The 40,948-nt window shown below is 59.0% G+C and carries 29 protein-coding genes and 2 pseudogenes; 21 read left to right on the top strand and 10 right to left on the bottom strand.

Annotated features, from left to right (window positions below):
* Positions 1-155: pseudogene (locus Q2941_RS36445) on the top strand (TauD/TfdA family dioxygenase); the annotation flags it as partial.
* A gap of 386 nt (positions 156-541) precedes the next feature.
* The gene (locus tag Q2941_RS36440; RefSeq protein ID WP_458195506.1) at positions 542-1,771 is read left to right on the top strand and encodes an aminotransferase class V-fold PLP-dependent enzyme; all 1,230 of its coding nucleotides are present in this window, start codon (positions 542-544) and stop codon (positions 1,769-1,771) included.
* Between the two features lie 604 nt (positions 1,772-2,375).
* On the opposite strand, the gene Q2941_RS36435 is transcribed toward Q2941_RS36440, so the two are convergent.
* Positions 2,376-3,134, bottom strand: a complete 759-nt coding sequence (locus tag Q2941_RS36435) for a phosphocholine cytidylyltransferase family protein (protein ID WP_458195505.1) — start codon at positions 3,132-3,134, stop codon at positions 2,376-2,378.
* Positions 3,135-3,360: 226 nt separating this feature from the next.
* A complete protein-coding gene (gene aepX / locus Q2941_RS36430) occupies positions 3,361-4,287 on the bottom strand; it encodes a phosphoenolpyruvate mutase (protein WP_458195504.1) in 927 nt (308 codons plus the stop codon).
* 803 nt (positions 4,288-5,090) lie between these two features.
* Here aepX and tssA point away from each other — a divergent pair.
* The 18 genes from tssA (at position 5,091) to Q2941_RS36340 (ending at position 29,491) form a co-directional block, all read left to right on the top strand.
* Positions 5,091-6,698, top strand: coding sequence for a type VI secretion system protein TssA (gene tssA, locus Q2941_RS36425; RefSeq protein ID WP_458195503.1), 1,608 nt, complete (start codon positions 5,091-5,093; stop codon positions 6,696-6,698).
* 34 nt (positions 6,699-6,732) lie between these two features.
* Entirely contained in the window at positions 6,733-7,224 is a 492-nt protein-coding gene (gene tssB, locus Q2941_RS36420; protein WP_458195502.1) for a type VI secretion system contractile sheath small subunit, read from the top strand.
* Between the two features lie 5 nt (positions 7,225-7,229).
* Positions 7,230-8,729: a type VI secretion system contractile sheath large subunit gene (gene tssC, locus Q2941_RS36415; protein ID WP_458195501.1), complete on the top strand. Its 1,500-nt coding sequence runs from the start codon at positions 7,230-7,232 to the stop codon at positions 8,727-8,729.
* Between the two features lie 15 nt (positions 8,730-8,744).
* Positions 8,745-9,161 (top strand): type VI secretion system baseplate subunit TssE, encoded by a 417-nt coding sequence (gene tssE / locus Q2941_RS36410; RefSeq protein WP_458195500.1) that lies wholly within the window; start codon positions 8,745-8,747, stop codon positions 9,159-9,161.
* Positions 9,162-9,165: 4 nt separating this feature from the next.
* On the top strand, positions 9,166-10,917 hold the full coding sequence (tssF, locus tag Q2941_RS36405; protein WP_458195499.1) for a type VI secretion system baseplate subunit TssF: 1,752 nt from the start codon (positions 9,166-9,168) through the stop codon (positions 10,915-10,917).
* Entirely contained in the window at positions 10,881-11,867 is a 987-nt protein-coding gene (gene tssG / locus Q2941_RS36400) for a type VI secretion system baseplate subunit TssG (RefSeq protein WP_458195498.1), read from the top strand. The genes tssF and tssG overlap by 37 nt, the downstream gene beginning before the upstream one ends.
* Before the next feature lie 597 nt (positions 11,868-12,464).
* Positions 12,465-14,201 (top strand): type VI secretion system-associated FHA domain protein, encoded by a 1,737-nt coding sequence (locus Q2941_RS36395; protein WP_458195497.1) that lies wholly within the window; start codon positions 12,465-12,467, stop codon positions 14,199-14,201.
* Positions 14,198-14,704, top strand: a complete 507-nt coding sequence (gene tssJ, locus Q2941_RS36390) for a type VI secretion system lipoprotein TssJ (protein ID WP_458195496.1) — start codon at positions 14,198-14,200, stop codon at positions 14,702-14,704. The genes Q2941_RS36395 and tssJ overlap by 4 nt, the downstream gene beginning before the upstream one ends.
* A 65-nt stretch (positions 14,705-14,769) precedes the next feature.
* On the top strand, positions 14,770-16,140 hold the full coding sequence (tssK, locus tag Q2941_RS36385; RefSeq protein WP_458195495.1) for a type VI secretion system baseplate subunit TssK: 1,371 nt from the start codon (positions 14,770-14,772) through the stop codon (positions 16,138-16,140).
* Positions 16,133-17,005: a type IVB secretion system protein IcmH/DotU gene (gene icmH, locus Q2941_RS36380; RefSeq protein ID WP_458195494.1), complete on the top strand. Its 873-nt coding sequence runs from the start codon at positions 16,133-16,135 to the stop codon at positions 17,003-17,005. Before tssK ends, icmH begins: the two co-directional genes overlap by 8 nt.
* 11 nt (positions 17,006-17,016) lie before the next feature.
* The gene (gene tssM / locus Q2941_RS36375; protein ID WP_458195493.1) at positions 17,017-20,631 is read left to right on the top strand and encodes a type VI secretion system membrane subunit TssM; all 3,615 of its coding nucleotides are present in this window, start codon (positions 17,017-17,019) and stop codon (positions 20,629-20,631) included.
* A gap of 262 nt (positions 20,632-20,893) precedes the next feature.
* A complete protein-coding gene (locus Q2941_RS36370; RefSeq protein ID WP_458195492.1) occupies positions 20,894-21,832 on the top strand; it encodes a serine/threonine-protein kinase in 939 nt (312 codons plus the stop codon).
* 118 nt (positions 21,833-21,950) lie between these two features.
* Positions 21,951-23,432 carry a type VI secretion system Vgr family protein gene (locus Q2941_RS36365; RefSeq protein WP_458195491.1) on the top strand — a complete coding sequence of 494 codons (1,482 nt, stop codon included), beginning with the start codon at positions 21,951-21,953 and terminating at the stop codon, positions 23,430-23,432.
* 61 nt (positions 23,433-23,493) lie between these two features.
* A complete protein-coding gene (locus Q2941_RS36360; RefSeq protein WP_458195490.1) occupies positions 23,494-23,814 on the top strand; it encodes a hypothetical protein in 321 nt (106 codons plus the stop codon).
* Positions 23,815-24,005: 191 nt separating this feature from the next.
* Complete coding sequence (locus Q2941_RS36355) at positions 24,006-24,518, top strand: Hcp family type VI secretion system effector (RefSeq protein ID WP_458195489.1); 513 nt, start codon at positions 24,006-24,008, stop codon at positions 24,516-24,518.
* 820 nt (positions 24,519-25,338) lie between these two features.
* The gene (locus Q2941_RS36350; protein ID WP_458195488.1) at positions 25,339-26,730 is read left to right on the top strand and encodes a hypothetical protein; all 1,392 of its coding nucleotides are present in this window, start codon (positions 25,339-25,341) and stop codon (positions 26,728-26,730) included.
* Between the two features lie 475 nt (positions 26,731-27,205).
* Complete coding sequence (locus tag Q2941_RS36345) at positions 27,206-28,258, top strand: type III polyketide synthase (RefSeq protein WP_458195487.1); 1,053 nt, start codon at positions 27,206-27,208, stop codon at positions 28,256-28,258.
* A 393-nt stretch (positions 28,259-28,651) separates the two neighbouring features.
* Positions 28,652-29,491 (top strand): radical SAM family protein, encoded by an 840-nt coding sequence (locus Q2941_RS36340; RefSeq protein ID WP_458195486.1) that lies wholly within the window; start codon positions 28,652-28,654, stop codon positions 29,489-29,491.
* Positions 29,492-30,160: 669 nt separating this feature from the next.
* Here Q2941_RS36340 and Q2941_RS36335 read toward each other — a convergent pair.
* From Q2941_RS36335 to Q2941_RS36310, 6 genes are read right to left on the bottom strand one after another with little or no spacing between them, the layout of a single operon-like run.
* Positions 30,161-31,936, bottom strand: a complete 1,776-nt coding sequence (locus Q2941_RS36335) for a tetratricopeptide repeat protein (protein ID WP_458195485.1) — start codon at positions 31,934-31,936, stop codon at positions 30,161-30,163.
* Positions 31,937-31,941: 5 nt separating this feature from the next.
* Positions 31,942-32,598, bottom strand: a complete 657-nt coding sequence (locus tag Q2941_RS36330) for a DUF3540 domain-containing protein (RefSeq protein WP_458195484.1) — start codon at positions 32,596-32,598, stop codon at positions 31,942-31,944.
* A gap of 17 nt (positions 32,599-32,615) precedes the next feature.
* Positions 32,616-33,560, bottom strand: coding sequence for a hypothetical protein (locus tag Q2941_RS36325; protein WP_458195483.1), 945 nt, complete (start codon positions 33,558-33,560; stop codon positions 32,616-32,618).
* Between the two features lie 32 nt (positions 33,561-33,592).
* A complete protein-coding gene (locus Q2941_RS36320) occupies positions 33,593-34,000 on the bottom strand; it encodes a DUF4150 domain-containing protein (RefSeq protein WP_458195482.1) in 408 nt (135 codons plus the stop codon).
* A gap of 3 nt (positions 34,001-34,003) precedes the next feature.
* Entirely contained in the window at positions 34,004-35,113 is a 1,110-nt protein-coding gene (locus tag Q2941_RS36315) for a pentapeptide repeat-containing protein (protein WP_458195481.1), read from the bottom strand.
* A complete protein-coding gene (locus tag Q2941_RS36310; RefSeq protein ID WP_458195480.1) occupies positions 35,070-38,225 on the bottom strand; it encodes a DUF2169 family type VI secretion system accessory protein in 3,156 nt (1,051 codons plus the stop codon). The genes Q2941_RS36315 and Q2941_RS36310 overlap by 44 nt, the downstream gene beginning before the upstream one ends.
* 924 nt (positions 38,226-39,149) lie before the next feature.
* On the opposite strand from Q2941_RS36310, the pseudogene Q2941_RS36305 reads away from it, so the two are divergent.
* A pseudogene (locus Q2941_RS36305) lies at positions 39,150-39,283 on the top strand (DDE-type integrase/transposase/recombinase); the annotation flags it as partial.
* A 23-nt stretch (positions 39,284-39,306) separates the two neighbouring features.
* On the opposite strand, the gene Q2941_RS36300 reads toward Q2941_RS36305, so the two are convergent.
* Together Q2941_RS36300 and Q2941_RS36295 are read right to left on the bottom strand one after the other, a co-directional pair.
* A complete protein-coding gene (locus Q2941_RS36300; RefSeq protein ID WP_458195479.1) occupies positions 39,307-40,377 on the bottom strand; it encodes a Gfo/Idh/MocA family protein in 1,071 nt (356 codons plus the stop codon).
* A gap of 71 nt (positions 40,378-40,448) precedes the next feature.
* A complete protein-coding gene (locus tag Q2941_RS36295; RefSeq protein ID WP_458195478.1) occupies positions 40,449-40,778 on the bottom strand; it encodes a hypothetical protein in 330 nt (109 codons plus the stop codon).
* Positions 40,779-40,948 lie beyond the last annotated feature (170 nt).

The following is a 40,948-nucleotide window of genomic DNA, read 5'->3' as shown; positions in this document are numbered from 1 at the left end:
GATCTGGGACCACGCAACATTATGCGATCAACGATTACGGCGACCAACATCGCGTCGTTCGTCGGGCCACCATTGATGGTGACGTGCCCGTCAGCGTCGACGCCCGGTGCAGCATAACGAGATCAAGGCCACCAAGCAGTCGCCCGCGGAGCTAGCTGTGGCCTTGGGTCGAAAACTGCCATGAGGGGTGACGCCAATTGGAGCGGAATGCGTCAGCAGCGACGTGAAGCGTCCGCCATACGCAACGGCCTCTATGCTGCGCGGAGCGTAACGGGCGGCTTCGCGCCAATCTTTGGGGTGACCATCCAGAACAAGGCCAATCGCAGCATTTTACAAGTGCGTGCAACTGCCGATATCCCAGCGGAGGCGACGCTGCTGCGGCATCGGATTGTCACGGCGCCGTCATCTTTGCTCTGTTTCCCTTGGTCTGTTCGTTGCCCAGCGTGAAGCGCGTGAGATGCCTTTGATTGAGACAATTTCGTCCGAGCGCCGGTCGATGCTCAAAAGCCTCGGTGCCGCGCCCTCCATGTTGGAACCGGGGATGACGGCCGAGGGCATGCCGAAGCAGCCGACCGGGTCGTTGGCCGCAATCGCCACCGACGAGTCCTATTGGCGAGCCGTGCGCGGGCTCTATGCCGTGACGCCGGATGTGGTCAACCTGGAGAACGGCTTTTGGGGCGTCATGGCCGAGCCGGTGCGGCGTGAGTTCATCCGCCAATCCGACATGGTCAACTACGAGAATTCCTACTATGCGCGGCAGCGCTCGGGGGTGGATTTCGAGGCCGTCCGCGCCAAGGTGGCGGAGGCGGTGGGCGCTGCGCCCGAGGAAATCGCGCTCACGCGTGGGGCGACCGAGGCGCTGCAGCTCCTCATAGGCGGCTACAACAGGCTCAAGCCAGGCGACACCGTGCTCTACGCTGATCTCGACTACGATTCGATGCAGTATGTGATGAACGCGCTCAAGGCGCGGCGCGGCGTCGACGTCGTCAAGTTCGCCGTGCCGGAGCCGGCGACCCGGCAGGCCGTGCTGGACGTCTACTCCCGAGTGCTCGAGGCAAGCCCGAAGGCGAGGCTCCTACTCCTTACCCATATCAGCCACCGGACGGGCCTCGTTATGCCGATCGCTGAGATCGTGCGTATGGCGAAGGCCAAGGGGATCGATACCATCGTCGATGCGGCCCATTCCTTGGGGCAGCTCGATTTCAGGATGGGGGAGCTCGAGGCCGATTTCGTCGGCTTCAGCCTGCAGAAGTGGATCGGCGCGCCGATCGGAGTGGGCTTCCTCTACATCAAGAAGGACCGCCTCGCCGACATTGACTGCGACATGGGAGACGAGGACTTTCCGGAGAGCGACATCCGCTCGCGGGTGCACACCGGCACGGTCAATTTCGCCACCGTGCTGACGGTGCCTGCCGCAATCGCACTGCACCAGGAGATCGGCGCGGCCGCCAAGCAGGCCCGCCTGCGTTATCTGCGCGACTACTGGGTGAGTCGTGTCCGTCCGTTCAAGGATATCGAGATCCTGACGCCTGATGAGGCCGGTATGTACGGCGCCATCACGTCCTTCCGCTTGGCCGCTAGGACGAGCAAGGACGACAACAATGCCATTGTGGCGAAGCTCAGGGACGGCTACAAGGTGCACACCGTGCGCCGGGCGGGTGTCGCCAAGGGGCAATGCATCCGCGTGACGCCGGCGCTCTATACCGAGGAGGCGCATCTCAACAGCCTGGTCGAGGCGCTCGCCGTCATCACCGGCACGAAGGCAGGATGAGGCCCGCCGGTTCTTGAATAAGGTCGCCCCATTACGACTGGTAGATTCCCGGTGAGTCTGGAGCGCCCCGGTCCTTGTTCACGACCCAGCCGAAGCAACTTCAATGGTGGCTCCGCCTTTCGCCAGCAGCGGCTGCCTCTCCGGTCACGGTCACTCGTAACAACCACGTCTTCGAACCTCACGGTGGCGGCAGTGCCCGAACGCGAAAAGCCGAAACATCCGTCGCGCCAACATGGCACTACTCCTGAGTCGATTGATTGCCTATACAGGCGATGCATAAGTGGGCGTCCATTTACCATCGCGATCTAGGTGTTCCAATCGTTGGAAGGCAAAAATTCAAAAAGGCGAATGTGACCGGGACCTATCTAGGCTTCCTATTGGCAACCCTCGGACCTCGAGTCTGCGTGCTAGGACCCGTCGAGGTGATCAGACAGTACAGGGCATAATGTCGGAGGCGAGGCCAATTCTATTTGCTCGGCGAGAGTGCCGGCAGAACAAAAATGAGTACCTCCGGCAGTTGTAGAGTACTCTGGATCAAGGCGATCTTAGCACAAAGACCTTCGACTTAGCCTCAGTCTCATACGCGAGGGCCGAAGGTGTTTGCTCAGGCGAAGATGCGCTCCGCAATACGCAGATCCTCGGTGCTGTCGATTTCGTACCATCGGAGATTGTCGCACCGCGCCGCCGCTAGCTGTAAGCCGCGCTTGTCCACCAGATAGGCAAGAAGCTCTTCTGTGTAAGTCTGCGTAGCTCCAGCCACGATGATATCGTCAAGTGCGGGTACGATCGTTGCCCTTAGAGTTGATCCTGAAAATCGAAGCAGGTTCATCGTCTTGAAAAGTCGTGGGCCATCCGAGACAAGGTTCGCTGCGGTCTGCTTCATGCGAAAGCCTGAGATGAAGCCGGCATCTGACAACAAAACTGCCGAACCTTCCATCAATTCATCGAAGGGAGCAACTGCAGCTGCGTCGTTCGCTGTGTTCATCATCAGGTAGCGGAGAGCATCCTCCTCGAAAAAGACGTCGCCTTCGAGAAGAAAGCAGTCTCCGTGAAGAAGCGCCTCGCGCGCTAACCATAGGGAATAGGCGCTGCCGGTTCGGTCAAAGACAGCCGATTCGACATAGATAATTTGGAGGTCGCCGAAGCGGCTGCCGCAGGCATATTGAATTGCGTCCTTGCGGTAACCGACGACTATGGTCACCTCTTTCACGCCGACGACTTCCAAATTGCGGAGAGCGTTATGAAGGATAGGAATGCCGTTAACCTCGACCAACGGCTTCGGACAAAGATCGGTCAGCGGCCGAAGGCGCGAGCCGAAGCCGGCGGCAAGAATGACGGCTTTCTTGGGAGCATTAGTAGTCATTTCATTCCTGCATGTTAAGCACTTAGACGAGCCGCCTCAGAACGGTTTCGACCTCTTGGGTAGAACTTCGAGGGTCGAATATCTTCCCGTCGCCTAAGTACGAGCCCGGTCTCCGCAGGTAACGTGTTCGGCTATCGTTGAGATACCGATCTCGGGTATCCTCACGGGAGCGGAAGGTCGAGATAGAGTAGAGCCACCCTGCACCGTAGCGGCATGCGCAACAACGTCAGGGTAGCTGAAGATATCGTGCTTCAGCACGGGCAAGTTCGTCATACTTCAACAAATCAAACACTTCGTCGAGCGTCGCAATATGTGGCTCAATGCCAGCAATGCCTTCTTCAGCAATAATGCGGCCACAAACGTGCCGCATCGCCGCTATTGCGGCTCGTACCGAGTGATTGGCCCATATCACTGCGGAGATGGCGGCATCACGATATACGGAGACTGGTGTTCGATAGTATTTCGTTGGAACGATCACAACAGGCAGGCAATTCTGCCAGGCGGTCGCGAACGAGAGGATCTCGTCGGCGGTGCTCTTGCGAGAGTGGATAAGGATAGCATCGGCTCCCGCGTCAGCGTAAGCGTGAGCGCGCAAAATTGCTTCGTCCATGCCGTGGCCGCCGATCAGGGCTTCGATCCGAGCAACGAGGACCAGGTCGTCCGCGACTGTATCCTTCACGGCCCGCAGACGGCCGGAGAATTCAGTGATATCCGCGAGGGGATGCCGCTCACCAACAAATGAGTTCGTCTTCGGAAAACAGCTGTCCTCGAGCGCCACGCCAGCCGCGCCACGTTGACGGAGTTTGCTTGCCAAGAGGCGTGCATTATTGAAGTTCCCGAAGCCGCCATCGCCGTCAACGAGCACAGGAAGCTCGGTCGAGTCCACGATACGCTCGACCACGTCGACGACTTGGCTCCATGAAGCTTCGTTGGCATCGCGATAGCCGAGAGAGCAGGCAATCGACAGCCCCGACGCCCAGAGACCTTTAAATCCCGCATGCTTGGCGATTGCGCCAGAGAGTCCGTCATGCGCTTCCATGAGGAAGGAGAGCTCGTTATTGGAGCAGACCTGAGCGCGCAGCGTTTCTACGGACGACGAGACAGCCGATCGGTGAGGGCCGTTATCGAAGACATATTGTGGTTGATGTTGCATGCCGAAATCCTTGCAGGTACGTTGGACCTGCCGACGTTCATTGGACCTGCCGACGTTCATCAACCGAGAGGTGACATGTTTCTGTCACGCAGATCAATTGCTAGCGTTGGTAGTTGACTGAGGCACAAAATTGTTGTGTCGCAATCGAATTGATGCGGGACGTCGCGGCTGCCGCCTGACAATAATGCGGCGTGCGATCCTTGGTGGGCAGAATCCAAACGACACGCGCTCGATCAGTGTCAATTTGCTCACCGAGTCTGTCGTCGCCGCATTAATGTTGATCGTGGCAGTCTTCGCGTTGTTGAAGCCCCGCGCCGGGCGCTAAGCAAGTTCCTCGCATTTGTAGGACCCTTCGGGTTGCTAAGGCCGTTCGAATGGTCGAATTAACGACGGGCTGTCACCGTCGACAGGGATCATGACGGCACCTCAAGATTGTACAAAAGCTGCCGTGAGTCAGTGTTTCAGGAGCATGCCAGAAGCATGCGATCCTCTACGGAGCTCAATAGGCGCTATGAGCAAGCACCTGTGAGGTCGAGATCAAGCGTCTCTAATGCCGATTGTCGAAGTTGCGACAGGATGTCGGGCCCGACACGTCAGCTTGAGCAGATATTTTTACAAATCAAGCACTCGCAATTGGCACGAGCCTTGAAGGACGGATGCCATCCAGCACCGCCTCCATAATGGATCGGAGTGATGGCTTACAAGATTGGCGCTTCTCATTTCACTGGATGCGGCGGGTATGAATTCGATCGCTCCAACGTCGCTATGCGCCTCGATGCGCATCCGCGCACGAGTTTCTCGACGTGATCGAACACACAGGCATAGTAGCTCGTGCCGCCGCCGATGCGCGCGCGCTCTACGGCGCCGCGCCTGTGCCGGGCGCCGTGCCTGCCGGCGCTGACGTCCGTGATGCGGCCGACTTTGAGCAGCTCGAAGCCGAGGTGCGGCGTATGGATGCCGACGGACCAGCCGCGGTTGATTGGCGGAAAGTCAGGAAGCTGTCGCTTCATATCCTGGCGAACCAGTCAAAAGACATTCTGATAGCCTGTTGGGCTATCTATGGTCTCTTTCGCATCGAGGGATATCAGGGTCTTGCCGTGGGATTAGCAATCTTGCGCGGCATGATGGACGTACATTGGGATGGGCTCTATCCCCCGATCAGGCGGGAACGTGCACGGGTTGGAGCGGTCGATTGGCTCGTTGGTCGCCTTGGGCCGGCTGTGGCCGAAACTGCGCCGGCTGAAACCGATTATCCGGCGGTGCTTGCCGCCTATGACGCGCTTGATGATCTGGATCGCCAGTTCGGCGAGAAATTGGTCAACGAGCACGTTGCCTTGGGCGAACTTTTCCGTGCGCTGAAGCCGCAGTACGAGAAGGCCAAACGCGCGGCCGCCGAGGCGGCGGATCGTGTGGCCGACGGGGCCTGTGCTGTCGAAGAGAGCTCGGCCGCGCAAGCGGAGGCATCACCGCCGGCTGGCTGGGTTCAAGAGGCGGCGCCAGATCTGGCGGTACAGGCCGGCGTCGATCATTGGGCCGACTTTGCGGAGGAGCGTTTGCCGGATATGCTCCGGCAGGCAGCTGCCGCCATGCGCGTCGCCTCGGTAGCAAACCCGAAGGCCTATCTGCTCAATCGCGTCGGCTCGTGGATGCGTTTTGACGCGCTCCCGCCCGACTCGGGTGGCCGCACCGAGGTATTTCCGCCCGCCGACAGCATCGTCGCGTTAGAAGCAAAAGTGGTGGCCGGTCAGCAGGCCGATGTCGTGAATTTGGCCGAAGAGATCGCCTGGACAGGACCGTTCTGGCTCGACGCTCACCGGCATGCAGCCGAAGCGCTGGAGCAAATGGGGCCGTCATTTGAGTCAGCGGCCAGGGTGGTACGTGGGGCGGTGACCATGCTGGTTACACGCTATCCGCGGATCTTGGAGTTTCATTTCAACAACGGCAGGCCGTTTGCAGATGACGAAACGCGTGCCTGGGCAGCCGCGGTGATAGACGCGACGACGACCCCTGATCTCGCGGAGGAAGCAGTCGCTGACGCATACAAGCTCATCGGCAGCGGGCAACCGCAGGCGGCGCTGGAGAGGCTATCGCGTGCGCTGGATGGCGCGAGCGGCGAACGTGCGCGTTTCGTCGGCCAGCTTGCGCAAGCACGTTTCTGCATCGAGACCGGATTCGTCACGACCGCCGTCCCACTGCTCGAGCACATTGAAGGGGTTGTCGCAAAGCGCGACCTGGAAAGTTGGGAGCCGGCGCTTGCGCTTGAGGCTGCCGAACTGCGCTTCCGCGCAATGACCCATTCCGAGTCGCAACAGATGATCGACGAACATCGCCGTCGGCTCGCGCTGGAGCAGATCCGAACTCGGGCAGCACGGATCGACATCGCGCGGGCGAGCCGCCTCGGTCGCGGATGAGTTCGTCAAAGCCAAAGGGTTAACGAGGGCTCATATGGCACAGGAAAGCTCGGTCGCTCCGAAGGAGCGCATTAATATCCGTTTCAAGCCGGCAACCGGCAACCTCAAGGAGGAAGTCGAGCTGCCGCTCAAGCTGATGGTTTTGGGCGACTTCACCGGACGGATCGATGACTGTCCCATTGAGGACCGCGAACTCGTCGATATTAACAAGGACAACTTTGACGAGATCGTCAAAGGTAAGAAACTGAGCCTTGACATCTTGGCTGAGAACAAATTCGACGAATCGCCTGGGGGCGGCAAGCTCTCAGTAACGCTGAAGTTTGAGAGCCTGAAGGATTTCGAGCCCGAGCGTGTCGCGCAACAAATTTCAGAAGTTCGAGCGTTGACCGAATTGCGCGCAGCCCTGATCGCTCTGAAAGGCCCGATTGGTAACGCGCCTAACTTCCGCAAAGCCGTCCAGAACTTGCTCGAAGACGACGGCGCTAGGCCGCGGCTACTCAGCGAGCTCATCAGCAAGCCGGAGTAAGTTGCATGAGCGACGCTACCATGGCTGATGCAAGCGTGCAGCAAACCGCCGAAGTCACCACTACGACCACTGAGCTTTCGCTGCTTGATCAGGTTCTCGTTGAAACCAATATCAGCCCACGCGACGAGGGGTACGACCTCGTCCGCCGGGGTGTCGCAGCTTTTCTTGCCGAGCTCATCAAGCCGGGGCGGGCCGATGGAAAGATCAACAATGCTCTCATCGATCAGATGATCGCGGAGATCGATCGGAAGATCTCGGCTCAGCTCGACGCCGTGCTGCATACCGATGAGTTCCAAAAGCTCGAGTCGGCGTGGCGCGGCCTCAAGTTCTTGGTCGACCGAACCGATTTCCGTCAGAACATCAGGATAGAACTTCTCAGCGTCAGCAAGAATGAGCTGCTCACCGATTTCGAAGACAGCCCGGAGATCGTCAAGTCCGGTCTGTATAAGCTCGTCTACACAGCCGAGTTTGGCCAGTTTGGCGGCCAGCCCGTCGCAGCCATGATATCGGCCTACGAATTTGCCAATTGGAGCGAAGACGTTAAGCTCATGCGCTACATGAGTGCGGTGGGCGCCATGTCGCATTCGCCAGTCATCGCCTCGGCCGGGCCTGACATGTTCGGCGTCGAAAGACATGAGGAGATTGCCAATCTCAAGGACCTGCAATCGATTTTCACGGGGCCGAAATATGCCAAGTGGAATTCGTTCCGCGAGAGCGAGGACGCTCGCTATTTCGGCTTGACGCTACCGCGCTTCCTGCTGCGCTTGCCCTATGGACCCGAGACGGTTCCGGTAAAGAGTTTCAACTATCAGGAAGGTTCGTATGGCGAAACTGACAACTATCTGTGGGGTAACGGCGCCTTTGCTTTTGCAACCCGCCTGACCGACAGCTTCGCCAAGTATCGCTGGTGCCCAAACATCATCGGCCCACAGTCGGGTGGGGCGGTGGAGGACCTCAATCTGCATACCTATGAATCGATGGGGCAGTTGCAAAGTAAAGTACCTACGGAGGTGCTCATCTCGGACCGGCGCGAGTTCGAGCTCGCCGAACAGGGCTTCATTGCGCTGACCATGCGGAAGGGCTCGGACAACGCAGCTTTCTTCTCGGCCAATTCCGTGCAGAAGCCGAAGTATTTCGGTAACAACCAGGAAGGGAAGACAGCCGAGCTCAACTACAAGCTTGGTACCCAGCTGCCCTATATGTTCATCATCAACCGGTTCGCACACTATATCAAGGTGCTGCAGCGTGAAAACATCGGATCGTGGAAGAGCAGGGAAGAGCTGCAGAGCGAGCTCAACAACTGGATCCGCCAGTATGTTTCCGATCAGCAGAATCCGTCGGCAGATGTCCGCTCGCGCCGTCCCTTGCGCAAGGCGGAGATCGCAGTTGAAGATGTCGAAGGCGAACCGGGCTGGTATCGCGTCGGCATATCTATCGTCCCACACTTGAAGTACATGGGCGCGGATTTTGCTTTGACGCTAAAGGGTAGGCTCGACAAGCAATAAAGGCGTAGGCAGGCGATGTTCGACCGCAGCCTTATTGAGCGCTTGGAAGACGCCGCCGAGACCATGGTCCCGTCGCAGAATCATTTTTCGTTCGCCCGCCTCCAAGGGAGTATCCTGGAAAACCTTCGCTGGATCTTGAACTCGCGCCAGGGCTGTTGTGAGACGCGGCCCGACTACGGCATGCCGGATCTGAACGACGCGATTGGGCATGGCGCTGAAGCGGTTCGCGCTGTCGCTCGTACGCTCAAGCAGGAGATCGAGACGTTCGAACCCCGACTGGGGAATGTTTCGATCCGATTTCATGCCGATCCCGACAAGCCGTTACAGCTGATGTTCCATGTAACCGCAACGGTGAACTACAACGACCAGGTTGAGCGCCTCTCGTTCGATACGATCCTGAGCGACGACCGGCACGTCCTCTTGAGGGGCTGAAGCTGTGGCCCTCAATCCGTATTACGAAGATGAACTGTCCTATTTGCGCGAGCTCGGCTACGACTTCGCGGAGGCCAATCCGGAGCTCGCTCCCTTTCTCGGGCGTAATGCGACCGATCCGGACGTAGAGCGGCTCTTGGAAGGCTTCGCCTTTCTCGTGGCACGGCTGCGCCAGAAGCTCGACGACGAATTTCCAGAATTCGTCCATGACCTGTTGCGAATGGTATGGCCACAATATCTTCAGCCCCTGCCGCCCATTACGACGCTGGCGTTTGCCGTGAAGCCATCGGCGAGCGCCGGGAGTGTGAACGTTCCTGCTGGCACAAGTATCCGCTCGCGTCCGATAGAGGGAACGAATTGCGCGTTTGTCACCTGCTACCCAATTGACGTGCTGCCGCTGGAGATCGATGACGTCGAGCTCGAGAACCGGACGAGTTCGGCCCGCCTCACCCTCGCTGTCAAGGCTACCGGTCGGCAAAGCCTGGCATGTCTTCGGAAAGGCCGGCTCCGGCTCTTCTTTTCAACGGAACGAGAGCCGCAAGTAGGTCGCTGTCTATTGACCTGGCTGTGCCGCCATGTCACGGGAACGACGGTCACCGTGGGGGATCAACAGGTCGTTGCCGCCATTCGGCGAACACAAATCGCGCCAGTCGGTTTTGGCGATGATGAGGCGGTTTTGCCCTGGCCATCGAACGGGTTTTCAGGATTCCGGATCATTCAAGAATATCTGACTTATCCCTCGAAGTTCCTCTACGTCGAATTGTCCGGTCTCGAACCGGCCGGGATCCAGACAGAAAGCGAATGCAAGCTCAGCATCGAGTTTCACCGTCCTTTCCCCGCGCAATTGCGTGTAAGCAAGGATCAGATTCGTTTGAACTGCACGCCAGCCGTCAATGTCTTCAGCCACGAGGGGGTGCCGATCCGCCTGGAGCGGAAGAAAACGGAATATCGTGTGCTTTCCTCCGGGGGACCCAACTTCAGCATCCGCTCCGTCGATCGCGTGACCGGCCACGTGCAAGGGCACCCGGAACGCATCGAGTTCGAGCCGTTCGGTCTGTTGCGCCACGATCTGCCCGGCGACGGTCGCAACCGAGCTTACTTTCGCCAGCGCATTCGTCCCGCAGTAGTCGGCCGGGGCATCGATCACTATGTGAGTTTCGTTGATCGGCTCGACATCACCCAACATCCTCCGATCGAGGTCGCCTCGCTTCGATTGACCTGTTCCAACGGGCCCATCGCCGAGGGGCTACCGGTTGGTGCGGTGGATCAGCCTTCCTCCGACACGCCTCGCCCGGTCACCTTCTCCAACATTACCGGAGTCGTTGCAGAGGTGCCACCACCGATCAATGACGGCCTGTTGCGGCGCCTGACGGCCAATCTGGCACGCAATTACGGCTCTATGGTCAATATCGATGCGCTGCGGACCGTTATTTCCAGCTACGATTTCCGTGCGGTGTACGACCTTCAGGCGCGCCGTCGCCTGGAGCTGTTACTCGAGGGCCTCGACCGGATCGTGACCACCGATACGGATCATGTGGTGCGCGGCGCCCCGATCCGGATGCGCAACATCGAATTGGCGGTGACCGACAGCAAGATTGGCGGTGAGGGCGAGTTGTTTCTGTTGGGCTCGGTACTGGATGCCTTCCTCGCCACCTTCGCCGGCATCAACATGCTGCACCGGTTTTCGGTCCGCGGCACGGAGAGCAACGCGCACTACACATGGCCAGCGAGAAGCGGAAACATCACGCCGTTCTGACTGCGCCCGACGATGTCAAGGGCCTCGCGACTTACGGATTTTTCTCTCTCGCAGCCCTTCTTGAACGGCGCTTCAGCGATGCTCCACCAATCGGATCCACCGACGATCCCGCGCGCGAGGCCGTGCGCTTCCGCGCGGCGCCAATGCTCAGCTTTCCCGCCGAAGAGATCGCGGAGGTCAGGAAAGTGAAAGCCGCCGGCGAACGGCTGGAGGTGTTCGTCAATTGCCTGGGGCTGCACGGCCCATCGTCTCCGCTACCCCCCGTTTTCACCGAACGCGTCATGCACGGGGAGGGTACTGGAGCGCTCGGCCAGTTTTTCGACTTTTTCAATCACCGTCTGATTAGCCTGCTGCTGCGAATTTGGCAGCACTATCGCCACCATTTGCGCTTCGAGGAGGGAGCAACAGATGCGATTTCGGTGCTGGTCGGTGCGCTTTTTGGGCTCATGCCTGCGGAAAACACCGCTGATGAACGGGAATGGCGGGCACGGCTGCTGCCTCATGCAGGTCAGCTTGCCTTGTACAGCCGATCGGCACCGCTCGTAGCCGGCGTCATTTCCAACCATTTGGGGATTCCGGCCCGGGTTGAAGAATTCATTTGGCGTGAAATCGAGATTCCGCCAGAAGCGCAGTGGCGTCTGGGTAGCCCGGATGTTCATCTCGGCTTTGATACTCTTGCTGGCGAAACGATGCCGGACATCATGGGCAAATTTCGGCTTTGTCTCGGACCGCTCAATCAGCAGCAGTTTTTGTCGCTGCTGCCCACTCGCGAGGCGCACGCTATCCTTTGCCGTTTTATGAGTGCGCTTTTGCGCGAGCCGCTGGCCTGGGACCTCAAGCTAGAACTGGCACGCGGAGAGATGCCGGAATGGGTTCTCGGTGAAGGAGAATTGGGCTGGACGACATTGATCGATCCTCCCAAGGCGACAGAGAGCTCAGTTCTGTTGTGATTGTCATCGCAAGTTCATTCGGCAGGTTCGATGTATTGAAGTCCGGCGCGCTCGCTTCTACCAAGCCTTCGTCTTGACAGATAGAAAGGACGAACCCAGGAGGGGCCGCAGGCATCCACCGCCGAAGTGGCCGTTGCCGATCCCGCAAGGATCGACGTCTCTGGCCAGACGAAGTCATGGTGTCCCAGGTTGACGCTTGTCCAGTATCTGACAGCCATAGGCCCTCTGTCACGTTCAGAACACCGGCCGCGATTTGCTGCGCCCATTTTTCTAGGCCAATCAGTAGCTTGAAGAGCGAGAGCCGTTGGCACGGCGGTTGCTAGCAGGATGCCGCAAGACTGAGAGAGGGTTTGTGTAGGCGGACACGCAGGACGAGCGATCCTCTTCTTCTCTTGCACCCGTGTGGCTCGCTTCTGGGAGGGAAAGGTCAGTGCGTCCCTCACCGTGCCTGAGAGACACAAAAAGCAAATGAGCGCGCGAACCGGTCGATCGACCTCACAATATGGTGGAAGGGAGGTAGCTGGGCGCCTCGCACAAGTCTCGTCTGGCGGGCGCATACGCAGGCGCGCTGAAAAGTGAAGTCGAACAAGGCGTGGGATGCATCTCATACTCGGAATTATCGGAGAGAACGCGCAAGCCCTGGGCCGAAACGCAATCCAGACGTTCGGACCGGAAGGTGGCGTTATCGGCCGGGGACTTGGCTGCAACTGGCAGCTTCCGGATCCAACCAATACTCTATCGGCACGCCATGCGCAGATCGCCTTCAACGGTATCGGATTCTCCGTCACCGACACCAGCACTAATGGCGTCTACATCAACACCATCGACGAGCCGTTGGGACGCGGCAACACGGCACCGTTGGCCGATGGTGATACATTATACATGGCAAGTTACATCATTTCGGTCATGATCGAGTACGATCCTGACGAGAAACGTCAGCAGCTCGGGCTAACAGGTTCGAACGCCGTGCGCATCGGTGGCGCAGCGCCGGCCGTGCCGTCGCCTTCAGTCGCGCAGGAGCTGGCCGATGTGCCCCTTACGGCTCCCGGGCTGTTGGGCAGAGATACAGATCTTCCGCTCGATCCGTCAACCGCGATCGACGGGTGCCGGTCGTCCTCCCATCCGGCTGCGGAAGAGAGGCTACAGGCGGTCGTTTCACCACAGGTGCGCGATCTATTGTGTCTCCTTGAAGACGAGGTTCCCGCCAAGGACGCGGGATCAGCCGAGCCAGATCTGCTCGCAGACTTGCCTCGGATGGCGCGACGCTCGAGAATTGCCGACACGGCGATGCCGTCCTTGCATGCGCGGCTGCGCGAACCTCCTTCACGTCCGGTGCCACAGGCTGAGACATTGCATCGGCCGCCTACACTACTCAAGGAAAGTTGGACCGCACCGTCGATTGGCCGTCCTGCACCGATTATTCCAGAGGACCTAGACATTGCCGATCTATTGCCTGGAGGGGGCTCGTTCAGAGTGCCGCCTCCGCCGGCATTGGAGGCGAATTCCCACCTCGACGCACCGAGCGCCCCGCTTCAGGTCGCGTCCAATCCGATCAGTTCCGCTTCTGCCGATCGTGGACCATTGAGCGCTCCCGATGCATCGGATGTGCGTCCTCGAGAGCGCAGGCTCGATGGGGCGGCGATGATAAACGAGCAAGCAGCGGGAAGGTCGATCGACGCTCCAGAGGTTCACGAGGCAACGTGCTTTGCAGCCTCACTTTCCCCCGCGTCATCGCCGGCAGAATCGGATGAACTCCAGGAGTTCTGGAACGCATTGGGGATCGATCCGGGGAGTCTGCCGTTGGCGCAGCGCCAGGAGGTCCTCGCTGAACTCGGCCGCGCGATCGCCGAAACGGCCAACGGTCTGCAATCTATTCTGGCCGCGTGGACCAAGGTCAAGAACGAACTTCACATCGAGGCGGCACGGGGACGCGCGGACGACAACAATGCATTCAAGTGCATGAAGAGCGGTCATAGCGCGCTGCGCGAGGCGCTTGCGAAGGATCATGCTTTAATGCCGCTTTCCCAATCGGTCCGTGAAGGGTTCTGCGACATCAAGGCGCACGAGGTCGCGGCCATAGCGGCGATGCGTGGGGCGGTCAGCAATGTCTTGACGCATGTGAGTCCACAACGGATCGAGAGTGATGGTGCCAATAGAGGTCTCTTCGGCGCGCGCATCAACAAGGCCAACCTGTGGGACCGGTTTGTCGCGCTGCACGCATCCATGGTCAATGACATTGATCGGACTGCGCGCACCTATATCGCAGAAGAGTTTGCCCGAACCTACAACACGCGGCTCTCGGCACCTAGTTCAAGCGAGCGGAACGCGACATGACGGCGCCGCCGACCAAGTTTCAACGGTTGTCTCTCGTTGGCGGAGCATTCCTGGCGGCCGCCGCGGTGGCCAGCTGCTCGATCGATAAGACCTTGAAGACAACGCCACTCAAATTCGTCATCCACAGCGATCCGCTCGTCAATCAGAACACGCGAGGTGAGCCGTCGCCTGTTGTCGTGCGAATTTATGAGCTGAAGTCGACGACGAATTTCGACCGGGCGCAGTTCTTCGAGCTGTTCGACAACGACGCCAAACGTCTCGGGCCCGACCTGGTGGCTAAGCGCGAGACTGAACTCAAGCCTGGCGAAAAATACGATCTCGAGCGCAATACGCCTATTGAAACTCGCTATATCGGCGTGATCGCCGGTTTCCGACTGGGTAACGAGGCGCAATGGCGATCAACGACCGAAATCAAACCCGACCGGGACAACACGATTTTGGTGAAATTGACGGCGCATGCGATCAGCGTTGAAGCCAGCCAAAGCTGGTGGAAAATCTTCTGATCGCCTCTGTCGCTGTCGAGTCGAGGCTCTGAGCAGATCCCGGTTTTTGGAGTTCACAAGGCGACATGGCGATGTCTGTGACGAGTAAACCGATCTGGTCGGAAGGCATGTTGGTGCGGCCGCAGCACTTGCAGCAATACGACCGCTGGGTCGAGCAACTGCTCGAGAACCGCCTCGCCGGTCTGGTCGCCCACGGTTGGGGTGTTCGGAAGATCGCCTTCGATCGCGGCTGCCTCGCGCTCGGGCAGGTTGTCCTCACCGAGTTCGAAGCCATTATGCCCGACGGTACTGCGCTTCGCTTGCCTGAGCACGGCCAGCTTCCACCTGGACGAACACCTCCAGCTGCGGCGAAGAACTTGCCGGTGAAGATCGCTGTGGCGCGGCGCCGGCACGCCGGCAATGAACTCTCTCCCGGGGACGTACCTTTGAGCCGTCACCGTCAGGCGGTTCTTCAGGTCCGGAATGCGACTGCGCCTGAGAGGCCTCCTGTCGATATCGATGTTGCAGCGCTGACAACGCATCTTGTGTTCGACGGTGAGGAGCAGGGCGAGCTGATTACGATGCCTATTGGTCGCATCCACGAGATCGATTCGGCCGGCGCCATTACGTTGACCGACACCTACCTCCCGCCGGCCCTCGATATCCATGCGGTCCAACCGCTAATTGCGCTGTTGAACGAGGTCAGGTCGCTGCTTCGGACCCGCGCTGAGGCCCTTGCTGCGCGCGCCGATCCGTCCCGCTTGAGGGCAGATAGCGCGGGACTGATTGATCTTGTCACATTATCCATCGTGAATGGCGCCGAAGCGGTTTTCGACCATTTCGCAGCGACACGCGGACATCATCCTGAAACTCTCTTCCGCACGCTGCTCGGCCTCGCAGGACAGCTGTCGAGTTTCGCCGGTGACCGTCGTACACCCGCAGCTATGCCTGCCTACTGTCATGAGGATCTCGAACCTGGCTTCACAGCTCTGGTACGTATCCTGCGCGAGCTCTTGTCCGTCGTGATTCAGGGAGCCGCCGTTTCGCTCCCGCTGCAGGACCGCGGTTATGGCATCCTGATCGCTGTCATTACCGATCGCGTCTTGTTTCAGGATGCTCGCTTCGTCCTTATAGCGGTGGCGAGTGTGGCGACCGAGACGCTGCGCATCCAACTTCCCGCACAAATGAAGGTAGGCTCGGTCGAGCGGATTCGAGATCTCGTCAATCTTCAGCTCCCGGGTATTCCTGTTCATGCACTGCCTGTGGCACCGCGCCAGATACCCTACATCCAGAACGCCGTTTATTTCGAGCTCGATCAATCGGTGGAGCTGTGGCGCACCCTGCCGCGCTCGGCGGCCTTTGCTTTCCACGTCAGTGGTGACTACCCGGATCTGCATCTCGAATTCTGGGCCATCCGCGGAGGACGTGTGGCTAACCAGGCTGAAACACATGGATGAGCCCACAGTCATTGGACGCAGACCGCTCGGTCCAACCCGTCATGTTCAACGCGACCAATCGGCCCTTCGCGTTCCGTCCACGGTCGCCGCAGCGACGTTCCCCGTCACGCCATCACCCGCACCGGGCGAAGTGCGGATCGCCAATCATGCTGAAATTGTCGCACAAAGTCTGTTCGAGCCAACGGCGCTGGAAGACACTTTGGTTGCGGCTGCGGCACCGATCTTTTTGATTGTCGCCCAGCTCCGCATGGTCGAGAACGCCGATATAGCGGCGATGCGCCGCGGAACCGTCGAGCAAATTCGTCGCTTCGAAGAGCGGGCCATCAAAAATCAGGCGAGTCGCGGCGATGTCAACGCCGCGCGTTACGTCATCTGCGCGCTGGTCGACGAAGCTGTGATGACCACACCATGGGGCAGTGAAAGCGCCTGGAGCGACAATAGCCTGCTCAACCAGTTCCATAACGAGACGTGGGGCGGCGAAAAGGTCTTCCAGATCGTCGAGCGCGTCCAGGCCGAGCCCACCAAATATCTCGCGCTGCTTAAGCTCATCAATCTCTGCTTGCTGATGGGCTTTGAAGGCAAATATCGCATCATGGATGGAGGGCGCGAGCAGCTTGAAGACCTCCGTTCGGAGGTCCATCGCCTTTTGGGGAAATACACCACCGCGCCGCCCGCAGAACTCTCGGGCGAATGGCGTGGCGTCAAAGCCCGCACCGGGCTGCGCACTTACGGGTCCTTGTGGACTGTTTTCGCCATTGCCGCTTTTGTGATGCTCATCGGCTACATCTTTTTCCGTTGGCGCCTCGGAAACCAAATGGCGGACGTCGAGCAGTTGCTCGTGTCGATCGGCCGCTCAGGGCTTTAGGGGAGGCGCAGGTGTTCGGCCCACAATTGGCGGCACTCTTCTCGGTTCGAGGCATCGTCACGCTCATCTGCTTGCTTGCGATCAGCCTGCTCATCTGGTTCGGCGGTCCTCATCTCGTCGTGTTCGAGCAACGTCCGCTCGACCTGCCGACCGTTCGAGCCAGCGCGATTGCGGGTCTGTTGCTCGTAGTCGTGCTCGTCACGCTTGCCCGTTACTGGCTGGCGCGCCGCACTAACCGCCGCATCATCAAGTCACTGATGGAGAGCGAAGGCCTGATCGGGCCTGCCGACAATAGCAGCCAGGAGGAAGTCGAATTAATTCGCAGGCGTTTCGAGGATGCACTGAAGGTCCTGCGTGATGCGGTGTTCGCGGGCAAGCGCGGACCAAGTTACCTGTTCGAACTGCCCTGGTACATCATCATTGGCCCACCGGGCGCGGGCAAAACGACGATTTTGCGCAACTCCGGGCTCGAGTTCCCGCTTTCCCGGCAGCTTGGCGTCGAGCCGGTCGCAGGCGTTGGCGGCACACGAAACTGCGACTGGTGGTTCACAGAAGAAGCAGTCTTGATCGATACGGCAAGCCGTTACACGACGCAGGACATCGATACCGAGATCGATCGTGCGGCCTGGCGCGGCTTTCTCGATCTTCTCGTGACGCATCGGCGCCGGCGGCCCATCAACGGTATCCTGGTTGCGGTCAGCTTGGCCGATCTTTTGTCGCGGGACGAGCCGGTGAGGCGGCAGCACATCGAAGCCATCCGTTCGCGGATACAGGAGCTGCTGAAGACCTTTCGCATGCGCATTCCAGTTTATGTGCTGGTGACCAAATGCGATATGGTGCCTGGCTTTACAGAATATTTCGACGATCTCGATAATCAAGGCCGTGCCCAAGTCTGGGGCAAGACCTTTCCTCTTGGCCCGTGCGATCGTATCGGCGACGCTGTGGGCTTGGAGATGCAGCGGCTTGCGGAGCGGCTTGAGGCCAGACTGCCCCTTCGCATGCACGACGAACGCGATCTCAGCCGGCGGGGACTCATGTATGCGTTTCCGAAGGAGTTCTGGGGTATTCGGGCCGCAATCGCTACCTTCGTTGGCGAGGTCTTCCGATCGAGCCGCTTCGAAGTAGAGCCGATGCTCCGTGGCGTCTATTTCACCAGCGGCACACAGGAGGGAAAGCCAATCGATCGCGTGATCAATGCGATTGGCCGAAACTTCGGTCTGCAGTTGACCCAGCGCGTGCCGACGCTCGGGCCGGGGAGGGGATTCTTTATCAAGCAGTTGCTGACCGAAGTGATCTTCGCTGAGCAGGGATTAGTCGGCAGCAATTCGAAACTTGAGCGCCGGCTCGCTCTGGTCCATGGCGGCGGGCATATCGTGGCAATGGTGCTAACGTTGGCGGCGTTCATTCTGTGGTATAATGCCTTCACCCGCAATGAGGCGCGAATCGAGCAAACCAGAGTGGCCGCGCAGACTACAGAGGCGCGTCTTCTGGAAAACCGCGGACCGCTCGACCTTAAGGCCATCCTGCCGACACTCAATGCTGCGCGCCGGCTACGTCTAATGGCTGGGGAAGACAGTTGGTTTGCCTGGCTTGATGATCTCGGCATCTCGGCGCCCCCTGTGCTTGCGCCAGCTGCTCAAAATGCCTACGACCGCATTCTGCTCAATCGCCTGCTGCCGGTTTTCGCGGGCAGGCTCGCTGTCCGCATCGATGCCCTGTTGCGTGCCGGCAATGATGCTTTGCTGGACCAGGTCAAGGAGGTGTTCCGCACCTATTGGATGCTGAGTGATCCCGGGCATTTCGATCCTGGCGAAGTCGAGCGCGCTATGCACAATGAAGTCGCGCGCACGTTTGCGCTTGATCCGACGTCGGCGGGCGAGCTGAACCAGCATTTTGCGCGGCTTATCGAGCTATTGCCGAAACCCATCAATATCGACCGGCAATTCGTGGGAGCGGTACGGTCCCGGCTTAACAAGCGTCCTGTCGTCGAGCAGGTCTATGCCAGCCTCCTACGCGAAGGCGCGCAGAACACGCGCCTGCGATCGGTCGATTTGATTGGTCTGCTGGGTTCCGGGCAGCTTGAGATTACCCAGATGCGTGCCTTCCAAATTGGCTTTCCCGCCATCGACGAGCAGGAACCAGTTTATGCGAACGGTGGTGCCATGATCCCCGGCATCTTCACGCGCGAGGGTTTTCTCAATTTCGTGCTGCCGAACCTTCCGCTCATCGTCCGAGCAGAGCAAAACGCCGACTGGCTACTCGCCGGCGCCCCGTTCGACACGGCAAATATTCAACCGATCGCCCTCAAAGTGATGGATCGGTATGTTAACGATTATATCCGCGTTTGGACCAATGCCCTGAGCAGCATCCACGTTGTTAAGTTTGACGATTTGCAACGCGGCTCAGCGATCATGCGCGCCTTGGCCGGTTCGCAAAGCACGCTGCAGCAGATCATTTCGCTGGTGCACGACAATTCGAATCTGATGCCGCTAGGAGAGCAGACCCCGGCCAAGGCCGGAGATACAGGCCCCGCCGCCGGGCCTTCCTCGGCGGCCGTCCATCATGCCGCGGGTGCTCTGTTCCATGCTGCGTTTGGCGATGCGCCTTGGCCGGGAACGCGTATCACCGAAGCGTTCCGGCCTCTGGCCCAACTGGCCACAGACGGGGCGTCTGGACAGCCGACCGGCATGGATCATATCCGTGGTCTCTTCGGCGGCCTCTATGTGGCGATGGCCAACATCGCGACAGCGCCGGATCCGAACCAGGCCGCGTTTCAACTCGTACAACGACGCGCCAAGGATCCGAATAACGATACTTTTGGTGCCCTGCGCGCCGACTCGGCTCTGCGACCGGAGCCGATCCGCACCATCATGAATGAGATCGCGCTTCAGACATGGAGCACCTTGCTCAAGCGGGCGCACGACCATGTCGATGCGGTTTGGGCGCGCGAAGTGATCCCGGTCTGCCAGGGTATCATTTTCCAGCGCTATCCAGTGTTCGAATTGGCGAGCGAAGACATGACGCTCAAGGACTTCGGTGATTTCTTCCGTCCCGGCGGCATCGTCGATGACTTTTCTCAGAACTACCTTTCGCCGCTGGTCGTCGACCGTCGGACCGGCCTTGCACCGGCGATCATCGATGGGGTGGAGGCACCAATCCGCGCGGATGCATTGATGCAATTTCAGCGCGCGCGGGAGATCCGCAATGCTTTCTTCAGCAGCCCCGGTTCGGCACCGGCAGTGAAGTTCAGCATCAAACCAGTCTATCTCAGCCCCAAACTGATGGGCGCGACGTTCATCTTGGACGGCAAGGAAATCGCCTATCGCCACGAGGCGCCCCGTGCCTACGAGCTCGAATGGCCGACCCGAACCGATGCAAGTATTGCCGCCATTACGCTCACCGCGGCGGACAAAACCGAGGAGAGGATCGAACGGTCAGGCCCCTGGGCACTGTTCCGGCTCCTCGACACGTCACAACTGACCTCAGGTGGCGCTTCGGATCGGTTTGCCATGACAATCGGTAAGCCGGACGGGACCAACGTGACCTACGAACTGCGCGCAGCAAGTGTAAGCAATCCGTTCAGCCTGAGCGTCCTTCGCTCGTTCCGGTGCCCGGATAGCCTATGACCAGTGGGCGTCGGAGTTCTCTTTTGTATCTGCAGGAGGATTCTGCCCGTTGGTGCCTCGTCGGGTCGAGGCATCAGCGGCTCAACGAGCCCTTGGCGGCATCGCATCAGGCGCAAGGCGATCCCTGGCCGTCGGGCTACTGCTCGCCATTGCGATTTGGAATTGATACCGCGACCTCGGCGTTCTTCCTGCTCTGGGACGGCGGGCGTGGAATAACCGGTGATGTCCGGGCGATCGCTGTCCGCTTGAGCGAGGATGCACTTTGAAGCCATCTTCGGTGGGCTCGGTCGCGCCCGTGGGATACGTACTCGGCGGCCGTTTCGACCTGATGGAGGTGATCGGCGTCGGCGGCATCAGCACCGTTTATCGCGCGACCGATCGGATTGGTCTGTGGGCGCGCGAACCAAATCCCGAAGTGGCAGTGAAGGTTATCCGACCGCATCCGAGGATGCGCCAGGAATTGATTGGGCTGCTGCATCGCGAGGCGCGTCTTTTGCGTATGGTCGTACACCGGAATTTGGTGCGCATTTATGATTCCGATTACGACGGCAAGTACCATTACCTGGTCATGGAGCTTCTTAAGGGCCGGTCGCTGGCGCAGATCCTGATTGAAAATCAGGCACGTCCGCTCTCACCCGCTGTTTCCTTCCGTATCATCCGCGCTGCGGGGCAGGGGCTCGCCCATTTACACCGTTTCGGACTTGTCCATGGCGACCTGAAACCGGGAAACATCTTTATGACGTCAGACGGCGCAATCAAGATTCTGGATTTTGGGGCGGTGCTGACGCTCGAGGCTGCGCCGCAAAACGAAAGAGGGGCGTCGCTGCCCGATCAGATCACCCTCATGACCCCGGCCTATGCTTCGCCGGAGATGCTGATGGGTGAGCCGCGGGCGGAAAGCGATGATGTCTATTCTCTCGCTGTGGTCGCCTATCTGGTCTTGACGGGCACGCATCCATATGCGCATCGGCCGGCCGATGAGGCGCTCTACGATAATCTGACACCGGCGCCGCCTTCGACCATTTCGACAGCGCAATGGCGTGCACTCGCCTCCGGTCTTGCCCTCAACCGCCGTGACCGCATCCAGACGGTCGGTGAGTTCGTTCAGAGTCTCATCCGACCGCCTTGGTTTTACCGCTTGTGGGGCGGTGCTCGCCATGCGGCTGTCGTAAAGCGTGTAAGGAATCAAGATACTATTTGAACATTCCCATGCTTGGGAATTGCGGGCACACGCTTGCCGTCTCTGAGGTTAGATCGCTCCACGGCAACTGATACAAGCTGCTTGGCTCTGCGGACGTTTTCGACGTGGTACTGTACCGATGACCGACTACAATCTCAGCCTGAGTCTGAACATTCTCAGTCAGCCAGAGATCAAGCTCGACGTGCAAGGCTTCGAAGGCACAGAGTGCATTTCCCTGCCGTTCAGCTACCTGGTTTATGCCACGACATCGAGCGATGCTGATGTCGGCTCAATGATTGGTGAACGCGCCAGGCTGACGGTCAAAACCGCATGCGGGCGATGGATTGCCTCGGGCCTCTGCGCCCAGGTAGAGGAATTGGACCCGACGGTAACCGAACTGCGAGTCCTTCAGTTCGTTCTACGCCCGCGCTTCTCGGCTACCGAACTCTCCATAGCAAGCCGCGTTTATGGCCCTGGCCAACCGGTCAGCGTGGATGACATCGTCAAAGAGGAGCTGAACAGGGCAGCCATTAGCATCCCTGCAGAGTACAATCTGGATAGCTATCCAAAGCGAAATTATGTCGCGCAGTACAATGAAAGTGATTTCAATTTCATTTCGCGCCTTTGCGAACGGAACGGAATTTTCTATTTTTTCAAACAGGAAGACGACGGTGAGACAGTTGTCTTTGGCGACAAGAACCTGGCATTTCCCAAGATCAAGTTCGGCAGCGGCGCGGCTATCCTCTACTCGCACCAACGCGACCGCAGCGCATCCCGCCGCGTCGACGAAAGCGCAGTTCTGTCAGTCCGGCAACGCTGCGTTCTCTCGACAAAGACGATCGGGCTCCGCGATTATAACGAAACGGTGCCATCCGTCATATCCGCCGATAAAGAGGTCGGACAAGGCAATGGCTTTTTGGGAAAGGCCGAACGGTTTGGTGGGCATTTTGCTACCGAAGGAGAAGCGATCGCGCTGGCCAAGATCCGCGCGGAGCAAGTCGGCGCCAGTCAGACGATGTACATCGCCCATAGCGATGCGCCGCAGCTCCGCGCGGGGGGCATTTTCGAACTCGAGGGCCATCCACGGTTCGATGGCGAATATCTCGTCGTCGCCGCGGATCACTCGGCCTATAGGCCGGCCCCGACCGGGTTCAACGCCTTGCCCCGGAACGGGCGGGCCTACTACAACATGGTCCACTGCATCCGGTCGGACGTACCTTACCGTCCAGTCGCTATGACGCCTGTGCCACCGGGCGTCGGCCTCTACAGTGCCAGGATCGACGGAGAAGCATGGAACGAGCGGGCGGAAATCGACGACCAGGGCCGCTACAAGCTGCAATTTACGTTCGCCGACGAAGCAGCGCCAAAAGGACGTGGTAGCGACTACGTGAGGAAGCTCGAGCCTTATGTTGGCCCGAGTGAAACCGGGCTTCATTTTCCCCTGGTCGCCGGGACGGAAGTTTTGGTTGGCTACATGAACGGCGATATTGACCGGCCGGTGGTGGTCGGCGCGGTGCACAATCCCGACATGAAGGGAGTAGTGACCTCCGAAACGCACTTGTTCAATCGCATCAAGTCGCAATCTGGTGCCTTTTTCGAGATCTACGATGGGCCTGCCTGAGTTGCTCAGCTCCTAGCGCTTTATGACCGTCTGGCGACCCGCGACCCGCGAGATCGACCCGTTGGTGGAAGCGGTCGCCAATGCAGCGCGCGCAACCATCCTGCCAACACCGATGATTAACATGCCGCCGCCATCGTCCGATGGCATACGTTCGCTATTGCTTCGCGACGGACGTGAATTACGTCTGCGGCTATCTACGCAGCATCTGGAACAGCGACAACGCGGCCCTCGTACGGTGGTCGTCTACGCAATACGGGGCAATGCCGTCGTTGACAATCGCACCGGCTACCGAGTGTCGGGGCAGGCTGTGCTCGACCTTGCCACGCGTGCGTTTCTGGACGTCGAGTGCCGGCTGGAGCAAGTAAGCTCTGTTATGCCGTGAAAGATCGCTGTACTTGCGCAGATGACTTCCCTTGATGGGAGCTGTGGGCCGAAATCTTAAGCAGCGTTGTTTGACCACCATATCCAGTCCGGCAGTAAAAAACGATCCCTGTGCCGACGCCGTTTGGCATGGATGTTGCGATGTCCGCAATATCAGTTCGTTCGGGCGCATGCCAGACAACGGAGGCCGAAGTGTCACTTGAAGCTTATATAACGATCAAGGGCAAGAAGCAGGGCGACATCTCCCAAGATGCGTCCAAGCCGGATAGCATCGGGCAGGTCGCCAAGAGCGACTCCGACAACCAGTCAAAGATCACTGTTGTTGCGTTCACCAGTGGAATCATCGTTCCGCGCGATATGACGAGCGGTGTCGCCACCGGCACGCGCAATCATCAGCCGGTGGTCTTTACCAAGTTTTTCGATCGTGCCTCGCCGCTGCTCTGGCAGGCACTGGCAACCAACGAGGTGCTTGAAGAGGTCGTGTGCGAGTTCTACCGCGCCGATCCAGCGGGGATGCCGAAGCCGCAAAACTTCTTCAAAACCACCTGGAAGGACGCGACCTTGATCGAAGGCAAGGCCTTTGTGCCACTGACGATCAACCCGCAGAATAACTTCTTCCAGAACATGGAGGACTGGTCGTTCACCTACAAAGAAGTGAAATGGGAGCACATTCCCGGCAGTACCACAGGCGAAGACAAGTGGTGAACGGCTTCAGCCCAGCGCCGCTCTGCGGCGGCGATAGCTGTTCCAGCTCGGCTCGGGCTCCGCCCTTTTGGGGGCGCCTTGCCCGTGCCAGGGCTGAGGACGGTAAAGGACGAGCGCGGCGATGGTTGCCGTCGAGCTCAAGTCGTTGGTCGCGCGGCCTTAACGTTTGTAGCCAGGGGTAGCGTCGCTTCGGGGCTTTTGCGTTTCGTGCGGCAAGTGATTTCGAAATGGTCGTGCAGCATGCATGACAAGCCTCGAGGGGCGATTTCATCAATGCCGACGAACACGCCTCGTTCGTTTACGGCCATCTGCATTCTCTTTAATCCAGACTGACCGGTTTTGATTGAGGTTAGCTCAGTTCCGTTTTCGGCAGTTGATGCGGCTAGCGCGCCGAACTGAAACTGTTCGCGCGCGAACGACAGCTGACCGTGTGCTGCGTCTGACGGTGGTGCAAGACATGTCGGAGTTAGAACACCGGAGACCGGCTGTCGCGTGCGAACCTTCAAGCTTGAGAATTTGCGTTGATTCCGTTGGCGCGGCGCTTGCTTTTGAGATGCTCCAACAGGGGTAGGGTGCGGAGTACATTCTGGCTCGGAGATGAACTATGACGGATAGTCCGCCACACAAAAAGCAAAGGCATGGCTCGCAAGACAGGCCCTCTGACCAACATGAGACGCTCGACTTCGACATCGACGAGGCACTTATTTCCCGCTTCGAAACGGAAGCCAAAAGGAGTGACCTCGCCGGGAATTACGTGCGATGGACGGCAAACGCGGCGCGAAGGTTTAGCGGATGGCTTCGCAAGTCCGGAAGGCCCCCAATGGCCAATCGGCTTAACCAACTGAATGCCGATGTGCAGGCCTATACAAGGGAGCTACGACTTTTTGAGGAGGAGGTCCTTACGCTCGAAAGAGCGCTGACGCGCCTTCGAGAGGTCGTTGCTGGAGCACCGGTGGGTCGCCGCACCGCCAAGTCCGGCGATCATCTCAAAGCAAAGTGTGCCGAGGACGAGAGCCTTATTTCGTACTTGAGGAGGAGGGCACCCTCGCCTCTGCAGCCGACCACTGTCAGCGATTACGCGTCGGTTCTTCGCGGGTTCAGTGATTGGCTCCAAGAGCGCAAAATGGAGCCAATGGCTGGCCGCCTTCACGACGATACGTTGACGCAGGATGCTAAAGAGTACAGGGCTTATGCCCCCAAGATCATGTCCGCGTTGAGGTACCTTCGAGAGGCATACCGCGAACACGAGGACCCGAGCGCCGGGGCACGCACTCAGCAGCACGTCACTACTGCGTCGTATGCGCCCGCGACGTCAGAGCCGCGTGAGGATGGTCAAGGTGCGCCTGTGGCGGATGTCTTTGGGCCATTGTCGGCTGCGAGGCCTGGGGAGTCGGCCTCCGGGTACGGCGGTTCGGCGGTGCCCGGTGTGTCGCCCGAGGTCGCGGGGTCGCCAGAGGCCTTCGTCTTGAGGGAGGAGGACTATGAACTGGTGAGGCCATTTCTGGAAAGCATGGCAACCCCTTCACAGCATGGCGCATCGCCGGCACTTCCTCAATCTGGCGGACGCGTTGATGTTGCGGTGCCGCCGTGGCCTCCCCCCGCCGGACCATCGTCATCTGCCGCTGCTGCGGAGGCGCCCTCGAGCTTCGGCGGTCGCCGGCTAGTTGAGGATTTCGGACATATCGTCGGTTTGGGCTGGCAGCACGGTACCCAAACGGCCCCGGGCGTGCTGATCCGCGCACTTGATAGAGACAGGCTCCTGCCGAGGCCATTCCAGCCGACAAATTTCTGCATCCACGGTCTGCCCTATACCGCGCACTGGGCAGGAAGACGCGAGGTGGTGACACCAACTAATCCGCTAGGTATTGAAATTATTCTGATTCCGCAGCCTGAACACCACGGATCAGTGCAGGAGCGCCTCGAACCGGTCCCGCGATCTGTGGGAGCGGCATCGTCCGCAGCTAGGGCATCGTCTTCCGCGCACGGCGGTTTGGCAGCGCAGCACGACCTGCCAGACTTCGGATACGCCGTTGCGTTGGATTTTCAGGATGGTGACCAACTCGTTCCCGATGGTCTCTATATTGAACTGCGCCAATGGCAACTCGTGCCGAACGATTCTGCGTCAACGACAAGGCTTGCCATCAGGGGCCAGCTCTACACAGCGCAGTGGATTGGCGACGACCTATATCTTCTCCATCACCCCCGTCCCTGAGCAGCGCAACTGGCGGCAATTTATGGGTTCGCGAGTTCAGCGTTGACAGGCTCTGCAGCCCGGTTAGCTGAAGGGCCTGGCCGCCCTGCCAATGGACTTTCGGCGGGTCTCCGACGGCGCAAAGAGTCTCAAGCCGATGGAGCTATCCCGTAGCTACAAAGAGAGCTCGAAATTGCCCGGACGCTGGCCGGGCCGAATAATCCAAACGTGCTAGGTGCCAACGCCGGATGCCAACTCCTCAAGCAAAGCATTGCGACTTGAGTCCACTACCAGCCGTGACAGTTGATGGGGAGATGCACGCGTGGCAACCGTGATCGGCACACCGGCACGAAAGCCAAATTCAACACTGGCTCAGAAAGAATGAAAATTCCCGCTGAACAGGTAGCGCCTCATTGCGCTGATTTCGTCGCGTCCTCTTTCCCGTTCCGCCCGGACAGCCTGACTCGAGCCCATCGCTGATCACCAAGGGGAACTGATGTCTAGGATTTTGGCTGTTGGGACGGCGTTACCGCCATTTCGCCTCTCGCAGAGCGAGGCCAAGAGACTAGCTGGCCGACACTTCCGATCTAAGACAGATACGCTGGGAAAATATCTCGCAGTCTTCGATCATACGCTTGTCGATGAGCGATTCGTGTGCGTCACGCCCGAATGGTTTCTGAGCGAGCATCGCATCGGTGAGACAAACGACGCATATCTGGCGTGGGCCAAAGAGCTCGCATGTGAAGCGACAGCTCGCTGTCTCGAACGTGCAGACATCAAGCCAGAGCAGGTCGATCGGATCGTATTCATTTCTTCGACCGGGATAGCAACCCCTAGCATCGACGTGGATCTGATCTCGAAATTGGGTTTGCGAAGAGATGTGAAACGGACGCCGGTTTTTGGCCTGGGATGTGCGGGGGGAGCATCGGGAGTTGGCTTGGCAGGAGCGATTTGCCGGGCAACAAAGGAACGTATTCTAGTCGTTACTCTAGAGCTGACGTCGCTGACGTTTCAGCCGAATGATCTCACCCCTAAGAACGTCGTCGCTACAAGCCTTTTTGGTGATGGCGCTGCCACGCTTCTCATCGCCCCAGCTGAAAGCTGTGCAGGCAAATTAGAAATCGTCAAAAGCAGCAGTCTACTTTACCCTGACTCTACTTCTCTAATGGGCTGGCAATTCGGCGAGTCTGGATTTGAGATCGTCGTCTCAGAGCGGATACCATCAATGGTACGCGAACTTATGCCAGATGCGCTGGCCTCGTTGCTAGCGGAGGATAGAATTCATCTTGATCAGGTGAAGAGCTTGGTCTTTCATCCAGGCGGAAGAAAAATATTGGAGGTTTTCGAGCAAGGCCTTGGGAGGCCATCCAAGGACTTCTTTTCCAGCTACGAAACTCTTCGACGTTATGGAAACATGTCCAGCGCAACTGTATTGTTCGTGCTAGACTACGTGCTTGAGCACGAGCCCCAGGCTCCAGGATCGTACGGGATCTTGGCTGCGTTCGGACCGGGATTTTCGGCCGAAATGTCGCTATTGAAATGGACATAAGCGACGGTGTTACCGAGGCGAAATCGACGCCTCGCCAATCAGATCAGCCCTTTAAGTGTAGAGCGCAGGCGCTGAAACAAGAGGTTTCAGCGCGTTTTGTCTTGAGCTGGAAATCATTACGCTCTGTGCCTCGTCCAGAACTGCATGTTAACTGCACAGCGACAGCAGGTTTCCCTTCAGTATTTCTGCCACCAAGCAGCTTCTCCGCGCAATCCTACCTTCAATCGTGCCTCCCCCACACGACCCGTGCGTAGCATGACGAATGACGGGACGGGCTCAACACAACAAGTGAAGAGAGGTGTTTGTAGACTAGTCTAGCTAGGCAACTACAAGAACTCGCAGGTGACGGAAGTCGGCTAAGCAGCCTATCTCGAACATCGACTGGAGCGAGACATGTTACACCGACCGCATGAACGGCCCTTTGATGTGCGGGACCGGCGAGTAATGGTTTCGTTGGGGCCGCTGACGCAACGTCGATATTGTGTCTATCGGTGCCCGTTTTGCTATGTCCAGGCCGGTTTCCTGAAATACGCTGCCTTAGAGATCCCCGACATCGTCGAATGGATCAAGTCGGTTCGTGAGCCGTACGATATCATCTACATAAGTGGTGACACCGATTCGTTTTGCCCTCCGAGAACGGAGAGGGGACTAGCCTTGCTTCGCGCTCTTCTCCAATTCGGCGTCGATCTCCTCTTTACGACGCGGGCTCCCCTCAATGAGGACCATCTGCGCGAACTAAAAGACATAAGTGACTCCTGCAGATCGAAAGGCCGACGCGTCTTCAGCTACGTGAGTGTTGCACAGCTTCATCATCCGCATCTGGAACCGCGTCCTATCCCGTCCCCATATGAACGCATTGCGCAATTGGGTCGCTTCAAAGCCAACGGACTTACTAGCGTGCTGGCTCTGCGCCCATTTCTTCCAAACGTGCCGGTCGAGGAGTACCTCGAGATAGTCAGGCTCGTTCAAACACATGCGGACATTGTTGTTGGCGAAGTCTGGTACGCGGACCAAGCTGGGAAGCTGGATAAACGCGTGTTCCGGGATGCGTCTGCAAACTATCCCTTCACCCTGAAAAAGATGGACTTTGACGAAAACGAAGAGGTTTGGAAGGTGTTTGAAGCTAAAGAGGTTGAAGCGAGCGTGTCACAATTGTGCGCCGACCTTAAGCTTCCGTTCTTCATGCGCAGTAGGCCGGCGATCGAATGGGCTCGCCGCAGTCTTGCGAAATAGGTCTCCTATTCTGGCAACTTGGTAGGTTATGGAAGACCGTTTCTTTATTTCTCGCTTGCCAGGTGTCGTGCAGGAAAGCCACTGCTTCGCCCGCCTTCGACGCAGCAGTAAAGATAGCCCGCTTGTTGGCCTTGAGCATATTCAGCCAATGCACCCGTACCGCGCATGGCCGGCACACAGCTCGGCGCTCAAACCGTAACCGGCAGTCACCATTTGCGTCTTAGACAACAATCCGCAAACACCTAACTCCGACATGAGAGCCTACGCGACAGTCTGGCCCGGCAGAAGACCCGCTAACGGGCTCTCACTCATCACTGCGGAGGGCCGGGGATGCGACCGGCGCCTTTCCTTTGTTGCTGAGCGCCAGCAAATCACGCGTTCGCCCAGCAGAAAGAAGTCAAGGCTAAGTCATTCACTTTGGAGTGCGAATCGGCAGCGAGCATGATCCGGCCCCGAAAGGGCCGCGTTAGGTCGAAGTGTGGAGCGGTTGCCCTCGCGCCAAACGCGAACGCTTGTGCGCGGAGATTATGCTCAAACAACAACCTAAAGCGCGAAGACGATTCCTCCTAATCTCATCGCGCTTTAGGCGCGAGGCTGGGCAGTTCGGAAGCAATCGATCGTGCTAGGCCCAAACCCGGACTTTAGATTCTCGGCATCAGCGCAAGCCGTTCAATCGATCTCGCCCGCATGCAGTAGGGCGGCGAGCCGGCGCCGACCTTCGTCCATCGCTCCCGACCAATTCCCGAGCCCTTCCTGCACAACGACTGCGAACGATGGGTACCAGAGCGGCTTTCCGTTGTCCTGAGCCCAGTACCAAGGATAGCCGTTTGGCACGAAGACGACGCCGGGAATCCCGAGCGCCCCCGCAATATGGACCGCGAAGCTGTCGGGTCCGACCACCGCGTCGAGATTAGCGATCGCTGCGATTAATTCGGCTGGGCTGTCGACGTGCGCACCAGCATCGATGGGGCGACACCATCGCGTCATGTCGTGCCGTTGCGCGTCGGTCATCAAACTGACCGGCGTGATGGAGGCGGGGAGCGTAGCGGCGATCTGTTCCATGGATAGACCGAGAACACCACCGTCCCAGACGATGCCGACCAAGGGCCGTGCAAATCCGGCCAGAGCGTTGCGCCATTTGGCAAAAAACTCTGAATCCGGTCGCAGATAAGGGATGCCATCGGCAATGTTGCGAGAGTCGATCGGAAGTATGCGCAATAGGGATTGAAGCGGGGTGGTGGAGAGCCCAGACTTTGGCTCCTCTGAAATGACCTGCTCAGCCAGGCTGGTAAGAACTGCTTGGTAATGTGGCTCCGCTACGACCCGTACGACTTGCTGGCTCGCCAGCCGACGCAAAAGGCGAACGAGCGCCACGAATTCGAGTACGCAAGTTGTCGGCGGCACAAAAACCGGCGTCACAAGAGGCAATGCGATCGGCTCGGGCGTCGGGAAGCGACCGACCGTCAGTTCAAGGGTCGTCTTCAGGCACCTTGCCGTTTCATCGTCGGGGCGCGTGCGCGCGACGTGGCTGGCAAGCGTGAGGGCGTCACTAAACCGGCCGACAAGCTGCAGCGTGCGCGCCAGAACAAGCGCGGCGGAAAGATCGGATTTGCGGGTGCGTACGAAGAGCGTGAGCTCTGTAATGCCCCGATCTACCTCACCTCTGGCGATCGTGACGCGGGCCAGGATTTCGCGTGCGCCAAGATGGGTCGGCGCATAGGCAAGCAACTTCCTGCAAGTGACCTCCGCTTGCGGCCAAAGTCCGGCCGCGGCCCGGCAATAGGCCAGATGCAGAAGCCCGGCCGTATCGAGCGGGGCCCGTAAATGCACCCGTTCCGCAAGACTCAGCGCTTCGTGGAAGCGGCTCCGTTCAAGCAAGAGTACCGACAAGTTGCGCAGCGTATCGGGATCGTCCGGGGCAAGTTCCAGGGCACGAAGAAAGGCAGCCTCGGCCGATGTGCAGTCACGCAAGGCGAGATCGATGGCTCCAAGTTGCAGGAAGGCTCGCGCATTGGCAGGCTCGCGTTTTAGAGACGCCTCCGTGATCGCGCGCGCTTGCGTAATATCGCCTCGGCACAGCAGAGCATGAGCGAGGGCGAGCTTGATGTCTTCGTTGTGTGGGACGAGCGCCGCCGCGCGTTCCAGACAGATCACCGCCTCGTCGAAGCGGCCGAGCAATTCATGAGCGGTGCCGAGATTAGTAACGAGGCCAGCGTGCTCAGGATAGAGAGTTGCCGCTTCCGCCAGCATCTCGAACGCAAACTCGATCCGCCGACGCGCGAGCGCCAGTGTCGCCTTTGCATTGAGCACATCCGGATCGTTCGTTATGATGCTGACATCGTTCAGCAGCGCCTCCGCATCATCAAGACGGTTGGCGGCAATGAACTCCTGCGCCGTTCTAAGGCGGTCTTGCCAGGTCGGAGCCGGAAAGCTAGTGGTCCGCATGCTCGCTATGCGACCGTCACCCGCTTGCCGTCGAGGCGGAGATCCCCGGTCACGGCAATAACCTTGCTATGCGCCGTCTCGGAGGCAATGCCGGTCACCGTAACCGCCTGGGTTTCGGTTTGCAGCGAGTCGATACGGTCGATGATGGCGATCCGTTCGACTGCCTTTACCGTAAGCGAATCGGCGCTCGCTTCTTGGATGCGTGTCACGCTGCGGAAACGGTCCGCAATCAAGCTGTAAAGCCTGCCAATCCAGGTGGCCTTGTCCGCGAGCACGGCAAACAGTTTAGTCTGCAAATCGATAGTATCGGCGCGCAGGGACATTCGTTGACGCCCGGCGATAGCGATGGTGTTGCCAGCGATCGATATATTGCCTCCAGACGGCAAAGCAATGGTCGCGCAACTTGACGTCCTCCGCTCGAGCACGGCCAGAACGAAGACTTGCCCCGCATTGCTCAACACCAACACGAGGTCCTGAGTAATCGGCCGAACCAGGCAGCCGAAAGCCACTGTCGCCGCATGACGGGCGCCGGCAACTTCCACCTCCGACGCTACGCCATTTTCATCGACTGTCACGACGCGGGCAGTGTGGTGGCCAGACTCAAGCAGACGCTCGGTTGTCGCCAAGAGGTCAGCGTTTGCGGTGCGGAAAGCCATTGTCATTTTCGAACTCCTGCTGGCTACAGGTACAGTAGCGTGCGCCAGTTTTGAGTCTTATACCGACCGGTCGCGCTCTCGACATCGCACACTCTGTTGACAACCTGGTGCTCATCGGAGCTCAATTCGCTACGTTGAACTTGTGCGTCTGCGACCTGCACTCGCGTTTCGCACCACGTCCCGTCGAGCTTGACCTTTTTCACGTCAGCATCGTCCACCACCTTGAGATAGGTCTCCTTGACGTAACGGATGTCAGAATCAGTGACCTGCACGTTGTATCCACCGATGATCCTGGTCACATTTCCAGTGACTTTGTTGCATTCGTTGCCGACCGTCAGCGTATTTGCAAAGAGGAATCTGATCGAGCAGTTGCCGCCGCGGCTGATTGAAAGGTTGTAGCCCTGCCGGATGGAGATTGCGGCGCCGAGGAACGCAGCTACACTGAGGCCCACAGCCGCAGTAACGTTTGCGCCCGCAACGCATGTCACTTTGGCGCCGTTGTAGATTTCCATAGCCGAGCCGTGTGTGGTCCGTTTCGAGTTGCCGTGAGTGGTCTCCGACATGTTGCCCTTGGCGGTCTGCTTGTAATGCAACGCGGTCATACTGATGTCGCCCGCGCTGCCGTCGCCACCGGCGCTGATCGATACGTCGTTCTGCGCCGAGACGTCATAGGTGCCGTTTAAGACCGTATATCTGGCGTCGCCGTTCCTCACCTCGGTCGTGTGGCCGCGACCAATTTTCATGAGTGCAGCGCCATCGGCGGTTACCTGGAAGTCCTTCTTGGTGAAGGCAAGTATACCAGCGTGGTTGCTTTCGTGTGTGGTTGAATTTTTGTCGCTAGTTGTGGTGAGGTCGGTGACAATTTCCTCCTCGCCGACCGAATAAGCGCCGAGGCGCAGATAGCTCGAGCTCGTCAGGGGAGAGCTTGGTGTTTCGGGGACGAAAAATCGGGCGTAGGCATCCGGCATGGTGGCTCCTCAATTATTCGGTTGTCGGCGTTTTAGCGCAGCGCCATGAATCGCGTTTGGGAGGGGGATATCGACAGTCCGAATGTGTTTGGGTTGGAACCATTCTGCTTGGTTGGCATCGCCATCTTGGTTGCCGGCGGGCCACCGATAAACAAGTTGGTCGATCCCTTCATGGCGCGGCCTGGACCCATGACGGTGCCGGACATGACGCCGAGGGCCACACCCGCGTTGTCGCCCGTGGATGACGCACGCACCGTCGTCATGTTATGCGCCGGCATACACATGAGCAGGCAACGAGATTGGGTGGGCATGCCCAACGTGTTCAGATTGATATTTGGATAGGGGCTCGGCGCGACGGCGGGACCGACCGGTGTGTTGCATACGTCGGGAAAGCCGAGATCCTGCGCTGACATCGGGCCGTTGGCATGGACGAAGGACATTGTTCAAAACTCTCTATTGAAGGGGATCACGCAGCTGGCGTCGTAGAGTTCGGCGATGGCGCGTTCAGGTACCGTTGGCAGGGCGCTACCACGTGTGCCCACGAACAGGCTGCCTTCAGTCGACGCGCAATGAAATTCGGTGCGTAGAAAGTGCGTCCCGGAGAAGTCGCTGCCATCAACCTTGGCATGGTGCATTAGCGCATAGGGCATGTCGGCACCGCGAAATGAGGCGGACTTGGCGTACGCACGCGTGAATACGGCCATCTCCAGTGTTGTCTTCGAGAGATCGCAGCCGTCGAGGCGCGCTTCCAAGAAGATGCATTGCCCCAAATTGGCGCTTCGCAGGTTGGCCACTTGCAGGTCGGCTTTTGCAAATAGTGTGTTCGAGGCGGTGGCGCGCGAGAGGTCTGCACCGATGAGGCTGGCGCCTGACAGAATTGAGCCGGAGAGGTCTACACCGGACAAGTTGGTGCCGTTCAGCTTAGCACCGCTCAAGTTCGCGCGCGTCAGCGTCAGGCCTCTCAGGTCTCGCTCGGACAGATCGCATTCCGCGAACAGGATGGTGTCGCATCGCATGCCTGTGAGACTCGCACTGCGCAAATCGGCCTGGGTGATGGCGGCGTTTGTGAGTGTGGCGCCGTCGAGCACAAGATCGGTCAGGTCGCAGTCCATGATGGCGCTTTGCGACAGGGTGGCGCCACGCAGGAGGGCGCAGGCCAGCACGCAGCGCATCGCTGTCGTTTGGTTGAAGCGCGTCTCGCTGAAGTCGCTGCGGCTGAGATCCGATGACATCAACGTCGACTGGACGAAAGTCGCCCCTCGCCAGTTGGAATCGCCTGCGCAGCAATTGATAAACGTGCATTTGTCGAAGTAAGCTTCGGTGAATAAAACGCCGCTGAAGTCGCAGTCCTGAAAAGTCATTCCAGTCAGGGAGGAGCTGATGAAGTTGCTGTTGCGAAAGGAGGAGCTCAGCACCATACCTTCGCTCAGGTGCAATCGCGACAGTGTTGCGCCATCGAGATCGACTCGGCGTACCGGGACGCGGTGGGCGATCGATTGCAACAAGAGATCAATTGACATGGCGAGGAACCATAAGGACAGTACGGTCGACATTCGCGTCGCTCAAATCTGCGGCGAGCAATGTCGAATCCATCAGGTCGGCACCGTAGAGATTTGCATTGCGCAGGCTGGCGCCGGCCAGATCGGCCTGATTGAGATGTGCCTCGAGCAGGTTGGCGGCATAGAAGTCGCAGCCGCGCAGATCGTTGCCGGTGAAGACCGCACCTTTCAGCGAAGTCATTCGGAAGGTCGAACGCAACAGAGTTGACTTACCGAAATAGACCCCGTTAAGCCGCGCTCTATTGAAGTCCGTACCGGTGATGTCGGCGTCCTGAAAGGAAAGCGCGTCCGCGCTGCTGCGGTCGAAGCGGGCGTCGCGCAGATCGATTTCGCCGATGAAGCTGACCTGGTCGAATTCCGAGGCACTGAAATCGAGTTGCGGCGCAGCTACTTTGAGGAAGCAGGTTTGCTCGAGGCGAGCGCCGGAAAAATTCGCACCAGAAAGCGACAAGTCCATGAACTGTGTTCGCTGGAGGACGGCGCCCTGCCACGCGCTGTTATCCAGGGCAGCTTGAATGAAACCACATTGATGCAATTGCGCAGAACGGAACGTTGCACCGATCAACGGGAGATGTAACATTTGTAGATCGGCGAGACGTGCCTGGTCGAAGGACGCACCGACCATCCGTGCACCAAGAACATTGGTACGTACAAGCCGCCCGCTTGCGAAACGCGTTCCGCGGCAGTCGGCTTCGCCAAGATTGGCATCAGTCAGGTCGGCCGTGCTTAAATCAGCGTTGATGAGCACTGCGCCAGCAAGCGTGGCCTTCATAAAATTTGCACCGACAAAGTTGGCCCCGTTCAACTTGGCGCGTTCGAGAAAGGCGCCGGAGAAATCCGCTTTGGGGAATTGTCTGCCGGAGAGGTCGGCCCCGGCAAGATCGCGGCCGGCGAGCGTGCGCCCGCTGCGGAATTCTTCCTCAACGACCTCGCCCAGCGCGCGCGCCACGGCTGGAGCCAGCGCCGATTGAGGTTCGAGCGGCTTGGGTGAGGCCAGCCTGACTGCGGCCATGGCGGTCGCGAGCTGGCTTTCCGCTTGATCGATCTCAGTCCGAAGGACGGTGACCGCCTCCTTACTTTCCCTGACGGCTGCGTCCAGCGCCACTTCGGTCGTATCGGCGGGCGGCGGCTGATCGGTCCCGAGCAAGGCCTCGAACGGCGCGCGACCATCGCCGGCTAACGACGGGAGGGCGTCCCTGAGCGCCGCCTCAGCATCGGTGAAGGCCGTGCGCAGACGCTGCACGACTTCAGCGGATGCACCATTGTTCTCGATCTGCGCCGTTATCTCATCAATGGTCGTTGGCGGCGGCGGTCGGCACTTGACGGGCTGGGCTTCCTCCGGCAGCGCAAGTGAAGGGACGTCGGGCGGTGAAAAAGCGTCCTCGGATAACGCGGCTCGTACCGACTCAAGCGGTCTGCCAGCCGGCAGGCCAAAGAAGCGAGCATGCGCAAGTTCGAATTGCTTATGGTCATCGACCAACGGTGTTGCAGCGTCAACAATCTCTCCACGCCAGTCCTTCGCCCGCGCGAGCTGAGCTTCGAGCTCGCGCACGAGGGGCGGCTCAACCTCCGGCGGCAGGGCAGTTAATGAGGGGATTTGCTCAATGCTTGCGTCCATCGCGTGCGCAGCGTCCATGCTACCGATCGCGGCAAGCAACGCGTCGATATCGGTCGATACGGCATCGTCGCCGGAAATCTTTTCATAGGCCGCGCGCACGGGCTCGCATTGAGCAGCGAGCTTGTCGATGTCGGAGCTGGCCTTGTCGTAGACAGTCTCCACCGCGTCGAGGATCTCGGCTAAATCGATATCGCCGCTTTCGAGTTCCTCGGGCAACAATTCGGGAATACTTGATGGTTCAATGGACGGTGTCTCGATTGTAGGACGCAGCACAGGAGGAAGGTCGACACGGGCGAGTTCCTGATCGAGCGCCCAGCGCCTGGAGGCCTGCTGCCGCGCTGCACGCTCTTTGGCCAATTCTTCTCGCCGTGCCGCGCGACGCCCCCGTTCGGCAGATGAAAGCTCGGGCGTGAGTTGATGTTCCGCAAAGGCGTAGCGCGCGGCGGTTCTCGGATCGAGACGCAGCCGCCTGACATTCAGATAATGGTCTGTCGACCGCGCAGGGTCGCTCTGCCGCTCGTAGGCGACCATAATGTCGGCAACGTCGCTACCGTCAATTTCCTGCACGGCAATCGCGGCGCGGTAGATCATGACGCCACGGCGGGCACCGGCGAACAGCCACAGCGTATCGATGCGCATCTGAAGTTCGCTGACGGCGCGCGCCGGATCGCTCCAGCCGATGAAGCAGCGCACGCGAAACGCCGGTAGGTGGCCTTGGATCGACGGCTGTTCAGAGGAGAAGTTTTGCAGCACGTACGGCTCTCCGCCGCAAAGAAAGCCGCTTAAGCGCTGGTCTGGCGGTGCGAATAGGAAGAGGCGCGGATCGACATCAAGTGCGAGCGCAGGAGCGACCGATTTCAGCCACGCGGTGTCGTAGGTGCCGGCGTACCGCAGGCGCTCTTTACAGTCGAGTGCCATTGGTCCGAACGCAGCGGGCTGCGCCGCTATCTCGATGAACTGAACCGCGTTCTCGGGATCCTCCACGTTGGGTAGCGCCACCAGCTCGCCAGCCATGCTGCGGCTAAGGGCGTCGTGGCCAATGCCGGTCGGGTTCGAGCGATGTCCGCCCCCGCCGAAGGCGCGCTGCCGCGTCAGCGGCATCTGCCGGAAAGGTTTGGCAGCTGTTGGTCGCCAGCCGGAGGTCGTCATCTGCCAATAACGATCGCCAGTCACCAGAAGGCGCTTCTGCATCGGTCCGAGCGACCATCCTAACATCATGCGCTGGGTCGGCCGTCCCCCGGGCGCCGCCGCATGTCCACCGATGAGCACTTCCGCTTGTGGCTTGGGCATGCCGATGTCAAGCGGGCTGCCGGGCGGAAGCTCTTTCGCGCCCATTACCCAAAGCTCCTGCTCGCCTTCCAGACGGTCAGCGCGTGGGTTGGCAAGATCGAACATTGCGAAGACGGAAATGATGAGGCTTGCCCCGCGAGGGCGGCGCTCGCATTTGGTCAGCAGACCGAGCGTTCGGGGCTTTATAAGAATGGGCATGAGTGCGCCCCGCTAAATGTCCCACATCGCAACCTTAGTTCTCCGGCGTGACAGAGTTACGAATTGATCTGTTGTCACGGCGCGGTCAATTGACGCGCCTGGCAGCCGTCCGCCCGGGGAGGGCATCGTGCGATTGCGTGCAACATTTTTCTTCGAACAGCTGCCGCGATAATCGCGGGAAACGAAGTCGTTTCGCGGACACGACCACCTGTCCGTGTCCCGTTTCTGACAAACGCACAACGCCTGTCGTGTTCGAAACAGCGATCGTGGTCTGCCGCGCGTCTTCGATCAAAGTGGGGTCGGGAGCCTCAGTCGTCCTTCTGAAGGGAAAGATCTTGCCTGCATATTTTAGCAACGACTGACCGGCTTCGTTTCAAACAACGTTTGCACGTGCTCTCTTCGCGCGTTCAGTGGCTGGCTTTGTGTCCACAGCAGACAGTCCACGCTCGCGATATCCGCGACAGAGTCAGATTAAGTGCTTGCGAGTACCGGCCTACAACGGCCACGAAAATATCATGGCAGCGCGCACCACACTTCGTGCAGTAAGAAAACGCGTTATCACGCCGGACGAGGAAGCTCGGTCTCTCAACACTGCGCTGGCGCAATCAAAATAGTTCGCGTGTTTCAGTATTTGAGTAACTTGCACCTCGCGAGAGCGGGGGTGAATACAGCAGAACGACAAATGCCGCGCTCTTAGTCGATATCCGACGGGTCAATTAAGACAGCGGCAAACGCTCTAGCAGCGCGGGGTCCATGCTGCGCTGCTAGTGCGGGGACGTGGCGACGGCGGTGGCCCGGATCGAACACCTGATTCATCGGTACGGCATCCGCGCCCATATGGCACCGCCGCACTCGTCATGGCCTGCTGATCGCGGAAGCTCATTGATCGCGACTCTGCCGGCCGCTACGGTAAATTGAATCTGACTCGTCGATATCACGTACATTCCGACTGCGGAGGGGGTGGGTGTACCTTGGCCGTGATCATGGACCTCTTCAGCCGCAAGATCGTCGGTTGGGCGAGGCTGGTTCACAAGCTGGTCAAACTCGACTCGGGCGCATAGAGGAGCAGGCAGCAGTCTCCTCAGAGAGCCAGTCGTCGATCGGTCGATGGGGTAAATCGCACCATGTCTGGCGTCGGATGGCGGGCACGCGGAGGGGATGAGATCGTTTGCGGTTGTCCGGTCAGGGCGGCCTTTTCAATTGCGATTAGTGCGCGCAAGTCCGCCAATCCCTCGTCGCCATCAGCCTCGGGCGGCGTTCCAGCCTCGATGCACGCTGAAAAGTACTCCACCTGCGCACCAAAATGGTCGATTTGTGGGAAGTGGGTTTCGCCGACCTCGCCGCCACGGCGCAGGCGCAATCTTGTTGCCGTCTCGAACCTGAAGCCTGGGTCGAGTTCGAGATCGCCCGTTGTTCCGACGACCCGATAATTGTCGACGACTTCCGCCCCGAAGCTGGCGACGAATTGCGCTAAACCGCCGGAGGGAAAACGCAACATAGCTGCGACGGACGCTTCCACCTCGCGAAAGCGCGGATCATCAGTCGGTCGGTGCGCCATCGCCATGGCCTCGATCGGCTCTTCTGCAAAGATGTGACGAGCGGCATTGATGCAATAGACACCGACGTCCTGCAGTGGTCCACCCCAACTCGCGGCCTTCAGTCTGTGGTTGCCTGCCGCCGTCTGGAAACTGAAAACCGATTGAAAGAAAAGTGGTCGACCGATCGCGCCGCTGCGGATGTGCTCGAGGATCGCGACGGTTCCAGGTTCATTGTGGAGCCTATACGCGGTCATCAGAAACACGCCAGCTTCGCGCGCAGCGGCGATCATGGCGAGTGCATCTTGTTCGCTGGTAGCTAGCGGCTTCTCCACCAGGATGTGCTTGCCGGCTCGAGCTGCGCGAATAGCGTAGTCCGCATGCAAGTGGTTGGGTAGAGCGATGTACACAGCGTCGACGTTAGTGCTCCCCAAAAGGGCATCGTATCCGCTATAGTCGACGATCCGGCCAATACCATAAAAATCCGCCAACTTGGCGGCCTTGTCCCGATCGCCGGTCACGATCGCGGTAACCCTTGAGTTTGTGGACTGTCCGACACCTGGCAGAAAGGCTTGTTGCGAGATCGAGCCCGCGCCGACAACTGCATAATTGATCATCGTTTCCTTTCACATAGCTCGCATCGGATTGCGTGGGAGGCCGATAGAATTCCGTTCAGCCTCTTCACCTTCTACCTGTCAGTCATACAGCGACGTGGCCCATTCAGAAGATGCCACGCCATTTCCGGCGAGAGCTCGGCGACTTGCTCCGCGACGGCCGAGGCGACATAGGTGTCCCATACGTTCGGCCGACCGGAAGTGCCGGCTTTCGCTGCGCTGACCCATTCAGCCATCTGCCGGCGGTACATTTCCTCAAACCTCCGCAGCACCCAATTGTCTGGATACAAAAGATCACCGGGCTGTCTCTGTTGAAGAGCCGAAGCGATGCTGCAGCCAGCGACTACCGTGCCTTGCCGACCGATCAATTCGACAGGAACGTGATGGCCGCAGCTGGCGTTCATGAAAACCTCGGCTGATCTCGTTCTTGTCGGTTTTCATCGAGATCGCGAGGGGGTCACCGCTGGGCCTACCCTCCACGTGCGCAGAAACCATCTTCGATTCCAACGGCCAACCGCTGACGTTGATCGCGTGGACCCACGAATTCGAGACGGCCGCCCGACCGATAGACCAC

It is taken from the genome of Bradyrhizobium sp. UFLA05-153 (genome assembly GCF_054185185.1).
Note: the sequence above shows the minus strand (reverse complement) of the source record. Positions and strands in the feature narration are given on the sequence as shown.

Bases quoted from the DNA above. Each gene is read 5' to 3' on its own strand.
- Q2941_RS36440 (WP_458195506.1), top strand. From the start codon at position 542: ATGACGGCCGAGGGCATGCCGAAGCAGCCGACCGGGTCGTTGGCCGCA.
- Q2941_RS36435 (WP_458195505.1), bottom strand. From the start codon at position 3,134: ATGACTACTAATGCTCCCAAGAAAGCCGTCATTCTTGCCGCCGGCTTC.
- aepX (WP_458195504.1), bottom strand. From the start codon at position 4,287: ATGCAACATCAACCACAATATGTCTTCGATAACGGCCCTCACCGATCG.
- tssB (WP_458195502.1), top strand. From the start codon at position 6,733: ATGGCACAGGAAAGCTCGGTCGCTCCGAAGGAGCGCATTAATATCCGT.
- tssC (WP_458195501.1), top strand. From the start codon at position 7,230: ATGAGCGACGCTACCATGGCTGATGCAAGCGTGCAGCAAACCGCCGAA.
- tssE (WP_458195500.1), top strand. From the start codon at position 8,745: ATGTTCGACCGCAGCCTTATTGAGCGCTTGGAAGACGCCGCCGAGACC.
- tssG (WP_458195498.1), top strand. From the start codon at position 10,881: ATGGCCAGCGAGAAGCGGAAACATCACGCCGTTCTGACTGCGCCCGAC.
- Q2941_RS36395 (WP_458195497.1), top strand. From the start codon at position 12,465: ATGCATCTCATACTCGGAATTATCGGAGAGAACGCGCAAGCCCTGGGC.
- tssJ (WP_458195496.1), top strand. From the start codon at position 14,198: ATGACGGCGCCGCCGACCAAGTTTCAACGGTTGTCTCTCGTTGGCGGA.
- tssK (WP_458195495.1), top strand. From the start codon at position 14,770: ATGGCGATGTCTGTGACGAGTAAACCGATCTGGTCGGAAGGCATGTTG.
- icmH (WP_458195494.1), top strand. From the start codon at position 16,133: ATGGATGAGCCCACAGTCATTGGACGCAGACCGCTCGGTCCAACCCGT.
- Q2941_RS36365 (WP_458195491.1), top strand. From the start codon at position 21,951: ATGACCGACTACAATCTCAGCCTGAGTCTGAACATTCTCAGTCAGCCA.
- Q2941_RS36350 (WP_458195488.1), top strand. From the start codon at position 25,339: ATGGCCAATCGGCTTAACCAACTGAATGCCGATGTGCAGGCCTATACA.
- Q2941_RS36345 (WP_458195487.1), top strand. From the start codon at position 27,206: ATGTCTAGGATTTTGGCTGTTGGGACGGCGTTACCGCCATTTCGCCTC.
- Q2941_RS36340 (WP_458195486.1), top strand. From the start codon at position 28,652: ATGTTACACCGACCGCATGAACGGCCCTTTGATGTGCGGGACCGGCGA.
- Q2941_RS36335 (WP_458195485.1), bottom strand. From the start codon at position 31,936: ATGCGGACCACTAGCTTTCCGGCTCCGACCTGGCAAGACCGCCTTAGA.
- Q2941_RS36330 (WP_458195484.1), bottom strand. From the start codon at position 32,598: ATGACAATGGCTTTCCGCACCGCAAACGCTGACCTCTTGGCGACAACC.
- Q2941_RS36325 (WP_458195483.1), bottom strand. From the start codon at position 33,560: ATGCCGGATGCCTACGCCCGATTTTTCGTCCCCGAAACACCAAGCTCT.
- Q2941_RS36320 (WP_458195482.1), bottom strand. From the start codon at position 34,000: ATGTCCTTCGTCCATGCCAACGGCCCGATGTCAGCGCAGGATCTCGGC.
- Q2941_RS36315 (WP_458195481.1), bottom strand. From the start codon at position 35,113: ATGTCGACCGTACTGTCCTTATGGTTCCTCGCCATGTCAATTGATCTC.
- Q2941_RS36310 (WP_458195480.1), bottom strand. From the start codon at position 38,225: ATGCCCATTCTTATAAAGCCCCGAACGCTCGGTCTGCTGACCAAATGC.
- Q2941_RS36300 (WP_458195479.1), bottom strand. From the start codon at position 40,377: ATGATCAATTATGCAGTTGTCGGCGCGGGCTCGATCTCGCAACAAGCC.
- Q2941_RS36295 (WP_458195478.1), bottom strand. From the start codon at position 40,778: ATGAACGCCAGCTGCGGCCATCACGTTCCTGTCGAATTGATCGGTCGG.